At 54.8% G+C, this 56,622-nt stretch carries 57 protein-coding genes and 1 pseudogene (2 of these 58 only partly in view); 46 read left to right on the plus strand and 12 right to left on the minus strand.

Annotated features, from left to right (window positions below; genetic code table 11):
- On the plus strand, positions 1-340 hold the 3' portion of the coding sequence (locus MY052_RS01285) for a BaiN/RdsA family NAD(P)/FAD-dependent oxidoreductase (RefSeq protein WP_248538087.1). 851 nt of this gene lie to the left of the window's left edge; the window shows 340 of its 1,191 coding nt (coding positions 852-1,191); the start codon falls outside the window, past its left edge; its stop codon occupies positions 338-340.
- 4 nt (positions 341-344) lie between these two features.
- Here MY052_RS01285 and MY052_RS01290 read toward each other — a convergent pair whose 3' ends face one another.
- Positions 345-1,208 carry a LysR family transcriptional regulator gene (locus tag MY052_RS01290; RefSeq protein WP_035894831.1) on the minus strand — a complete coding sequence of 288 codons (864 nt, stop codon included), beginning with the start codon at positions 1,206-1,208 and terminating at the stop codon, positions 345-347.
- 96 nt (positions 1,209-1,304) lie between these two features.
- On the opposite strand from MY052_RS01290, the gene MY052_RS01295 reads away from it, so the two are divergent.
- From MY052_RS01295 to MY052_RS01335, 9 genes are all read left to right on the plus strand, one after another.
- Positions 1,305-1,814: a phenolic acid decarboxylase gene (locus MY052_RS01295; protein WP_202218056.1), complete on the plus strand. Its 510-nt coding sequence runs from the start codon at positions 1,305-1,307 to the stop codon at positions 1,812-1,814.
- 385 nt (positions 1,815-2,199) lie between these two features.
- Positions 2,200-3,339 carry a UDP-4-amino-4-deoxy-L-arabinose aminotransferase gene (gene arnB / locus MY052_RS01300; RefSeq protein WP_248538088.1) on the plus strand — a complete coding sequence of 380 codons (1,140 nt, stop codon included), beginning with the start codon at positions 2,200-2,202 and terminating at the stop codon, positions 3,337-3,339.
- Between the two features lies 1 nt (position 3,340).
- On the plus strand, positions 3,341-4,321 hold the full coding sequence (gene arnC, locus MY052_RS01305) for an undecaprenyl-phosphate 4-deoxy-4-formamido-L-arabinose transferase (RefSeq protein WP_185667379.1): 981 nt from the start codon (positions 3,341-3,343) through the stop codon (positions 4,319-4,321).
- The gene (arnA, locus tag MY052_RS01310; protein ID WP_248538089.1) at positions 4,321-6,306 is read left to right on the plus strand and encodes a bifunctional UDP-4-amino-4-deoxy-L-arabinose formyltransferase/UDP-glucuronic acid oxidase ArnA; all 1,986 of its coding nucleotides are present in this window, start codon (positions 4,321-4,323) and stop codon (positions 6,304-6,306) included. Before arnC ends, arnA begins: the two co-directional genes overlap by 1 nt.
- Positions 6,303-7,205, plus strand: coding sequence for a 4-deoxy-4-formamido-L-arabinose-phosphoundecaprenol deformylase (gene arnD / locus MY052_RS01315; protein WP_248538090.1), 903 nt, complete (start codon positions 6,303-6,305; stop codon positions 7,203-7,205). The genes arnA and arnD overlap by 4 nt, the downstream gene beginning before the upstream one ends.
- A complete protein-coding gene (arnT, locus tag MY052_RS01320; protein ID WP_202217030.1) occupies positions 7,202-8,857 on the plus strand; it encodes a lipid IV(A) 4-amino-4-deoxy-L-arabinosyltransferase in 1,656 nt (551 codons plus the stop codon). Before arnD ends, arnT begins: the two co-directional genes overlap by 4 nt.
- Positions 8,854-9,192 carry a 4-amino-4-deoxy-L-arabinose-phosphoundecaprenol flippase subunit ArnE gene (arnE, locus tag MY052_RS01325; protein ID WP_123650902.1) on the plus strand — a complete coding sequence of 113 codons (339 nt, stop codon included), beginning with the start codon at positions 8,854-8,856 and terminating at the stop codon, positions 9,190-9,192. Before arnT ends, arnE begins: the two co-directional genes overlap by 4 nt.
- Positions 9,192-9,581: a 4-amino-4-deoxy-L-arabinose-phosphoundecaprenol flippase subunit ArnF gene (gene arnF, locus MY052_RS01330; RefSeq protein WP_035894820.1), complete on the plus strand. Its 390-nt coding sequence runs from the start codon at positions 9,192-9,194 to the stop codon at positions 9,579-9,581. Before arnE ends, arnF begins: the two co-directional genes overlap by 1 nt.
- 121 nt (positions 9,582-9,702) lie before the next feature.
- Positions 9,703-10,893 carry an MFS transporter gene (locus MY052_RS01335; protein WP_248538091.1) on the plus strand — a complete coding sequence of 397 codons (1,191 nt, stop codon included), beginning with the start codon at positions 9,703-9,705 and terminating at the stop codon, positions 10,891-10,893.
- A gap of 33 nt (positions 10,894-10,926) precedes the next feature.
- On the opposite strand, the gene MY052_RS01340 is transcribed toward MY052_RS01335, so the two are convergent.
- Together MY052_RS01340 and MY052_RS01345 are read right to left on the minus strand one after the other, a co-directional pair.
- Complete coding sequence (locus tag MY052_RS01340) at positions 10,927-11,484, minus strand: DcrB family lipoprotein (RefSeq protein WP_035894816.1); 558 nt, start codon at positions 11,482-11,484, stop codon at positions 10,927-10,929.
- Positions 11,485-11,557: 73 nt separating this feature from the next.
- Entirely contained in the window at positions 11,558-12,223 is a 666-nt protein-coding gene (locus MY052_RS01345) for a 7-cyano-7-deazaguanine/7-aminomethyl-7-deazaguanine transporter (protein WP_248538092.1), read from the minus strand.
- Between the two features lie 182 nt (positions 12,224-12,405).
- Here MY052_RS01345 and tusA point away from each other — a divergent pair, with 182 nt between their 5' ends.
- Positions 12,406-12,651, plus strand: a complete 246-nt coding sequence (gene tusA / locus MY052_RS01350) for a sulfurtransferase TusA (protein ID WP_035894813.1) — start codon at positions 12,406-12,408, stop codon at positions 12,649-12,651.
- Positions 12,652-12,763: 112 nt separating this feature from the next.
- Here the strand turns inward: tusA and zntA are convergent, their stop codons facing one another.
- Entirely contained in the window at positions 12,764-14,974 is a 2,211-nt protein-coding gene (zntA, locus tag MY052_RS01355; RefSeq protein WP_248538093.1) for a Zn(II)/Cd(II)/Pb(II) translocating P-type ATPase ZntA, read from the minus strand.
- A 78-nt stretch (positions 14,975-15,052) separates the two neighbouring features.
- Entirely contained in the window at positions 15,053-15,679 is a 627-nt protein-coding gene (locus tag MY052_RS01360) for a lysoplasmalogenase (RefSeq protein ID WP_248538094.1), read from the minus strand.
- Between the two features lie 140 nt (positions 15,680-15,819).
- Here MY052_RS01360 and MY052_RS01365 point away from each other — a divergent pair, with 140 nt between their 5' ends.
- The 5 genes from MY052_RS01365 (at position 15,820) to MY052_RS01385 (ending at position 18,855) form a co-directional block, all read left to right on the plus strand.
- Positions 15,820-16,176: a DUF2500 domain-containing protein gene (locus tag MY052_RS01365; RefSeq protein WP_248538095.1), complete on the plus strand. Its 357-nt coding sequence runs from the start codon at positions 15,820-15,822 to the stop codon at positions 16,174-16,176.
- Between the two features lie 277 nt (positions 16,177-16,453).
- A complete protein-coding gene (locus MY052_RS01370; RefSeq protein ID WP_202217034.1) occupies positions 16,454-16,933 on the plus strand; it encodes an Hcp family type VI secretion system effector in 480 nt (159 codons plus the stop codon).
- A gap of 10 nt (positions 16,934-16,943) precedes the next feature.
- Positions 16,944-17,825, plus strand: a complete 882-nt coding sequence (locus tag MY052_RS01375; RefSeq protein ID WP_248538096.1) for a hypothetical protein — start codon at positions 16,944-16,946, stop codon at positions 17,823-17,825.
- Between the two features lies 1 nt (position 17,826).
- The gene (locus MY052_RS01380) at positions 17,827-18,336 is read left to right on the plus strand and encodes a hypothetical protein (protein ID WP_248538097.1); all 510 of its coding nucleotides are present in this window, start codon (positions 17,827-17,829) and stop codon (positions 18,334-18,336) included.
- A gap of 120 nt (positions 18,337-18,456) precedes the next feature.
- Positions 18,457-18,855, plus strand: a complete 399-nt coding sequence (locus MY052_RS01385; RefSeq protein WP_202217037.1) for a hypothetical protein — start codon at positions 18,457-18,459, stop codon at positions 18,853-18,855.
- A 55-nt stretch (positions 18,856-18,910) separates the two neighbouring features.
- Here MY052_RS01385 and MY052_RS01390 read toward each other — a convergent pair whose 3' ends face one another.
- Together MY052_RS01390 and rsmD are read right to left on the minus strand one after the other, a co-directional pair.
- On the minus strand, positions 18,911-19,189 hold the full coding sequence (locus tag MY052_RS01390) for a DUF1145 family protein (protein WP_035894809.1): 279 nt from the start codon (positions 19,187-19,189) through the stop codon (positions 18,911-18,913).
- Complete coding sequence (gene rsmD / locus MY052_RS01395) at positions 19,179-19,775, minus strand: 16S rRNA (guanine(966)-N(2))-methyltransferase (RefSeq protein WP_248538098.1); 597 nt, start codon at positions 19,773-19,775, stop codon at positions 19,179-19,181. The genes MY052_RS01390 and rsmD overlap by 11 nt, the downstream gene beginning before the upstream one ends.
- Before the next feature lie 178 nt (positions 19,776-19,953).
- Here rsmD and ftsY point away from each other — a divergent pair, with 178 nt between their 5' ends.
- From ftsY to livJ, 6 genes are all read left to right on the plus strand, one after another.
- The gene (gene ftsY / locus MY052_RS01400) at positions 19,954-21,552 is read left to right on the plus strand and encodes a signal recognition particle-docking protein FtsY (protein ID WP_248538099.1); all 1,599 of its coding nucleotides are present in this window, start codon (positions 19,954-19,956) and stop codon (positions 21,550-21,552) included.
- Between the two features lie 2 nt (positions 21,553-21,554).
- Positions 21,555-22,223 carry a cell division ATP-binding protein FtsE gene (gene ftsE / locus MY052_RS01405; protein ID WP_035894806.1) on the plus strand — a complete coding sequence of 223 codons (669 nt, stop codon included), beginning with the start codon at positions 21,555-21,557 and terminating at the stop codon, positions 22,221-22,223.
- The gene (gene ftsX, locus MY052_RS01410; RefSeq protein ID WP_035894804.1) at positions 22,216-23,274 is read left to right on the plus strand and encodes a permease-like cell division protein FtsX; all 1,059 of its coding nucleotides are present in this window, start codon (positions 22,216-22,218) and stop codon (positions 23,272-23,274) included. Before ftsE ends, ftsX begins: the two co-directional genes overlap by 8 nt.
- Before the next feature lie 257 nt (positions 23,275-23,531).
- On the plus strand, positions 23,532-24,386 hold the full coding sequence (rpoH, locus tag MY052_RS01415; protein WP_035894802.1) for an RNA polymerase sigma factor RpoH: 855 nt from the start codon (positions 23,532-23,534) through the stop codon (positions 24,384-24,386).
- Positions 24,387-24,714: 328 nt separating this feature from the next.
- Positions 24,715-25,920, plus strand: a complete 1,206-nt coding sequence (locus MY052_RS01420) for a 4-aminobutyrate--2-oxoglutarate transaminase (RefSeq protein WP_420828651.1) — start codon at positions 24,715-24,717, stop codon at positions 25,918-25,920.
- A 327-nt stretch (positions 25,921-26,247) separates the two neighbouring features.
- Positions 26,248-27,351 (plus strand): branched-chain amino acid ABC transporter substrate-binding protein, encoded by a 1,104-nt coding sequence (gene livJ, locus MY052_RS01425; RefSeq protein ID WP_248538101.1) that lies wholly within the window; start codon positions 26,248-26,250, stop codon positions 27,349-27,351.
- An 89-nt stretch (positions 27,352-27,440) separates the two neighbouring features.
- Here the strand turns inward: livJ and panM are convergent, their stop codons facing one another.
- The gene (gene panM, locus MY052_RS01430) at positions 27,441-27,824 is read right to left on the minus strand and encodes an aspartate 1-decarboxylase autocleavage activator PanM (protein ID WP_248538102.1); all 384 of its coding nucleotides are present in this window, start codon (positions 27,822-27,824) and stop codon (positions 27,441-27,443) included.
- 444 nt (positions 27,825-28,268) lie between these two features.
- Between panM and livK the strand changes: the two genes are divergently transcribed.
- From livK to ugpQ, 12 genes are all read left to right on the plus strand, one after another.
- Entirely contained in the window at positions 28,269-29,378 is a 1,110-nt protein-coding gene (gene livK / locus MY052_RS01435; protein WP_035892180.1) for a high-affinity branched-chain amino acid ABC transporter substrate-binding protein LivK, read from the plus strand.
- Positions 29,379-29,432: 54 nt separating this feature from the next.
- Positions 29,433-30,359 carry a high-affinity branched-chain amino acid ABC transporter permease LivH gene (livH, locus tag MY052_RS01440; RefSeq protein WP_035892178.1) on the plus strand — a complete coding sequence of 309 codons (927 nt, stop codon included), beginning with the start codon at positions 29,433-29,435 and terminating at the stop codon, positions 30,357-30,359.
- Entirely contained in the window at positions 30,356-31,636 is a 1,281-nt protein-coding gene (livM, locus tag MY052_RS01445) for a branched chain amino acid ABC transporter permease LivM (protein WP_035892176.1), read from the plus strand. Before livH ends, livM begins: the two co-directional genes overlap by 4 nt.
- Positions 31,633-32,400, plus strand: coding sequence for a high-affinity branched-chain amino acid ABC transporter ATP-binding protein LivG (gene livG, locus MY052_RS01450; protein ID WP_035892174.1), 768 nt, complete (start codon positions 31,633-31,635; stop codon positions 32,398-32,400). Before livM ends, livG begins: the two co-directional genes overlap by 4 nt.
- Position 32,401: 1 nt before the next feature.
- Positions 32,402-33,115, plus strand: a complete 714-nt coding sequence (livF, locus tag MY052_RS01455) for a high-affinity branched-chain amino acid ABC transporter ATP-binding protein LivF (RefSeq protein WP_081918523.1) — start codon at positions 32,402-32,404, stop codon at positions 33,113-33,115.
- 136 nt (positions 33,116-33,251) lie between these two features.
- Positions 33,252-33,473: a type II toxin-antitoxin system Phd/YefM family antitoxin gene (locus MY052_RS01460; protein ID WP_035892172.1), complete on the plus strand. Its 222-nt coding sequence runs from the start codon at positions 33,252-33,254 to the stop codon at positions 33,471-33,473.
- Positions 33,470-33,838, plus strand: coding sequence for a type II toxin-antitoxin system death-on-curing family toxin (locus MY052_RS01465; protein ID WP_035892171.1), 369 nt, complete (start codon positions 33,470-33,472; stop codon positions 33,836-33,838). The genes MY052_RS01460 and MY052_RS01465 overlap by 4 nt, the downstream gene beginning before the upstream one ends.
- 260 nt (positions 33,839-34,098) lie before the next feature.
- Positions 34,099-35,415 (plus strand): sn-glycerol-3-phosphate ABC transporter substrate-binding protein UgpB, encoded by a 1,317-nt coding sequence (gene ugpB / locus MY052_RS01470; RefSeq protein WP_035892169.1) that lies wholly within the window; start codon positions 34,099-34,101, stop codon positions 35,413-35,415.
- Positions 35,416-35,515: 100 nt separating this feature from the next.
- Positions 35,516-36,403, plus strand: coding sequence for a sn-glycerol-3-phosphate ABC transporter permease UgpA (gene ugpA / locus MY052_RS01475; protein WP_248538103.1), 888 nt, complete (start codon positions 35,516-35,518; stop codon positions 36,401-36,403).
- Positions 36,400-37,245, plus strand: a complete 846-nt coding sequence (gene ugpE / locus MY052_RS01480) for a sn-glycerol-3-phosphate ABC transporter permease UgpE (protein ID WP_035892165.1) — start codon at positions 36,400-36,402, stop codon at positions 37,243-37,245. The genes ugpA and ugpE overlap by 4 nt, the downstream gene beginning before the upstream one ends.
- Before the next feature lie 2 nt (positions 37,246-37,247).
- Positions 37,248-38,318: a sn-glycerol-3-phosphate import ATP-binding protein UgpC gene (locus tag MY052_RS01485; protein WP_248538104.1), complete on the plus strand. Its 1,071-nt coding sequence runs from the start codon at positions 37,248-37,250 to the stop codon at positions 38,316-38,318.
- A complete protein-coding gene (gene ugpQ / locus MY052_RS01490) occupies positions 38,315-39,055 on the plus strand; it encodes a glycerophosphodiester phosphodiesterase (protein ID WP_035892162.1) in 741 nt (246 codons plus the stop codon). The genes MY052_RS01485 and ugpQ overlap by 4 nt, the downstream gene beginning before the upstream one ends.
- A gap of 8 nt (positions 39,056-39,063) precedes the next feature.
- On the opposite strand, the pseudogene MY052_RS01495 reads toward ugpQ, so the two are convergent.
- Positions 39,064-39,372: pseudogene (locus MY052_RS01495) on the minus strand (DUF2756 family protein); the annotation flags it as partial.
- A 119-nt stretch (positions 39,373-39,491) separates the two neighbouring features.
- On the opposite strand from MY052_RS01495, the gene ggt reads away from it, so the two are divergent.
- From ggt to MY052_RS01515, 4 genes are all read left to right on the plus strand, one after another.
- Positions 39,492-41,237: a gamma-glutamyltransferase gene (gene ggt / locus MY052_RS01500; RefSeq protein WP_035892161.1), complete on the plus strand. Its 1,746-nt coding sequence runs from the start codon at positions 39,492-39,494 to the stop codon at positions 41,235-41,237.
- A gap of 201 nt (positions 41,238-41,438) precedes the next feature.
- The gene (locus MY052_RS01505) at positions 41,439-43,433 is read left to right on the plus strand and encodes an Hcp family type VI secretion system effector (protein ID WP_248538105.1); all 1,995 of its coding nucleotides are present in this window, start codon (positions 41,439-41,441) and stop codon (positions 43,431-43,433) included.
- The gene (locus MY052_RS01510; protein ID WP_248538106.1) at positions 43,430-44,116 is read left to right on the plus strand and encodes a DUF2931 family protein; all 687 of its coding nucleotides are present in this window, start codon (positions 43,430-43,432) and stop codon (positions 44,114-44,116) included. The genes MY052_RS01505 and MY052_RS01510 overlap by 4 nt, the downstream gene beginning before the upstream one ends.
- Entirely contained in the window at positions 44,116-44,820 is a 705-nt protein-coding gene (locus tag MY052_RS01515; protein ID WP_227675127.1) for a DUF2931 family protein, read from the plus strand. The genes MY052_RS01510 and MY052_RS01515 overlap by 1 nt, the downstream gene beginning before the upstream one ends.
- A 53-nt stretch (positions 44,821-44,873) precedes the next feature.
- On the opposite strand, the gene yhhY is transcribed toward MY052_RS01515, so the two are convergent.
- Both yhhY and MY052_RS01525 read right to left on the minus strand, forming a co-directional pair.
- A complete protein-coding gene (yhhY, locus tag MY052_RS01520; protein ID WP_202217047.1) occupies positions 44,874-45,365 on the minus strand; it encodes an N-acetyltransferase in 492 nt (163 codons plus the stop codon).
- A 197-nt stretch (positions 45,366-45,562) separates the two neighbouring features.
- On the minus strand, positions 45,563-46,234 hold the full coding sequence (locus MY052_RS01525; protein ID WP_420828652.1) for a bactofilin family protein: 672 nt from the start codon (positions 46,232-46,234) through the stop codon (positions 45,563-45,565).
- A 263-nt stretch (positions 46,235-46,497) separates the two neighbouring features.
- On the opposite strand from MY052_RS01525, the gene MY052_RS01530 reads away from it, so the two are divergent.
- The 5 genes from MY052_RS01530 to gntU all read left to right on the plus strand — a co-directional run bounded on the left by MY052_RS01530 (position 46,498) and on the right by gntU (position 51,481).
- A complete protein-coding gene (locus MY052_RS01530; RefSeq protein WP_248538108.1) occupies positions 46,498-47,535 on the plus strand; it encodes an oxidoreductase in 1,038 nt (345 codons plus the stop codon).
- Positions 47,536-47,656: 121 nt separating this feature from the next.
- A complete protein-coding gene (locus MY052_RS01535; protein WP_035892157.1) occupies positions 47,657-48,352 on the plus strand; it encodes a pirin family protein in 696 nt (231 codons plus the stop codon).
- 102 nt (positions 48,353-48,454) lie between these two features.
- Complete coding sequence (gntR, locus tag MY052_RS01540; protein WP_123650883.1) at positions 48,455-49,450, plus strand: gluconate operon transcriptional repressor GntR; 996 nt, start codon at positions 48,455-48,457, stop codon at positions 49,448-49,450.
- A 160-nt stretch (positions 49,451-49,610) separates the two neighbouring features.
- Complete coding sequence (gene gntK / locus MY052_RS01545) at positions 49,611-50,144, plus strand: gluconokinase (RefSeq protein ID WP_035892154.1); 534 nt, start codon at positions 49,611-49,613, stop codon at positions 50,142-50,144.
- A complete protein-coding gene (gene gntU, locus MY052_RS01550) occupies positions 50,141-51,481 on the plus strand; it encodes a gluconate transporter (protein ID WP_035892153.1) in 1,341 nt (446 codons plus the stop codon). The genes gntK and gntU overlap by 4 nt, the downstream gene beginning before the upstream one ends.
- 41 nt (positions 51,482-51,522) lie before the next feature.
- Here gntU and MY052_RS01555 read toward each other — a convergent pair whose 3' ends face one another.
- Positions 51,523-52,116 carry a YhgN family NAAT transporter gene (locus MY052_RS01555; RefSeq protein WP_035892151.1) on the minus strand — a complete coding sequence of 198 codons (594 nt, stop codon included), beginning with the start codon at positions 52,114-52,116 and terminating at the stop codon, positions 51,523-51,525.
- 233 nt (positions 52,117-52,349) lie between these two features.
- Here MY052_RS01555 and asd point away from each other — a divergent pair, with 233 nt between their 5' ends.
- The 3 genes from asd to glgX form a co-directional block, all read left to right on the plus strand.
- The gene (gene asd / locus MY052_RS01560) at positions 52,350-53,456 is read left to right on the plus strand and encodes an aspartate-semialdehyde dehydrogenase (protein WP_035892150.1); all 1,107 of its coding nucleotides are present in this window, start codon (positions 52,350-52,352) and stop codon (positions 53,454-53,456) included.
- Positions 53,457-53,708: 252 nt separating this feature from the next.
- Complete coding sequence (glgB, locus tag MY052_RS01565; protein ID WP_248538109.1) at positions 53,709-55,895, plus strand: 1,4-alpha-glucan branching enzyme; 2,187 nt, start codon at positions 53,709-53,711, stop codon at positions 55,893-55,895.
- Positions 55,896-55,897: 2 nt separating this feature from the next.
- Positions 55,898-56,622 carry the 5' end (the start) of a glycogen debranching protein GlgX gene (gene glgX, locus MY052_RS01570; RefSeq protein ID WP_248538110.1) on the plus strand. The gene runs 1,252 nt beyond the window's last position, so 725 of the gene's 1,977 nt are visible here — the first part of the coding sequence; its start codon is at positions 55,898-55,900; its stop codon lies beyond the right edge, outside the window.

Consider the following 56,622-nt stretch of genomic DNA (forward strand, 5'->3'; position numbering starts at 1 on the left):
GATGCAGCTACCAAAACGGCTTGTCGAGTGCCTGCAACAGCTTGGGCAAATCCCGGACGTCACGCTCAAACAGCTTAATATCCGCGATCAGCAAACGCTGGTCGATACGCTGACCGACTGGCGCGTGCAGCCAAACGGCACCGAGGGCTATCGCACGGCGGAAGTGACGCTGGGCGGCGTAGACACCAACGAACTTTCTTCGCGCACCATGGAAGCGAAAAAAGCGCCGGGGCTCTACTTCATTGGCGAAGTGATGGACGTGACCGGCTGGCTGGGCGGCTATAACTTCCAGTGGGCGTGGTCCAGCGCCTGGGCCTGTGCCCAAGCGCTGGCGGAATAAGCCATTAATTCTGCTGGCTAAAGAGCCGCAGCAGCATCTCCACCTGTTCGTCGAGCGGGGCTAAATCCCGTTTGACGATCAGATGCAGCGGCGTGGCGCGCCGTACGCCGTGGCTAAGCGGCAGCGTCTTTAAAATTCCCTGCGCCAGTTCGTTCTGAATTCTCTCCTCCGGCAGCCAGCCGTATCCTACCTGATACATCACCGCATCGATGGCCGCATCAATAGTCGAAAAGGTCCACGCGTCGCGTTCGGCCTGTTGGTCACTGTTGTTATCGGCGATGCGGATCAGCGGCCAGGCGCGAAGGTGCTCATCGCTGAGCGTCTCTTCGTGCTGGAAAAGGGGATGATCGCGATGGGCGACGGCAACAAAATCAATGTTCATCAACCATTCGCCGCGCCCGGTAATGTCCTGGCGGCGGGTCAGCACCATCACGTCTGCCTCGGCCTGAATGGCATCGTTGCCGCTGGCGTTCTCCAGCACTTCAGTTAAGCGCACCTGCGTCTGCGGATAGCGCTGCTGAAACTGGCGCAAAATGGCAAACAGCCGCTCACGCGGGAAAATACTGTCGACCACTAAATCCAGCCGGGTGCGCATACCTTCGCGCAGTGTGGCTGCGCGGGTCTCTACCCAGGCAAAGGCCTTCAGTAGCGGTTTGACCTGGGCCAGCAGCAGTTCGCCTGCCGGGGTTAATACCGCACGGCGGCCTTCCGGAATCAGCAGCGCCACGCCGAGACGCTCTTGTAATAGCGCCAGGTTGTAGCTCACCGACGACTGGCTGCGATGGGTCTCTTCCGCCGCTTTGGCAAAGCTCCCGAGCGCTACCACCTTCTCCAGCAGCGCCCATTGTTCCAGCGTTGTCTTGTGCATAATTGATTCAAAAAGTAGATGGGTTTCATTAAAACATAGCGTTATTCATTTATTTTTTAAAGCAATAAGATCTCTGCATCGACACAAGGAGATTTAATCATGAGCAACTTTGATAAACACGATTTGAGCGGTTTCGTTGGCAAACATCTGGTCTATACCTACGATAACGGCTGGAACTACGAAATTTACGTCAAAAACGACCACACTCTGGATTACCGTATCCACAGCGGCATCGTGGCGAATCGTTGGGTGAAAGACCAGCAGGCGTATATTGTCCGCGTAGGTGAAAACATCTACAAAATTTCCTGGACTGAACCGACCGGTACCGATGTGAGCCTGATTGCAAACCTGGGCGACAAACTGTTCCACGGCACCATCTTCTTCCCACGTTGGGTGATGAACAATCCGGAAAAAACCGTGTGCTTCCAGAATGATCACATTCCGCTGATGAATAGCTATCGTGATGCAGGCCCGGCCTATCCAACAGAAGTTATTGATGAATTTGCAACGATTACCTTCGTTCGCGACTGTGGGGCCAATAACGACAGCGTAATTAACTGCGCGGCGAGCGAATTGCCGAAAGATTTCCCTGCTAATTTACGCTAGGGCTTACCACAGCAATACGCGTTATTTATTACACTAATATTCAACGGATATTAAAATGAGCCATAAATAAAGTACTTGTTTAGAAAACGTTGAATTATGTGAGTCTGAGCCCAGTTTCAATGCAAACTGGGCTTTTTTTTTACAAAAATTCAGTGAGAACAATGACCTTTATAAAGTATTGATTTTGTTTATTAATCATTTATTGCATGAATCCGTATTTCTTTCTTAATCTTATCCTAAGATAACACTGATACTTTTACTGCAATTCAATGTTGTAGGTTTAATTATCACGTCTATCTATTCCTGATTTTAACAACACCGCGATAAGCACCGTTTTATTCTCGAATCAGGCGTACTCATTTGCGTTATAGGGTAAGGAACATTCATGAGTGATTTTCTGCCGTTTTCACGTCCCTCTATGGGCGAGGCGGAGTTCGCAGCGCTGAAAGAGGTGCTGCAATCGGGTTGGATCACCACCGGACCAAAAAACCAGGCGCTGGAAGAGGCGTTTTGCGCCCTGACGGGAAACCGTTTTTCAATTGCCGTGAGTTCCGCGACCGGCGGTATGCACGTTACGTTGATGGCCCTCGGCATTGGTCCTGGCGATGAAGTCATCACCCCTTCGCAAACCTGGGTTTCTACCCTCAATATGATCGTTCTGCTGGGCGCGACCCCGGTGATGATCGACGTCGATCGCGACAATCTGATGATCACCCCAGAAGCGGTTGAAGCGGCAATTACTCCGCGCACCAAAGCGATTATTCCCGTGCATTATGCTGGCGCGCCGGCGGATATCGACGGGCTGCGCGCAGTGGCTGAACGCCACGGCATTCCGCTGATTGAAGACGCGGCGCATGCGGCGGGCACCTACTACAAAGGCCATCATGTTGGCTGGCAGGGAACGGCGATTTTCTCCTTCCACGCCATCAAAAACATGACCAGCGCGGAAGGCGGGCTGATTGTTACCAACGACGAACAGCTGGCAAACCGCATTCGCAGCCTGAAATTCCACGGTCTTGGCGTTGATGCCTACGACCGCCAGACCCACGGCCGCGCGCCGCAGGCGGAAGTAATTAGCCCCGGATTTAAGTACAACCTGGCCGATATCAACGCCGCGCTGGCGCTGGTTCAACTGGGCAAGCTGGGCCAGGCCAATCAGCGTCGTAGCGATATCGCGCAGCGCTACGTGCAGGAACTGGCGGACACGCCTTTCCAGCCGCTGGCCGTACCGAGCTGGCCTCACCTGCACGCCTGGCATCTGTTTATTATTCGCGTAGATGAGCAGCGCTGCGGTATCAGCCGCGATGCACTGATGGAACAGCTCAAGGCGCAAGGTATCGGCACCGGGCTGCACTTCCGTGCGGCGCATACGCAGAAGTACTACCGCGAGCGCTTCCCGGAACTCTCTTTGCCCAATACCGAATGGAACAGCGCGCGTATCTGTTCGCTCCCTCTTTTCCCGGATATGACCGATGACGACACCACCCGTGTCATTACGGCGCTCCATCAGTTAGCAGGCCGTTGATATGTTTGAGTACCCTTTAGTCAAAAAAGTCTCCGTCGTGATACCGGTCTACAACGAGCAGGATAGCCTGCCGGAGTTGATCCGTCGTACCGACGCAGCCTGTGCGACGCTTAATCGTGACTATGAAATTTTGCTGGTTGATGACGGCAGTAGCGATGACTCTGCACGCATGCTGGTGGAAGCGGCGGAAGCCCCGGAAAGCCACATCGTGGCGGTGCTGCTGAACCGTAACTACGGCCAGCACTCGGCGATTATGGCGGGCTTCAGCCACGTTACCGGCGACCTTATTATCACTCTCGATGCTGACCTGCAAAACCCGCCGGAAGAAATTCCGCGCCTGGTTGAAAAGGCAGACGAAGGCTACGACGTAGTCGGCACCGTGCGCCAGAACCGTCAGGACAGCATCTTCCGTAAAACGGCGTCGAAGATGATTAACCGTTTGATCCAGCGGACCACCGGTAAAGCGATGGGCGACTACGGCTGCATGCTGCGCGCCTATCGCCGCCATATCATCGATGCGATGCTCAACTGCCACGAACGCAGCACCTTCATCCCGATTCTGGCGAACACTTTTGCTCGCCGCGCCGTGGAGATCCCGGTGATGCACGCCGAGCGTGAGTTCGGTGATTCAAAATACAGCTTTATGCGCCTCATCAACCTGATGTACGACCTGGTGACCTGTTTAACCACCACGCCGCTGCGTCTTCTGAGCGTGGTCGGTAGCGTCATCGCCGTGCTCGGCTTTGCTTTCTCCATTCTGTTAGTGGTGCTGCGCCTGGCGCTGGGCCCGGAATGGGCGGGTGACGGGGTGTTCATGCTATTCGCCATTCTGTTCATGTTTATCGGGGCTCAGTTTATCGGCATGGGCCTGCTCGGGGAGTATATCGGCCGCATCTACAACGACGTGCGCGCCCGTCCTCGTTACTTTATTCAACGTGTTGTTCGCCAGGAAAATCTGGAATCTGAAGAGGAAAATCGTTAATGAAAGCTGTTGTATTTGCCTATCACGACATGGGTTGCACCGGTATTCAGGCACTGCTGGATGCCGGATACGACATTGAGGCGATCTTCACTCACCCGGATAACGCCGGTGAAAACAACTTCTTTGGCTCCGTTGCCCGTCTGGCAGCCGAGCAGGGCATTACCGTTTATGCGCCGGAAGATGTGAATCACCCGCTGTGGGTTGACCGTATTCGTGCGATGGCGCCGGACGTGATTTTCTCCTTCTACTATCGCAACCTGCTGAGCGACGACATCCTCAATCTGGCACCGAAGGGGGCTTTCAACCTGCACGGTTCCCTGCTGCCAAAATACCGTGGCCGTGCGCCGCTGAACTGGGTGCTGGTCAACGGTGAGAAAGAGACCGGCGTTACCCTGCACCGCATGACCAACCGCGCGGATGCGGGCGACATTGTGGCGCAGCAGACTGTCGCTATTGCCGACTCTGACGTGGCGCTGTCGCTGCACCGTAAGCTGTGCGCGGCTTCCCAGACTCTGCTGGGCGATGTGCTGCCGAAAATCCGCAGCGGTCAGACTCAGGAACGTGCACAGAATGATGCAGACGCGACCTACGTGGGTCGTCGTACCCCGGAAGACGGTCGTCTGACCTGGGAAAAACCGGCGCAGGAACTGCACAACCTGGTGCGCGCGGTGAGCGATCCGTGGCCGGGCGCGTTTGGCTATGTCGGCACCAATAAATTCATCGTCTGGAAATCCCGTGTGCGCACCGATATGGCTGCCGCGAAGCCGGGTACCGTGCTGTCCGTGGCTCCACTGGTGGTTGCTTGTGGTGAGGGCGCGCTGGAAATCGTCACCGGTCAGAGCGCTAACGGCGTTTACATGCAGGGCACTCAGCTGGCGCCAGCGATGGGCCTGGTGGCCGGTGCGCTGCTCTCCAGCCGTCCGTTTGTAGCGGTGAAACGTCGTACCCGCGTGCTGATTCTGGGCGTGAACGGCTTCATCGGTAACCACCTGACCGAACGCCTGCTTCAGGATGATAACTATGAGATTTACGGTCTGGATATTGGCTCTGACGCCATCAGCCGCTTCCTCGACTGCCCGCGCTTCCACTTTGTAGAAGGCGACATCAGCATCCACTCCGAGTGGATCGAATACCACATTAAGAAATGTGACGTGGTGCTGCCACTGGTGGCAATTGCGACGCCTATCGAATATACCCGTAACCCGCTGCGCGTATTCGAACTGGACTTCGAAGAGAACCTGAAGATTATTCGTGACTGCGTGAAGTACAACAAGCGCATCATCTTCCCGTCGACTTCCGAAGTGTACGGCATGTGTACCGACGCGAACTTCGACGAAGACACCTCCAACCTGGTGGTGGGGCCAATCAGCAAACAGCGCTGGATCTACTCGGTTTCCAAACAGCTGCTGGATCGCGTGATTTGGGCTTACGGTGATAAAACCGGCCTCAAGTTTACCCTGTTCCGTCCGTTTAACTGGATGGGTCCGCGTCTGGATAACCTGAACGCCGCGCGTATCGGTAGCTCCCGTGCGATCACTCAGCTGATCCTCAACCTGGTAGAAGGTTCGCCGATCAAACTGATCGAAGGCGGCAAACAGAAACGTTGCTTCACCGACATCAGCGACGGTATCGAAGCGTTGTTCCGTATCATCGAAAACAAAGATGGCCGCTGCGATGGGCAGATCATCAACATCGGTAACCCGGACAACGAAGCAAGCATCAAAGAGCTGGCAGAAATGCTGCTCGACTGCTTCGAACGTCACCCGCTGCGCGATCGTTTCCCGCCGTTTGCTGGCTTCCGTGAAGTGGAAAGCAGCGACTACTACGGTAAAGGCTATCAGGACGTAGAGCACCGTAAGCCAAGTATTCGTAACGCTAAGCGTTTACTTGACTGGCAGCCGACGGTAGAAATGCAGCAGACCGTTGAAGAGACGCTGGACTTCTTCCTGCGCACGGTTGAACTGACGGATGAAAAATCATCATGAAAAAAGTAGGTTTGCGCGTTGATGTGGACACCTTTCGCGGTACTCGCGAGGGCGTACCACGGCTGATGGCGGTGCTCAAAAAGCACCGCGTACAGGCCAGTTTTTTCTTCAGCGTCGGGCCGGATAACATGGGGCGCCACTTGTGGCGCCTGGTAAAACCGAAGTTCTTGTGGAAGATGCTGCGCTCGCGCGCGGCATCGCTGTATGGCTGGGATATTCTCCTCGCCGGTACGGCCTGGCCTGGACGACGCATTGGTGCGGCGAACGCGGAAATCATCCGCAGCGTTGCGCAGGTACATGAAGTCGGTCTGCACGCCTGGGATCATCACCGCTGGCAGCAGTGGAGCGGCGTGTGGAAAGAGGAACAGCTGGTCGCGGAAATCGGCCGAGGTCTCAGCGAGCTGGAAGCGATTCTGGGTCGCCCGGTCACCTGTTCTGCGGTAGCCGGCTGGCGTGCGGATCAGCGCGTGGTGAAAGCCAAAGAGTCGTTCGATTTTCTCTACAACAGCGATTGTCGCGGTACGCAGCCGTTTCTTCCGCAGTTGAGTAATGGGGATACCGCTACCGTGCAGATCCCCGTCACGCTGCCAACCTGGGATGAAGCGGTGGGCAACGTGGTCAGCGCTGAAGGCTATAACCGCTGGCTGCTGGAGCAGATCCGCAAAGATACCGGTACGCCGGTATATACCATTCATGCAGAAGTTGAAGGCGGTGTCTGCGCCGAACAGTTCGATTATCTGCTGACCCTGGCGGCGCAACAGGAGATCCTGTTTTGCCCGCTGAGCCAGCTTCTTCCGGATGACTTCCGTCAGCTCCCGGTTGGGAAGGTGGTACGGGGAGAATTGGCTGGCCGTGAAGGCTGGCTTGGTCGCCAACAACTATTGAGCCCCGATGTATGAAATCCCTTCGCTATGGTATTTCGTTAGTTGCATTGTTCGTTCTTTACTATCTTCTGCCCCTCAATTTTCGGTTGCTGTGGCAGCCGGATGAAACCCGCTATGCGGAGATAAGCCGTGAAATGCTGGCCACCGGTGACTGGATTGTGCCGCATTTCCTCGGCCTGCGTTATTTTGAAAAGCCGATTGCGGGCTACTGGATCAACAGCATTGGTCAGTGGCTCTTTGGGCATAACAACTTTGGCGTGCGCTTTGGCGCGGTGTTTTCTATCACCGTATCTGCGCTGCTGGTGGCCTGGCTTGCCTGGCGTATCTGGCGCGATAAAAAAGTGGCGTTGCTGTCCGGGGTTATCTTCTTAACGGCGTTCCTGGTTTACGGTATTGGTACCTATGCGGTGCTCGACCCGATGATCACCCTGTGGATGACGCTGGCGATGTTCAGCTTCTGGCTGGCGGCATCGGCGAAAACCACCGGTGAACGTTTCTGGGGCTACGTGCTGCTCGGCATTGCCTGCGGAATGGGGGTGATGACCAAAGGGTTCCTGGCGCTGGCTGTGCCGGTGATTGCTGTACTGCCGTGGGTTATCGTACAGAAACGCTGGCGGGAGGTGCTTATCTGGGGCTGGCTGGCGGTACTGGTATGTGTACTGACCGTGTTGCCCTGGGGGCTGGCGATTGCGCAGCGTGAAGGCGACTTCTGGCGCTATTTCTTCTGGGTCGAGCATATTCAGCGCTTTGCGCAGAGCGATGCCCAGCATAAAGCGCCGTTCTGGTACTATCTGCCGTTCCTGATTGCCGGGAGCCTGCCGTGGCTGGCGCTGCTGCCGGGCGCGTTAAAGCTTGGCTGGCGCGGGCGTGAAGGGCAGAGCAGCGCATTCTATCTGCTGGGCTGGATAGTAATGCCATTCTTGTTCTTCAGTATCGCCAAAGGCAAGCTGCCAACCTATATTCTGCCGTGCTTTGCGCCGCTGGCGATGCTGATGGCGCGCTATGCGGTGGATGCGGCAAAAGTGGGGGCGAAGGCACTGCGGATTAACGGCATCATCAACATCGCTTTCGGCGTGATTGGCCTGGTGGCGGTGTTTGTTGTGTCGCCGTGGGGGCCGATGAAGCAACCGGTGTGGATGCAGATTGAGCTGTATAAGTGCGTGCTGGCAGCGGTGGCGTTCTTTGTCTGGGCGCTGATGGGCTGGCTGTCAATCAAGTCGGATGCGCAGCGTTGGACGCTGGCGGCACTCTGTCCGTTAGGACTGGCGCTGCTGGTGGGGTTTGCCATTCCGGATCGCGTGACTAACAGCAAGCAGCCGCAGTTCCTGGTGGATATTGTGAGTGAGTCTCTGACCCCGAGCCGCTATGTGCTGAGCAACAGCGTCGGTATTGCTGCTGGGCTTGCCTGGGAGCTGAACCGCAGTGATATCATCATGTATGCGCAGACGGGTGAGTTGAAATACGGTCTCGCTTATCCGGATGCCAAAGGGCGCTTCATCTCCGACAGCGATTTCCCGCAGTGGCTGGAAGCGCATCGCCAGGAGGGACCTATCTCCCTGGTGCTGCAGTTGCCGCGCAATGCTAAAGTCGTGGATTTACCGCTGCCAAAACCCGATGAGGTATATGTGATGGGACGAACCGCATTTATTCAGTATCGTCCGCAATGATAACCTGGGCCTGTCTGCTGCTCGCCAGCTTATTGAGCTGTGCCGGGCAGCTATGCCAGAAACAGGCCACGCGCCCGGCGCCAGCCGGGCAGCGTGGGCGCCATCTGTTGACCTGGCTTGGACTCGCGTTGGCGATGCTCGGGCTGGGGATGCTGCTGTGGCTGCTGGTATTACAGCAAATTCCGGTCAGCGTGGCTTATCCGATGCTGAGCCTTAATTTTGTCTGGGTGACGCTGGCGGCACGTACCATCTGGCACGAGCCGGTGAGCCGCCGTCACTGGGCGGGCGTGGCGCTGATTATTGTTGGTATTATATTGGTAGGGAGCAGCGCCTGATGGGGCTTATCTGGGCATTAATGAGCGTAGTGCTGGTCAGCGCCGCTCAATTGACGCTGCGCGTGGCAATGACCACGCTGCCCTCGGCGGAGCAGCCGCTGGTGTTCCTGCTGCATCTGCTGCATTTCGGCGACGGAACGCTGGCGCTTTTCCTCGGTCTGTTCGGTTACGTGGCGTCGATGGCCTGCTGGTTCTTTGCGCTGAAGCGGCTGCCGCTGGCAAAAGCCTATGCGTTATTGAGCCTGAGCTACATGGTGGTGTGGTGTGCCGCTATCTGGCTACCAGGCTGGCACGAACCCTTCTCCTGGCGTGGTCTGCTGGGCGTCGTGGTCATTATTGCGGGTGTTATCACCATCTTCTGGCCAAACAAATCCTCCCATACCGCGTAGCCCGGCCAAGCGAAGCGCCGCCGGGAATGACTCCGAGCCTTCCGGGGCCGGCGTAAACGCCTCGCCCGGGCTACAAAATGTGCAATAATGCCTTTTTCGTTGCATCTATAAGGGATTATCTATGCCTGCGGTCGACGCTGAGGGGCAGCTTAGCGGTCTGCGCCTCAACCTGCGTATTGTCTCCATCGTTATCTTCAACTTCGCAAGTTATCTCACCATTGGCCTGCCGCTGGCGGTACTGCCTGGCTATGTCCACGACGTTATGGGATTCAGCGCCTTCTGGGCGGGGCTGGTGATAAGTCTGCAATACTTCGCCACTCTGCTCAGTCGCCCGCACGCCGGGCGTTATGCCGACCTGCTGGGGCCAAAACGTATCGTGGTGATGGGGCTGTGCGGCTGTTTTCTCAGCGGGTTGAGCTATCTGCTGGCGGCAACGGGCAGCGACTGGCCGCTGGTGAGCCTGGTCCTGTTGTGCCTGGGGCGCGTGATCCTTGGTATCGGGCAGAGTTTTGCCGGGACGGGCTCCACGCTATGGGGCGTTGGCGTGGTGGGTTCGCCGCATATTGGCCGGGTGATCTCATGGAACGGGATTGTCACCTACGGTGCGATGGCGATGGGCGCGCCGCTCGGCGTAGTGTGTTACCGCTATGTGGGTCTACAAGGGCTGGCATTGGCGATTATGGTCGTGGCCGCCGTCGCCATCCTGTGCGCGCTGCCGCGTGCAGAAGTGAAAGCCAAAAAGGGCAAGCCGATGTCCTTTCGCGCGGTGTTGGGGCGCGTCTGGCCTTACGGTATGGCGCTGGCATTGGCCTCCGCTGGCTTTGGCGTTATCGCTACCTTTATCACCTTGTTCTATGACGCGAAAGGCTGGGACGGCGCGGCGTTTGCGCTCACCCTCTTTAGCTGTGCATTCGTAGGCACACGTCTGCTGTTCCCGAACGGTATCAACCGCCTCGGCGGCCTGAACGTGGCGATGATCTGTTTCTCGGTGGAGATTGTTGGCCTGCTGCTGGTGGGCGTGGCGGAAACGCCGCTGATGGCAAAAATCGGCACCTTCTTCGCGGGAGCGGGATTCTCACTGGTGTTCCCGGCGCTGGGCGTTGTCGCGGTGAAGGCCGTACCGCAGCAAAACCAAGGGTCGGCGCTGGCCACCTACACCGTGTTTATGGATTTATCGCTGGGTATTACCGGCCCGCTGGCCGGGCTGATGATGGCGTGGATGGGGATTTCGACGATTTACATTGCCGCAGCGGGGCTGGTGGCGGTGGCGCTGCTGCTGGGATGGCAGCTAAAAAAACGGCCCCTGGCGTAAGTACGCGAGAGGCCGTGTCGCGGTCAGCAAAACTTAGTTGATGACCAGCGTATTGATGATTTTCTCAGCGTCAGATTGCGCCTGCTGCTGGTTGTCCGCTGGCAGCGTAACCTGCATAGTCAGCAGCTTGCCATCGATTTTACCCAGTACGACGGAAGAGTACGCGGTCTGCCCTTTCGCGGAGATGATGCTGTCGAGCTGTTGCAGCGTGTGGCCTTTCACCTCGATGGATTTATTGGTCACCACCTGCAGCTGCGGGTCGCGGCTGCGCTGCTGATCTTCAAGACGTTTTGCCATCACCGCTAAATCTTCGGTGGTGTCGTCGCCAACGATGACGATGACCGCTTTCATGCCGGTGGCGTCAGAGTAAACGTGCATGTTATTGCTCTGGGTGCCCAGCTTACCGCTCTGGTCGGTCATCCCGGCTGGCAGCGTAAAGCTCAGCTTACCGTCTAACAGATTGATTGCCTGACCTGCGGCATCGCTTGCGGCAGCCGAACCCTGTGCAGGGGTGCTGGTGTCGCTGTTGTCACAGGCCGCAAGGCCCATCACCAGCAGGCCAATACCAGCATATTTCACCAATTTGCGCATTGACATCTTCCTTTCGATAAATAGCCACTAACGGCTCATCTGCGTATCTTATCACAACCCGTGTAATGAACTCTCAACCTGGCTGCATTGCTGACAAATCAGATTTATCTGCCAGCTTTTTCAATAGCATATTCAGCAGTACGCCGTACATCGGCAGGAAGAAAACAATGCTGATCAGCACTTTAAAGCAGTAGTCCACGAGGGCGATTTCCACCCAGTGCGTGGCCATGAACGGGTCGGTGCTGCGCCAGAAGGCGATAAAGAAGAACGCCAGCGTGTCGCTGATGTTGCCGAACAGCGTAGAGGCCGTTGGTGCGAGCCACCAGTGGCGACTCTGACGCAGGCGGTTGAACACGTGTACGTCAAGGATCTGCCCCAGGGCATAGGCCATAAAGCTGGCGGCGGCGATACGGGCCACGAACAGGTTAAAGTGCGCCAGCGCGCCGAAACCTTGCCATTCGCCCATATAGAACAACGACGAAATGACGTAGGAGATCATCAGCGCCGGGACCATCACCGCGAAAACGATACGGCGAGCCAACGGTGCGCCAAAGATTCGCACGGTCAGGTCAGTCGCGAGGAAGATAAACGGAAAGCTAAACGCGCCCCAGGTGGTCTGGAAGCCGAAAATAGAGACCGGCAGCTGTACCAGATAGTTACTGGAAGTGATCACCAGCAGGTGAAATAGCGATAGCCAAACCAGCGCATGACGGCGCTGTAAGGATGTAAAGGGAGTCATATTGTACCTTTTTAGTGGTTGGGGTGAGGGAACCCAATAAGTCTGCAAACCCATTGCAGGGGCGGAATGATACTGCTTTCGCGTTTCATTGCAATGGTTGTTTTTCGCGCAATCGTTAACCTGGTTGCGTTGAGGCAAGGTCAGCGTAAACTAAGCGCGTTTTTTCTGACGACGAGATTCTCATGACCGATTTGTTTTCCAGCCCCGACCACACCTTAGACGCGCAAGGGCTACGCTGCCCGGAACCGGTAATGATGGTGCGTAAAACCGTGCGGACGATGCCAGTGGGGGAAACGCTGCTGGTGATTGCCGACGATCCTGCCACCACGCGCGATATTCCCGGTTTTTGCCGTTTTATGGAGCATGAGCTGATTGCCCAGCAAACCGAGTCTTTGCCGTACCAGTATTTGCTGCGTAAGCGCCATTAATCGGCATCGAGCCAACCTGGGGTCGGCGTAAACGCCTCGCCCGGGCTACAGATCTAGCACCGTAGCCCGGCCAAGCGGAGCGCCGCCGGGGAAGGGCACCGAAGCAACGTAATTACGCACTAAACTTCCCGCGCAGCAGTCGCAGCGCGTTCAACGTCACCAGCACCGTCGCACCCGTATCCGCCAACACCGCCAGCCACAGACCGGTTATACCGAGCAGCGTGGTAATAAGGAAAATCCCCTTCAGCCCCAGCGCAATAGCGATGTTTTGTCGGACGTTGGCGTGAGTGGCGCGCGCCAGGCGAATCATCTGCACCAGCCCGGTCAGACGGTTATGCGTCAGTGCTGCATCGGCGGTTTCCAGCGCCACGTCGGTGCCGCTGCCCATCGCGATACCCATCGCAGCGGCCTTCATTGCCGGGGCGTCGTTAATCCCGTCGCCCACCATCGCCAGCGGCCCCTGAGCGTTCAGCGCCGTCACTTCATTGACCTTATCAGCAGGCAGCAGGTTGGCACGGTAGTCCATCCCTAACTCATCGGCAATGGCGGCGGCGGCACGCGGGTTATCCCCGGTCAGAATGATGCCCTGAATGCCTAACTCACGCAGGCCGTCGACCGCCTGATGCGCCTCCTGGCGTACCGTATCGCGCAGCGCCACAATTCCCAGTAGCGTCTCGCCGCGAGTTACCAGCACCACGGTATTGCCCTGGCTTTCCAGTTGCTGGATCTCGTCCTGATGATCAGGAGCCGGGAACTTGCCTGCCGCGCAGATAACGATGCGCTGACCGTCTACGTTGGCTTCAATACCGGAACCTACGAGCGTACGCTGCTCAGCGGCTTGAGGAATGGTCAACCCACGCTGCTGCGCTTCGCGCACCACGGCCTGTGCCAACGGGTGGGTGGAGCCTTGCTCCACCGCGGCGGCCAGCGCCAGCAGATTTTCTTCGCTCAGTTCGGCCGTTGGGATAACCGTTGTTACCTGTGGTTTGCCGAGCGTCAGGGTACCGGTTTTATCAAAGGCCATCTGGGTGATGCGCCCCAGTTGCTCCAGCGCTGCGCCGCCTTTAATCAGCGCACCGTGGCGTGCGGCGGTGGCAAGACCTGAGGTAATCGCTGCCGGCGTCGAGATAACCAGCGCGCACGGACAGCCAATCAACAGCAGCGTCAGCCCTTTGTAGATCCACTCCTCCCACGAGGCGGCAAACAGCAGCGGCGGCACCAGCGTCACCAGCAGCGCGACGGCCATAATCGCCGGGGTATAGATGCGGCTGAAACGGTCAATAAAGCGCTCGATAGGCGCACGACGTTCCTCGGCCTCTTCAATCAGGCGCAGAATACGGTCGATGGCGCTATCGCCAGGCTTCGAGATAACGCTCAGCTGCACCAAGCGGTCAGCGCTGGTTGCACCCGCTGGCACGCTCTCGCCCGCGCTGCGCTCAACCGGAATGGATTCGCCGGTTAAGGCGCTCTCATCAAAGCTAGCGAACGGCGTGATGAGCTTCCCGTCGGCAGGCAAACGCCCGCCGGCGGCCACTTCAATCACATCGCCCGGCTGAAGATCCTTCTGGGCGACGGTTTCACGCTGACCGTCACGCACGCGCACGGCGGTGTCTGGCTTCAGCGCCATTAATGCACTCACACCCTGACGCGCGCGGTTAGCCGCCCAGCCTTCAAGGCGTTCGCCAATTAAGAACAGTAGCAGCACCATTGCGGCTTCCGCCGTCGCGCCGATAAACAACGCGCCGATGGCCGCGACGCTCATCAGCGTTTCAATAGCGAACCAGCTACCGCTTTTCATCAGGCGCAGTGCCTGGCGGGCGATAGGGTAGAGCCCGACAAGCGTAGTGGCGATAAACGCCAGGTTGCCCAGCGGATGGTTGAACTGCTCCAGGCCCCAGCTAATCGCCATCATCACGGCGAGCGCGATAAGCGGCAGGTTTTCCTGCCAGCGTGAGGTGCTCTCTTCGGCCTTCGGCTCGCTGTCGCTACGCAGCGTATAGCCGGCGGCGCTCACAGCTTTCTCCACCTGAGTACGGATGTCGTCATCGGCATCAACCAGCAGCTTTTCGGTGGCAAACAGGACTTTGACCTGCTTTACGCCAGCGACCTGACTTACGGCGGTTTCGACTTTACGGGCGCAGGCGGCGCAGTCCATGCCGTTGACGACCCAGATATAGCGGGCGTCCAGCGTTGGTTCTGCTACGGGCTCAGTCGTTGCACATTGGCTGTCGCAGCAGCAGTCGTCCTGCGGCTGTGGCGCAGGCGCGAGCTTAAAGGATGAGAATTGGGGGGCTTTATTGTGACGAGTCTCTGGAGTCGACATCGTATCCTCCGATTAATGATCGTTGCTTCATTAAACGCAGCATACACTCTGGAGTCGACTCCAGAGTCAAGCAAGAAATTACAGGTAAAGCGCGCGAACGATAAAGAAATGCCCGGCAAAATAGCAGGCGGCATAGATTGCCGTATCTGCACGGAAGCGGCAGCGATATTTGCTCACCAGCCAGACGATATTGCCTAACAGCAGTAAACCTGCGCCGAAGAAGCCCGAAAGTGCCGTATCCGTCGGGCGCAGGAACCAGAGTTCACCGGCAACCCAGACCATCACCAGCGTCATGCCAATAAAGGCCAGCACAGGTAAACGCATCTCTTCGAGGCGCGTCCAGATAATGGCCAGCCAGAGTGCACCGATAACCAGCAGAATGACCGGCAGCGGCCAGAAGAAGGTGAAGGTCAGTTGTCCGGCAAACCAAATGGTGTACAACAAATGCGACAGGAAAAACGCGCCCACGGCGTACAGCATGCGCTGACGCGGTAATAGCGTTAACGCATCGCCAATCAATGACGCACATAGACCCGCGAGTACGAGGTAGCTGATGGCGTTAAACATTGGGGCCTGCCAGGCGAGAAACAGCAATAAGATTAGGGTGATAGGTTTGAATGCCCAGCGCTGCCAGGCGGGCCCACGGTAGGCTGCATCCACGTAGAGCCAGCCTGAGAAGAATACTGCGATAAACGACCAAAGCATAATAAGTCCCTGTATCTGTTATCTTAATAGGTACTGTACCGCCAGTCTTGAATGTCCAGTGTAGTAGCCGTAGCCGCCAGATGACAATGGCATACTGCGTTGTTTACTATGATTTGCGTAAATTCTTAAGAGAACCTGAAATGAGCAAGATGCCGCTTTTCTTCATCGTCGTTGTTGCCATTATCGTCGTGGCCGCGTCGTTCCGCTTTGTTCAGCAACGCCGGGAGAAAATGGACAACGACGCCGCACCGCTGATGCAAAAGCGGGTGGTGGTGAGTAACAAGCGCGAGAAGGTGCTGAACGACCGCCGTTCACGTCAGCAGGCGGTGACGCCAGCCGGTAGTGAAATGCGCTATGACGTGAGCTTTAAGCCGGAGCAGGGCGGGCTGGAGGTGAGTTTCCGCGTAGAAGCGGAGCAGTATCATCAGCTGACGGTGGGCGATAGGGGGACGCTGAGCTACAAAGGTTCGCGCTTTGTCGATTTTAAGGCCGAATAGGGAGCGATATCGCCCATTGATGGAGTTGTGTCAAAGGGCGATAGTTTTTTTTATACTGATACTCGTAATACAACGCTCTCATATATTGAAATCACATATCAATTCTTTTAAATATATTACCTCTGATTGATATTTTAATTTGTTTTTTGTTGCGGTTTGAAATATAGAGTTAGTCATCATTTATTTTTTGCGCTATAAATATCCTTGTTTTTTTATTTGATTTATACGGTTTTTATTTCGTTTAATTATTAGTCGTGTCTATACATAAGGATATTATATGGCAAATACAATTTGGTTGACGCTGAATGGTCAATCTCAGGGATTAATTTCGGCGGGCTGTTCTGCCGTTGATTCAATTGGGAATAAAGCTCAGTTGGTACACCACGATCAGATTATGGTCATGGCAATTTCACATGGAATGAACCGTGAGCAGAACGTGAATCATCAGTCCATGACGATAGTGAAACCAGTGGATAAAGCTTCGCCATTGCTGGGGAAAGCTATCAATGATAATGAAGAACTCACCTGCGAATTTAGCTTTTACCGAACGAATAGAATGGGATTTAACGAGCTTTACTACACGATAAAATTGACGAAAGCCAGAATTTCCAGCATCCACCTTCACGTCCCTCACACCATTGATGATAGCGCCGGGCAACCCGAAGAATCTATTGAACTGTGCTATGAGTCAATTAGCTGGGAACATCATATAGCGGGAACCAGTGGATATAGCCTTTGGGAAGAACGTATTTTTTAAGGGAATGTATATGGTTGGTTATGTTGATTGGATTAATCAAAACTCAAATGATCTGCTTAGAGAAAACAATAGGGAGCTTGTCAGGCGCTTTGAAGACGATATTCGGGCGCTTAAGCAGCGGCTAGATAAAGATGCACAACACGTCATGCTGCTGTCGCTGGAGGAGGCGCAGGGCGTTATTGACGATCTGCTAAAAAGCAACGCCATGTCGCAGGCCACCACCTATGCGGGAAATATTAAGGATGCAGCAGGTGGTGCGGCAAATATTGTGAAACTGATCTCATATAAAGATGCCGGGAAGATTGTTTTTACGCTTAAAGGGTTGGGGGTTAAGGCTGTTCAATACTCTTATGGTGGGAAAATGTATGTGAAAATCACCGGCTATCCTTCCTTGCGGCGAATTCTTAATGGGACCCGCTATCGCGTCAATCACCCCAAGCTTCTGGAGTTAGGGATTGGTAAAGCAGGCGTTCGGGCAGGAACTATCTCTGGAGCAAAGTTTTGCATCTGGTTTTCAGCCTGCTGGCGGCTTGTCGAGTTAATTTTTAGATCTGACCACGATGTCGCGGCCTTTCTGGGAAATATCACTATGGATGTGGCTAAGGTGATTGTGACGATTTTTGTTACTGAGGTGGTTGTTGGGGGAGTGGCGCCACTGGCGACGGCATTATCAGCAAGTTTGGTTGTGCCTGTTTGGGGAGAAATTGTTATTGTTGTTGTTCTCGGTATCATTATTACGTCTGAATTAAATGATTATGATATAGATAATAACTTATCAAAAAAATTGATTGAATGCATTCGTAACGGAATAAATGAACAACAGAGCATTGATGAGTGGAATTACAAACATTCTTCTGTATTTTCCCGTTCGTTATTGCGAGGGGGTTATTAATTTGGATATTTACACTCATATAAAAAATAGATGTATAATATTAACTGGTTCAGCAATTATTTCCTATGTGACTTATTCTACCTTTACCAGTTGTATTGTAAAAATTATGTATGTCGTGAATGCTCGAAGTATCGTCTATTTTAGCTGGCAATCAGTGCCTTTAGTGCTATTTGTCCCGACGGCAATTTATTTCATTATTCTCTTTATGTCTGCTTTTTTTTCAAAGAATCTAGCTCCATATAGGATTCTCCAGCGGGGGATGAATATTGCGCTGGGTTATGGGGGGGCAGCCATTGTCCTTGGTGTTATAATTTCCATTATTGTTCCATTCTATCTTCTTAGTAACGGCTATGTTTACTGTTATGGTGGAGGACCATTTTCAAGTGTTTTTTATACAAAAAATGAATCAATTTGCGAACAAATGAACATTGTCTGGGATAGTGAGGGGAGCAAAGCAATCCAAAAACTTAACGATAAACTTGATTCAATGACGTTTTCCGGTAAAAACTGAAAAAGGAAAATTAATTTGGACGTTTATACTCATATAAAAAACAGATGTATAGTACTAACAGGATCAACAATTATCTCGTATGTGATTTACTCTACATATAGTATGTGTATAAAGGATGTTATGGGAGTTGTAAATTCACGTAGTATTATAAATTTTTGTTGGCAGTCCTTGCCTTTAGTACTTGTTGTACCGACTGCGGTATATTTTGTTTTTCTCTTCATGTCTGCTTTTTTTTCAAGGGATCTGACTCCCAACAAAATGCTCCATCGAGGGATGAGTATTGCACTGGGGTATGGGGGAATAACCCTTGTGTTGGGTACTGTTATCTCAATTATCACCCCATTTTATCTACTTAGTTCTGACTATGTTTACTGCTACGGTGGCGGGCCATTTTCAGGTATTTATTACACAAAAAATGAGCCAATTTGCCAGCTGACGAAAATTGCTTGGGATAACGGAGGTGTTAAGGAAATTAACAAGCTAAACGATAAACTTGATTCCATCCAGTCACACCAATAAAAGCAACATCGCATTTGAAGCCCGATGAGTAAAATCGCATCGGGCAATTTTATTACTACTTCTTCTTCAAGCTCGCGCCGATTTTTTTCTGCCACACCAGCAGTTCAAACACACCGAAGAGGAAGATGCGTACCTTCTCGCCGCGGCTCATTTGCGGGCCGTCTTTTGGCATCGTCGACTGCAGCAGCGCCATCTGCATACCGTGCATCAGCACCATAAAAATCAGCGCAACGTTAACGAAAATGTTCAGCGGGCGCGGGAACGGGTGAACCAGGTTCAGCACCAGAAACGCCCATACGCACAGCATCAGCGCGCGCCCAAGATTAATCAGCATCACTTTCTCCCTGCACTTCACGATGATAGAGACGGTAGGCCACCTGACCGGCGATTTTTTCCCGATGCAGGTCCCAGTTGACCGGCACCGGCGGCAGACCGTTTTCGACTTCGCTTTCTACATAGATGAGTGCGCTATCGGCCAGCCAACCGTTGGCTTCCAGTAAGTTTAACGTCTCTTCCAGTAATCCCTTCCGGAATGGCGGATCGACAAAAATAATATCATGCGGCGTGCCTGGCTGAGCGAGGAATGCGAGGGTGTTCGTATTCACCACTTTGCCCTGTGCGGCGTTTAGCGTCGCGAGATTTTTTTGTAGCTGCTGCGCAACGGAACGCTCCATCTCCAGTAGCGTTGTGCTGGCGGCATAGCGGGAGAGTGCTTCCAGCCCTAACGCGCCGCTTCCGGCGAAGCAGTCCAGGCAACGGGCATCGACCATTGAGGGGGCCAGCCAGTTGAAAAGGGTCTCACGCACGCGATCGGTGGTGGGTCTGAGGCCCGGACTATCAGGAACGGGAAGTTTACGGCCGCGCCACTGACCGCCAATAATGCGGATCTGGCCCATGCCGCCGGAAGTTGGTTTTTTCATTTGCTTGCTCTGGTCGCTCTTTCGGCCTGCTATTCTAGCTTTCTGCCCTGCCGGGTGAAAGCGGTGAAGCCAGGGAAGTTAAGTGGTAGACTAACCGACTAATTTCATCATTATTTTAGCCTTCGCGTCGATTATGGCGAAGTGGCGCCATCAAAAACAGCGGGGAGTGTGGTTGCAAATGGCAAAAGAAAAAAAACGTGGCTTTTTTTCCTGGCTGGGCTTTGGGCAGAAAGAACAGGATCAGGTTGTTGAATCAGAAGAAAAAATTGAAGAGCAGTCGGTAGCTGAAACGCCGTCTGCTGAGCCTGAAACGGTTGCTGAAGAGACGCCGCGCGTCGAAGAAGCGCAAGCACCTGTTGAAGACGTTGCTGAACCACACACCATCGCGGAAAGCGAAGCATTTGCCGAAGAAGTGGTTGAAGTCACTGAACAGGTTGCTGAACGCGAAATCGCGCAGACCGAAGCGGTTGAAGAAATTCAGCCAGAAGTCGTCGACGTCGTTGAGCCGGGTGCCGAAGTACAGCCAGAAGTGGTTGAAGCCGTTGAGCCGGTTGCTGAAGTGCAGCCAGAAGCGGTTGAAGCCGTTGAGCCGGTTGCCGAAGTACAGCCAGAAGTGGTTGAAGCCGTTGAACCGGTTGCCGAAGTACAGCCAGAAGCGGTTGAAGTCGTCGAACCGGTTGTCGAAGCACAGCCAGAAATGGTTGAAGAGATTGAACCTGAGGCCGTAGACGAATTAACCGACGAAGAACTGGAAGCGCAGGCGCTGGCCGCTGAGTCGGAAAACGAAGCGGTGGAAGAAGAAGCTGCCGTTGAAGAATCTACGGACGACGTGCAGCAGGAGCAGGAAAAACCGACCAAAGAAGGTTTCTTCGCGCGCCTCAAACGCAGCCTATTAAAAACCAAAGAAAACCTCGGTTCCGGATTTATCAGTCTGTTCCGCGGCAAGAAAATCGACGATGATCTGTTTGAAGAGCTGGAAGAGCAGTTGTTGATTGCCGACGTTGGCGTGGAAACCACCCGTAAAATCATCAATAACCTGACCGAAACCGCCAGCCGTAAACAGCTGCGCGACGCTGAAGCGCTGTACGGTCTGTTAAAAGATGAAATGGGTGAAATTCTCGCAAAAGTGGATGAACCGCTTAATATTGAAGGCAAAACGCCATTCGTTATTTTGATGGTCGGCGTAAACGGCGTGGGTAAAACCACCACCATCGGCAAGCTGGCGCGTCAGTTCGAGCAGCAGGGCAAGACGGTGATGCTGGCGGCGGGCGATACCTTCCGTGCGGCGGCGGTAGAGCAGCTGCAGGTCTGGGGCCAGCGCAACAAGATTCCGGTTATCGCGCAGCACACTGGCGCTGATTCCGCATCGGTCATTTTCGATGCCATCCAGGCGGCGAAAGCGCGTAACGTTGACGTACTAATTGCTGATACCGCTGGGCGTTTGCAGAACAAATCGCACCTGATGGAAGAGCTGAAGAAAATTGTTCGCGTGATGAAGAAACTCGACGTGGATGCGCCGCACGAAGTGATGCTGACTATCGACGCCAGCACCGGGCAGAACGCCATCAGCCAGGCCAAACTGTTCCATGAGGCCGTTGGCCTGACCGGCATCACGTTGACTAAACTCGACGGTACTGCCAAGGGTGGGGTGATATTCTCCGTGGCGGACCAGTTCGGCATTCCGATTCGCTATATCGGCGTCGGTGAACGTATTGAGGACTTACGTCCGTTTAAAGCGGGCGATTTTATTGAGGCACTTTTTGCCCGAGAGGATTAATCATGATTCGCTTTGAACACGTCAGCAAAGCCTATCTCGGCGGGAGACAAGCGCTGCAGGGAGTCACATTCCACATGCAGCCGGGCGAGATGGCATTCCTGACCGGTCACTCCGGCGCGGGTAAAAGTACCCTGCTGAAGCTTATCTGTGGGATTGAACGGCCGAGCGCTGGGAAAATTTACTTCGGCGGGCATGACATCAGCCGCCTGAAGAACCGGGAGGTGCCGTTCTTACGTCGCCAGATCGGCATGATTTTCCAGGATCACCATCTGCTGATGGACAGAACCGTGTTTGATAACGTGGCGATCCCGCTGATCATCGCGGGCGCTAGCGCAGACGATATTCGTCGTCGCGTTTCGGCGGCGCTGGACAAAGTCGGGCTGCTGGATAAAGCGAGAAACTTCCCGATTCAGCTCTCCGGCGGTGAACAGCAGCGCGTGGGTATTGCCCGTGCGGTGGTGAACAAGCCTGCGGTACTGCTGGCGGATGAACCGACGGGTAACCTGGATAACGCGCTGTCGGAAGGCATTTTGCGACTGTTCGAAGAGTTTAACCGCGTTGGGGTAACGGTGCTGATGGCGACGCACGACATCGGGCTTATCTCCAGCCGTTCTTACCGCATGCTCACGCTGAGCGACGGTCACTTGCATGGAGGCCTGACAAGTGAATAAGCGCGACGCAATCAACCAGATTCGCCAGTTCGGCGGTCGGCTCGACCGCTTGCGTAAATCGGTCACCCCGGCGGGTGACGGCGGGCGCAATGCGCCGAAGCGCGGTAAACCGGCGCCGAAACCGAACTCGCGTAAAACCAACGTGTTCAATGAGCAGGTGCGCTATGCCTGGCAAGGCGCGCTGCAGGATCTGAAAAGCAAACCGCTGGCAACGTTCCTGACGGTGATGGTTATCGCCATCTCCCTGACGCTGCCAAGCGTCTGCTACATGGTCTACAAGAACGTGAATACGGCGGCTTCGCAGTACTATCCGTCCCCGCAGATCACCGTCTATCTGGAAAAAACGCTGGATGACGATGCGGCGGCGAAAGTGGTGGGTCAGCTTCAGGCCGAGCAGGGCGTGGATAAGGTGAATTACCTTTCCCGTGATGAAGCGCTGGGCGAATTCCGCAACTGGTCAGGCTTTGGCGGTGCGCTGGATATGTTGGAAGAGAACCCGCTGCCTGCGGTGGCGGTGGTGATCCCGAAAATTGATTTCCAGACCACGGATGCGCTGAACACGCTACGTGACCGCGTGGCGCAGATTCAGGGCGTCAACGAAGTGCGCATGGACGATAGCTGGTTCGCGCGTCTGGCTTCCATTACCGGGCTGGTGGGCCGCGTGTCGGCGATGATCGGCGTGCTGATGGTGGCGGCGGTGTTCCTCGTCATCGGTAACAGCGTGCGTCTGAGCATCTTTGCGCGTCGCGATACTATCAACGTGCAGAAGCTGATTGGTGCGACCGATGGGTTTATCCTGCGTCCGTTCCTCTACGGCGGTGCGCTGCTCGGTTTCTCCGGCGCGTTCCTGTCGCTGATTCTGTCGGAAATTCTGGTGATGCGACTGTCGTCGGCGGTCACCGAAGTGGCCCGCGTATTCGGAACCCAGTTTGAGCTGAGCGGCCTGTCGTTTGACGAATGCCTGCTGTTGCTGCTGGTGAGCTCGATGATCGGTTGGGTGGCAGCCTGGCTTGCCACGGTACAACATTTACGCCACTTTACTCCCGATTAAAAAAGTTCTGTTATACTCTTCCCCTGCGACGACTTCCGTCCGCAGGGGATGCCGTTTTAAACCCCATCTTTCTGCCCTCGCGGCTATCGCGTGTCACATTTTGTGCGTAATTTATTCACACTGTTGCATTGAACTTGTGGATAAACTCACTGTCTGATAAAAGAGCGGATGTTATTCTCGTTGCTCATAGAGCCTGGCATGTTTGTTGCCTCCGGCCACAAACCACCGCCAGTATGAAGTGAATTGAGAGGAATTGAATGACCAAAGATATGCAAACTTTAGCTTTAGCCCCTGTTGGTAACCTGGATTCCTATATCCGGGCTGCAAACGCATGGCCGATGTTGACGGCTGATGAAGAAAAGGCGCTTGCTGAACGGCTGCATTACCAGGGCGATCTGGAAGCAGCTAAAACGCTGATCCTGTCTCACCTGCGCTTTGTTGTTCATATTGCTCGTAATTACTCGGGCTATGGCCTGCCGCAGGCGGACTTGATTCAGGAAGGCAACATTGGCCTGATGAAAGCCGTACGTCGTTTTAACCCAGAAGTGGGTGTTCGTCTGGTCTCCTTTGCGGTGCATTGGATCAAAGCGGAAATTCACGAATACGTGCTGCGTAACTGGCGTATCGTTAAAGTCGCGACCACCAAAGCGCAGCGTAAGCTGTTCTTTAACCTGCGTAAAACTAAGCAGCGTCTGGGCTGGTTCAATCAGGACGAAGTGGAAATGGTAGCGCGCGAGCTGGGCGTTTCCAGCAAAGACGTTCGCGAGATGGAATCCCGTATGGCGGCGCAGGACATGGCGTTTGATATGTCCTCAGACGATGACTCTGAAAGCCACTCAGTTGCTCCTGTGCTCTATCTGCAGGATAAATCGTCCAACTTTGCCGACGGTATTGAAGACGACAACTGGGAAGAGCAGGCGGCGAATAAGCTGACCGACGCGATGCAGGGCCTGGATGAACGTAGCCAGGACATCATTCGCGCCCGCTGGCTGGACGAAGACAACAAGTCCACGCTGCAGGAACTGGCCGACCGCTACGGCGTATCCGCCGAACGCGTACGTCAGCTTGAAAAGAACGCGATGAAAAAACTGCGCGCGGCTATCGAAGCCTGATTTTTGGCGTCGTACCCAATGAACCCTCGAATGTGAATTCGGGGGTTTTTGTTTTGTAGGCCGGATAAGGCGTAGCCGCCATCCGGCAACCTGTGCCTGCCCGATGGCGCTACGCTTATCGGGCCTACGGGCTCGTCCTCCAATAATCCCACCGTCATCACGCTTTCCTCTGCTTATTTCTCATTTGTCGCTGGCGTTAATGCAGCCGATGGCAAAAACTCAATAAGCGCTATGCATTTTTCCGTCTTTCAACGGCAGGGGGTTTACCGTGAGTAACGAGTCACTGAATCATCGGCGTTTACAGGCCACGCCGCGCGGCGTGGGCGTGATGTGCGGTTTCTACGCAGAACGCGCTGAGAACGCTACGCTGTGGGATATTGAAGGTAACGAGTACATCGATTTCGCCGCGGGCATCGCGGTGCTGAATACCGGGCATCGTCACCCACAGGTGATTGCCGCCGTTGAGAGCCAGCTTAAGGCCTTCACCCATACCGCCTACCAGATTGTTCCCTATGAAAGCTATGTATCATTAGCAGAACGTATTAATAGCGTGGCGCCAATTACTGGAAATGCCAAAACTGCGTTTTTCAGCACCGGGGCAGAAGCGGTCGAAAATGCGGTGAAGATAGCCCGCGCTTATACCAAACGTCCGGGGCTGATTACCTTCGGCGGCGGTTTCCACGGTCGTACCTTTATGACGATGGCGCTGACCGGCAAAGTCGCGCCGTACAAAATTGGCTTCGGCCCGTTTCCTGGTTCGGTCTATCACGGCCTTTACCCGAACGCGGCGCACGGCGTCACGACCGATATGGCGCTCAAAAGCCTGAATCATATTTTCAAAGCGGATATCTCACCGGATCAGGTGGCGGCGATTATCCTCGAGCCGGTGCAGGGCGAGGGCGGTTTCAACGTCGCGCCGCCTGATTTTATGCAGGGGCTGCGCGCGCTGTGTGATACCCACGGTATTTTGCTGATTGCCGATGAAGTGCAGACCGGTTTTGCCCGTACCGGCAAGCTGTTTGCGATGGAGCATTACAGCGTGAAGCCAGATCTTATCACCATGGCGAAGAGCCTGGCGGGTGGTTTCCCGCTCTCCGGCGTTGTCGGACGCGCTGAGGTCATGGATGCGCCGGCACCTGGTGGCCTGGGTGGAACTTATGCGGGTAACCCGCTGGCGATTGCGGCTGCACATGCGGTGCTGGATGTGATTGAGGAAGAGGCGCTCTGCACTCGCGCCAATCATCTGGGCCAGCATCTGATTGAGGTGCTGAACAAAGCGCGTGAGAGCTGCCCGGCAATTGCTGATGTGCGCGGCGTGGGGTCGATGGTCGCGGTGGAGTTTGTCGATCCACAGACGCGTGAACCCTCGCCGGAGTTTACCAAATTAGTCCAGGAGCGCGCGCTGGCCGAAGGCGTACTGCTGCTGAGCTGCGGCGTGTATGGCAACGTGATTCGATTCTTGTATCCGCTCACCATCCCAGAGAAGCAGTTCCAGCAGGCGCTGGAGGTGATTCGTCGGGCGATAACTGAATAGACCTGAGTACTTCCCGGCGGCGCTTCGCTTGGCCGGGCTACAGGACATGGTAGCCCGGCCAAGCGAAGCGCCGCCGGGGATACAACCCCACAACCAAGCCACTCCGATGAGTGGCTTTTTTTTGTCATTTTTGCGTTACAAATCCGTCAAAATTAACGTTTCAAATTCATAAAAATGGGGTATGTTTTAGCAGAGTATGCTGCAAAAGCACAGGCAGCGTCCCTTAATATTAATATCTTATACTTACCATGCGTCTGATATAAGAATAATGTGCTAAATAACAACATCACAACAAATGCAATAACCATAACAATGGGGAACCTCAGGATGAAAATGAAGGGTAAAGCGTTACTGGCAGGATGTATTGCACTGGCATTCAGCAATATGGCATTAGCAGAAAATATTAAAGTTGCTGTTGTTGGCGCGATGTCCGGCCCGGTTGCGCAGTACGGTGACCAGGAGTTCAGCGGTGCGACTCAGGCGGTTGCCGACATTAACGCCAAGGGCGGTATCAAAGGCAATAAGCTGGAAATCGTAAAATATGATGATGCCTGTGACCCGAAACAAGCGGTTGCGGTAGCGAACAAAGTGGTGAACGACGGGATCAAATACGTCATTGGTCACCTCTGCTCCTCCTCCACGCAGCCAGCGTCTGATATCTATGAAGACGAAGGCATTCTGATGATCACCCCAGCGGCGACCGCACCGGAACTGACGGCGCGTGGCTACAAGCTGATTTTGCGTACTACTGGTCTGGACTCCGACCAGGGCCCAACCGCGGCGAAATACATTCTCGAGAAAGTGAAGCCACAGCGCATCGCCGTTGTTCACGATAAGCAGCAGTACGGTGAGGGTCTGGCACGCGCGGTTCAGGATGGGCTGAAGAAAGGCGGCGCGAACGTGGTCTTCTTCGACGGTATCACTGCTGGTGAGAAAGACTTCTCCACGCTGGTTGCGCGCCTGAAGAAAGAGAACATCGACTTTGTTTACTTCGGTGGTTACCACCCTGAGATGGGTCAGATCCTGCGTCAGGCGCGTGCTGCTGGCCTGAAAACCCAGTTCATGGGGCCGGAAGGCGTGGCAAACGTGTCGCTGTCCAACATCGCGGGTGATTCTGCGGATGGTCTGTTGGTGACGAAACCTAAGAACTACGACCAGGTTCCAGCGAACAAACCAATCGTAGATGCTATCAAGGCGAAGAAACAGGATCCAAGCGGCGCGTTCGTATGGACCACTTACGCTGCGCTGCAGTCCCTGCAGGCGGGCCTGAACCACTCTGACGATCCGGCTGAGATTGCCAAATACCTGAAAGCCAACACCGTGGATACCGTCATGGGTCCGCTGTCGTGGGATGAGAAAGGTGACCTGAAAGGCTTCGAATTCGGCATCTTTAACTGGCACGCTAACGGTACGGCGACCGACGCGAAGTAATTCGTTCGACGCTACCCCGGCGTCGCTACGCTCGGCCTGGCTACATTACGGTAGCCCGGCCGAGGCGTTAGCCGACGCCGGGATCGGCACTACCCTCGAACCCAGCCCTCTGCATGCATCGTAAAGCCCAGCGCTTTGGCAAATGCGGCCATTTCCAGGCTCTCTTCCACGCCTGCTTTGCTCAACGTCCAGCGGCTGATCTGTGGGTTATCGCGCATCACTTCTTCAACCAGATACTGCCCCACGCCGCGGCGGCGGGTAACTTCGCGTACGCACAAACCGTTAAGCACGCCCTGGTCATTGCCCAGTGTGACTTCTACCGCTGCCAGCAGGCGCTCGTTAAAACGGGCGGCGTACAGGCGGTGAGTCTCATCAAGGTGCTGCTCGTTGGGGGACTGTGCAGGCCAGATTTTACCGAGGCAGATGTGGTCCTGGTCGCTCAGGGCTTCTAAACGAATGATGGTCAGCTTCATGGGCAGTTTGCTCAAATCTCGAAAATGGTGGTCAGTGTACTCAATTTATTCTGTCGGAAGCTTTCTCTTTTTTGGCTTGTTCAGTAGGGGATTAATTTTTCGTTATCTATGCAGACAGTTTGAAACATCATGGATCGAAAAATACTCAGAGTTTTAACCTAAAAACTAGCATTTTATTCGGCTTATTGTGTCGTTATTTTATGCTGCTGTTCGGGCTTTTTTTTGTTTATCTATGGCAAAAATCAGAATATTATCTTTTCTTAATAGACTGAAAAATAGAGAATTTAGTCTGTATTTTGCTAAAAAGCTGCGCTAACCCATTAAAGATAATGGCAAAAGTAGCGTTGTATATTAAAAGTACAGAATGCTTTTTAACCACCAAACAACAAAATATATACACGCCACGACGTGTAAACACGACATCACGAATGGGGATCCCGAAGTATGAAAAGGAATACAAAAACAGTAATCGCAGGGATGATCGCGCTGGCTATGTCACACGCGGCGATGGCTGAGGATATTAAGGTTGCCGTCGTCGGCGCCATGTCTGGCCCAGTCGCCCAGTGGGGCGATATGGAGTTCAACGGCGCGCGTCAGGCCATTAAAGACATCAACGCCAAAGGTGGCATCAAAGGCGACAAACTGGTGGGCGTTGAGTACGACGACGCCTGTGACCCGAAACAAGCGGTGGCGGTTGCCAACAAAATCGTCAACGACGGCATTAAATATGTGATTGGCCACCTCTGCTCTTCCTCCACGCAGCCGGCTTCTGACATCTATGAAGATGAAGGCATTCTGATGATCTCTCCGGGCGCGACCAACCCAGAGCTGACCCAGCGTGGCTACCACTACATCATGCGTACCGCTGGCCTGGACTCCTCTCAGGGCCCAACCGCCGCCAACTACATCCTGAATAAAGTGAAGCCGCAGCGCATCGCCATTATTCACGACAAGCAGCAGTACGGTGAAGGTCTGGCGCGTTCTGTGCAGGAAGGCCTGAAGGCCGGGAAAGCCAATATCGTTTTCTTCGACGGGATTACTGCCGGTGAAAAAGACTTCTCCGCGCTGATTGCGCGTCTGCAAAAAGAGAATATCGACTTCGTTTACTACGGTGGCTACTACCCGGAAATGGGACAGATGCTGCGCCAGGCGCGTGCGGTTGGCCTGAAAACCCAGTTTATGGGTCCAGAAGGTGTGGGCAACGCTTCGCTGTCGAACATCGCGGGTAACGCGGCGGAGGGCATGCTGGTGACCATGCCAAAACGCTATGACCAGGATCCGACAAACAGCGCTATCGTCGATGCCCTGAAAGCGCAGAAGAAAGATCCAACCGGGCCATACGTCTGGATCACCTACGCCGCCGTGCAGTCTCTGGCGACCGCCATGGAGCGTACCGGTAGCGATGACCCGCAGGCGCTGATTAAAGACTTGAAAGCAAACGGTGCGAAAACCGTGATTGGGCCGCTGAGCTGGGATGACAAAGGCGATCTGAAAGGATTTGAGTTCGGGGTCTTCCAGTGGCATGCCGACGGCTCATCCACCGCGGTGAAGTAACCTTCATTTCCCCCTGGCGGGCGTAGATTCGCAGGGGTAGCAAAAGGCTAATATATGTCAGAGCAGGTTCTCTACTTTGTGCAGCAGATGTTTAACGGCGTAACGCTGGGAAGCACCTATGCACTGATCGCCATCGGTTACACCATGGTGTACGGGATTATCGGCATGATCAACTTCGCCCACGGCGAGGTTTACATGATCGGTAGTTATGTCTCCTTTATGATCATCGCCGCGCTGATGATGATGGGCATCGATACCGGCTGGCTGCTGGTCGCTGCCGGCTTCATCGGGGCGATTGTGATTGCCAGCGCCTACGGCTGGAGTATCGAACGGGTGGCTTACCGTCCGGTGCGTAGCTCCAAGCGCCTGATTGCGCTGATCTCCGCCATCGGGATGTCTATCTTCCTGCAAAACTACGTCAGCCTGACCGAAGGTTCGCGCGACATCGCGCTGCCGAGCCTGTTTAACGGTCAGTGGATTGTCGGCAGCAGCGAAAACTTCTCCGCCTCTATCACCACCATGCAGCTGGTTATCTGGATTGTAACCTTCGTTGCTATGCTGGCGCTGACGCTGTTTATCCGCTACTCCCGCATGGGACGCGCCTGCCGTGCCTGCGCGGAAGACCTGAAAATGGCGAGCCTGCTCGGCATTAACACCGATCGCGTGATTGCCCTGACGTTTGTTATCGGTGCAGCGATGGCGGCGGTGGCGGGCGTACTGCTGGGTCAGTTCTACGGCGTTATCAACCCGTACATCGGCTTTATGGCCGGGATGAAAGCCTTCACCGCGGCGGTACTCGGCGGTATCGGCAGTATTCCTGGGGCGATGATCGGCGGGCTTATCCTCGGCATTGCGGAAGCGTTGTCCTCAGCGTACCTGAGCACCGAATATAAAGACGTTGTGTCGTTCGCGCTGCTGATCGTGGTGCTGCTGGTGATGCCGACCGGCATCCTGGGCCGCCCGGAGGTAGAGAAAGTATGAAACCGATGCAATTTGCGATGGCGCTGCTCTCTGCCGCCATGTTCTTTGTGCTGGCGGGCGTCTTTATGGGCGTCCAGTTGCAGCTTGATGGCACTAAACTGGTGGTCGGCAGCGCGGCGGATATCCGCTGGCAGTGGATCTTTATCGGCACCGCGGTAGTCTTTTTCTTCCAGATGCTGCGACCGCTGTTCCAGAAGGGGCTGAAAAGCGTCTCTGGGCCGAAGTTTATTCTGCCCGCTATTGATGGCTCGACGGTTAAGCAGAAACTGTTCCTGGTGGCGCTGCTGGTGATTGCCGTGGCGTGGCCGTTTATGGTCTCGCGCGGTACGGTGGATATCGCCACGCTGACCATGATTTACATCATCCTTGGCCTCGGCCTAAACGTGGTAGTGGGGCTTTCCGGCCTGCTGGTACTGGGCTACGGCGGCTTCTATGCCATTGGCGCTTATACCTTCGCGCTGCTGAACCACTATTACGGTCTCGGCTTCTGGACCTGCCTGCCAATCGCCGGGCTGGTCTCGGCGGCGGCGGGCTTCCTGCTCGGCTTCCCGGTACTGCGTCTGCGCGGTGACTATCTGGCGATTGTGACTTTAGGCTTCGGTGAAATCGTCCGTATCCTGCTTCTTAACAACACCGAAATCACCGGTGGCCCGAACGGTATCAGCCAGATCCCGAAACCGACCTTCTTCGGCCTTGAGTTCAGCCGCAGCGCCCGTGAAGGCGGCTGGGATACCTTCAGTAACTTCTTTAACGTTAAGTACGACCCGTCTGACCGCGTTATCTTCCTTTATCTGGTGGCGCTGCTGCTGGTGGTGCTGAGTCTGTTCGTCATCAACCGCCTGCTGCGTATGCCGCTGGGCCGTGCGTGGGAAGCGCTGCGTGAAGATGAAATTGCCTGTCGCTCGCTGGGCCTGAGCCCAACGCGCATCAAGCTGACCGCTTTTACCATCAGCGCCGCGTTCGCCGGTTTTGCCGGTACGCTGTTCGCCGCGCGCCAGGGCTTTGTCAGCCCGGAATCCTTCACCTTTGCCGAGTCGGCCTTCGTGCTGGCGATTGTGGTACTGGGCGGGATGGGCTCGCAGTTTGCGGTGATCCTCGCGGCAATTCTGCTGGTAGTGTCACGCGAGCTGATGCGTGACTTTAACGAATACAGCATGCTGATGCTCGGCGGCCTGATGGTCCTGATGATGATCTGGCGTCCGCAGGGGCTTCTGCCGATGACCCGTGTACAGATGAAGTTGAAAAACGGGAAAGCGAAAGAAGGAGAGCAGGCATGAGTCAGCCATTATTATCGGTTAACGGCCTGATGATGCGTTTTGGCGGCCTGCTGGCGGTCAACAACGTGGCGCTGGAGCTGCATCCTCAGGAAATCGTCTCCCTGATTGGCCCGAACGGCGCGGGGAAAACCACGGTCTTTAACTGCCTGACCGGCTTCTACAAGCCGACCGGCGGCACCATTATGCTGCGCGACCAGCACCTGGAAGGGCTGCCGGGCCAGCAGATTGCCCGTATGGGCGTGGTGCGTACCTTCCAGCACGTGCGTCTGTTCCGTGAAATGACGGTGATTGAAAACCTGCTGGTGGCACAGCACCAGCAGCTGAAGACCGGGGTCTTCTCCGGCCTGCTGAAAACGCCATCGTTCAAGCGCGCGCAGAGCGAAGCGCTGGACCGCGCCGCCACCTGGCTTGAGCGTATCGGCCTGTTAGAGCATGCCAACCGTCAGGCCAGTAACCTGGCCTACGGCGACCAGCGTCGTCTGGAGATTGCCCGCTGCATGGTGACGCAGCCGGAAATCCTGATGCTCGACGAACCGGCGGCAGGCCTTAACCCGAAAGAGACCAAAGAGCTGGACGAGCTGATTGCCGAGCTGCGTAACCATCACAACACCACTATCCTGCTGATTGAGCACGATATGAAGCTGGTGATGGGCATTTCCGATCGCATCTACGTGGTGAATCAGGGTACGCCGCTGGCGAACGGTACGCCGGAAGAGATCCGCAACAACCCGGACGTGATCCGCGCTTATCTGGGTGAGGCATAATATGGATAAAGTGATGTTATCGTTTGATAAAGTCAGCGCCCACTACGGCAAGATTCAGGCGCTGCACGACGTCAGCCTGCATATTAATCAGGGTGAAATCGTTACTCTGATTGGCGCCAACGGTGCGGGGAAAACCACGCTGCTCGGCACATTATGCGGCGACCCGCGCGCCACCAGCGGACGCATTGTCTTTGATGATAAAGACATCACCGACTGGCAGACGGCAAAAATCATGCGTGAAGCGGTCGCGATTGTTCCGGAAGGGCGCCGCGTCTTCTCGCGCATGACGGTGGAAGAGAACCTGGCGATGGGCGGCTTTTTCGCTGACCGCGACCAGTTCCAGGAGCGCATCAAGTGGGTGTACGACCTGTTCCCACGTCTGCTTGAGCGCCGCATCCAGCGTGCGGGAACCATGTCCGGCGGTGAACAGCAAATGCTGGCAATTGGCCGTGCGCTGATGAGCCAGCCGCGTCTGCTGCTGCTTGATGAGCCTTCTCTGGGTCTGGCTCCGATTATCATCCAGCAGATCTTCGACACCATCGAGCAGCTGCGTAAGCAGGGCATGACCATCTTCCTCGTCGAGCAGAACGCCAACCAGGCGCTGAAGCTCGCCGACCGCGGCTACGTACTGGAAAACGGTCACGTGGTGCTGGAAGACACCGGTGATGCACTGCTGGCGAACGAAGCGGTGCGCAGCGCGTACCTTGGCGGTTAATTTCCTGCAACCCCGGGCGAGGCGCTTGCGCCAATCCCGGGGGAACTTTCAGCACGAAGATATTTAAAAGAGCCTGATGGCTCTTTTTTTGTACATATATGCTGTACAATTAAAACGTACAACTATGGAGGTCTCTATGCGTACGATTAACTATAGCGAGGCACGACAGAATCTAGCCGAAGTGCTGGAGAGCGCTGTGACGGGCGTACCTGTCACCATCACACGTCGTGGGCATAAACCTGCGGTCATCATTAGCGCTGAAGAGTTTGAGCGCTATCAGGCAGCCAGACTCGACGATGAATTTGCGGCCATCATGGCGATTCACGGCAACGAGATTGAGGAGTTGGCGGATAAATGAACCTTCAGATTATCTCAGCGGAAGAGATAATAGCGTTTCATGACAGGCTGCTCCGCGTGACGCCTGGTGTTGTGGGCATGCCCGATCCCGGACGTGCGGAAGCGTTAATGTATCGGGTGCTTAACCGGATCGAATATGAGGGTGTGACTGACGTGTGGCTACTGGCAGCAATGCATCTGCTGGCCATATCGCGGGGGCATATTTTCAATGATGGTAATAAGCGCACCGCGCTGTTTATCACGCTGCTGTTTTTAAAGCGCAATGGTATTACACTCGCGGCCAATCCGGATTATGTGGCGATGACGGTTGAGGCTGCTGCGGGCCAGTTGACGCTGGAGCAAATAGCCTCCCGCTTGCGTGGATAACCCCGGAGGCACTTCGGCGGGCAACCCGTAGCCCGGGCGAGGCGCTTGCGCCGACCCCGGGGGCGGTACTTTCTCTATACGTGTCATAGCTCCCACTTTCCCTTCTTAGAACCGTCACCGCCTTGCCATCCCTTTGTCGCCTTACTATCTTTTTTTTGTAATAAAAAAGTTATTTTTCTGTCATTCGAGCATGTCATGTTACCCCCGCGAACATAAAACGCGTGATATCGCGCATCCCGGCACAAAAAGAGAGATAACCGATGATATCGTTACGACATACAGCTTTAGGATTGGCAATGAGTCTGGCATTCGCAGGTCAGGCTATGGCGGTGACCACTATTCCATTCTGGCATTCAATGGAAGGTGAGCTGGGTAAAGAGGTTGACTCTCTGGCGCAGCGCTTTAACGCCGCCAACCCGGATTACAAAATTCAGCCGGTGTACAAAGGCAACTACGAGCAGAGCCTGAGTGCAGGCATTGCTGCGTTCCGTACCGGTAACGCCCCGGCAATTTTGCAGGTGTATGAAGTCGGTACCGCCACCATGATGGCGTCAAAAGCGATTAAGCCGGTATATCAGGTGTTTGACGAAGCCGGTATCAAGTTCGATGAATCTCAGTTTGTGCCGACAGTTTCCGGTTACTACACCGATTCCAAAACCGGGCACCTGCTGTCCCAGCCGTTTAACAGCTCCACCCCGGTGCTGTACTACAACAAAGACGCCTTTAAGAAAGCCGGTTTAGACCCGAACCAGCCGCCGAAAACCTGGCAGGATCTGGCGGCCTACACCGCGAAGCTGAAAGCAGCCGGTATGAAGTGCGGCTACGCCAGCGGTTGGCAGGGCTGGATCCAGATTGAAAACTTCAGCGCCTGGCACGGCCTGCCGGTCGCCACCAAAAACAACGGCTTCGACGGTACCGATGCGGTACTGGAGTTCAACAAGCCAGAGCAGGTGAAACACATCGCGCTGCTGGAAGAACTGAACAAGAAGGGTGATTTCAGCTACTTCGGCCGTAAAGATGAGTCCACCGAGAAGTTCTATAACGGTGACTGCGCCATTACCACCGCCTCTTCCGGCTCGCTGGCCGACATTCGTCAGTACGCCAAATTCAACTACGGCGTGGGCATGATGCCTTACGATGCCGACGTGAAGGGCGCACCGCAGAACGCCATTATCGGCGGGGCAAGCCTGTGGGTGATGCAGGGTAAAGACAAAGAAACCTACACCGGCGTGGCGAAATTCCTCGAGTTCCTGGCTAAGCCGGAAATTGCGGCCGAATGGCACCAGAAAACCGGCTACCTGCCAATCACTACCGCCGCGTATGACCTGACCCGTCAGCAGGGCTTCTATGACAAGAACCCAGGTGCCGACATCGCCACGCGTCAGATGCTGAACAAGCCACCGTTGCCGTTCACTAAAGGTCTGCGTCTGGGCAACATGCCGCAGATTCGTACCATCGTGGATGAAGAACTGGAAAGCGTCTGGACCGGTAAGAAAACGCCTCAGCAGGCGCTGGACTCTGCGGTAGAGCGCGGGAATCAGCTGCTGCGTCGCTTCGAGCAATCGACCAAGTCTTAATGTGAAATGCCGGGTGGCGGCTTCGCCTTACCCGGCCTACATCAACGCGTAGGCCGGATAAGCGTAGCGCCATCCGGCACTGCTCAGGAATAAAACCTTCATGTCATCATCCCGTCCGGTGTTTAAATCGCGCTGGCTGCCTTACGCATTGGTCGCCCCGCAGCTGATTATCACCGTTATCTTCTTTATCTGGCCCGCTGGCGAAGCGCTGTGGTACTCACTGCAAAGCGTTGACCCGTTTGGCTTTTCCAGTCAGTTCGTTGGCCTGGACAACTTCGTCACGCTGTTCCACGACAGCTACTACCTCGACTCCTTCTGGACGACTATCAAGTTCAGCGGCCTGGTGACGATAAGCGGCCTGCTGGTATCGCTGTTCTTCGCGGCGCTGGTGGATTATGTGGTGCGTGGCAGTCGTCTTTACCAGACGCTGATGCTGCTGCCTTATGCCGTTGCGCCTGCCGTAGCCGCCGTACTGTGGATCTTCCTGTTTAACCCTGGACGTGGGCTGATTACCCATTTCCTCGGCGAGTTCGGCTACGACTGGAACCACGCGCAGAACAGCGGTCAGGCCATGTTCCTGGTGGTCTTCGCCTCGGTGTGGAAACAGATAAGCTACAACTTCCTGTTCTTCTTCGCCGCGCTGCAATCTATTCCGCGCTCGCTGGTCGAGGCTGCTGCCATCGACGGCGCAGGCCCAATTCGCCGTTTCTTCAAGCTGGCGCTGCCGCTGATTGCGCCGGTGAGCTTCTTCCTGCTGGTGGTCAACTTAGTGTACGCCTTCTTCGATACCTTCCCGGTGATCGACGCCGCGACCGCAGGCGGCCCGGTACAGGCCACCACCACGCTGATTTATAAGATTTACCGCGAAGGGTTTGCCGGGTTGGATCTCTCGGCCTCTGCGGCGCAGTCGGTGGTGCTGATGTTCCTCGTTATCATCCTGACCGTGGTGCAGTTCCGCTACGTGGAAAGTAAGGTGCGCTACCAATGATTGAGAACCGTCGCGGGCTGACGATATTCAGCCACACCATGCTGATCCTCGGGATTATCGTTATCCTGTTCCCGCTGTACGTTGCCTTTACGGCAGCGACGCTGGATAACAAAGCGGTGTTTGAAACGCCGATGACGCTGATTCCCGGCGGCCATCTGTTCGAGAACATGAAGGCGATTTGGGTCAACGGCGTGGGCGTCAACAGCGCGCCGTTCTGGCTGATGATGCTCAACAGCTTCATCATGGCCTTTGCCATTACCGTCGGCAAAATCGCGGTGTCGATGCTCTCGGCCTTCGCCATCGTCTGGTTCCGCTTTCCGCTGCGTAACCTGTTCTTCTGGATGATCTTTATCACCCTGATGCTGCCGGTGGAAGTGCGTATCTTCCCGACGGTTGAGGTGATTGCCAACCTGAAGATGCTCGACAGCTACGCGGGTCTGACGCTGCCGCTGATGGCCTCGGCGACCGCCACCTTCCTGTTCCGCCAGTTCTTTATGACCCTGCCGGACGAGCTGATTGAAGCCGCGCGCATTGATGGCGCGTCGCCGATGCGCTTTTTCCGCGACATTGTGCTGCCGCTGTCGAAAACCAACCTCGCGGCGCTGTTCGTGATCACCTTTATCTACGGCTGGAACCAGTACCTCTGGCCGCTGCTGATTATTACCGACGTGAACCTCGGCACCGCCGTGGCAGGCATCAAAGGGATGATCGCCACCGGTGAAGGCACCACGCAGTGGAACCAGGTGATGGCGGCGATGCTGCTCACCCTTATTCCCCCCGTTGTTATCGTTTTAGCCATGCAGCGTGCCTTTGTGCGTGGTTTAGTGGACAGTGAGAAATAAAAATGGCTGGTTTAAAACTACAGGCAGTAACCAAAAGCTGGGACGGTAAAACCCAGGTCATTCAACCGCTGACGCTGGACGTGGCAGACGGGGAATTTATTGTGATGGTCGGCCCGTCGGGCTGCGGAAAGTCGACGCTGCTGCGCATGGTGGCAGGGCTTGAACGCGTGACCAGCGGTGATATCTGGATTGACCGCAAACGCGTGACCGAGATGGAACCGAAAGATCGCGGCATTGCGATGGTGTTCCAGAACTATGCGCTCTACCCGCACATGAGCGTGGAAGAGAACATGGCCTGGGGGCTGAAAATTCGCGGCATGGGCAAAGCGCATATTGCCGAGAAAGTGCAGGAAGCGGCGCGCATTCTTGAGCTGGATGGCCTGCTGAAGCGCCGCCCGCGCGAGCTCTCCGGCGGTCAGCGCCAGCGTGTGGCGATGGGCCGCGCCATTGTGCGTGACCCGGCGGTGTTCCTGTTTGATGAACCGCTCTCCAACCTTGATGCTAAGCTGCGCGTGCAGATGCGCCTGGAATTACAGCAGCTTCACCGCCGCCTGAAAACCACCTCTCTGTACGTCACCCACGATCAGGTAGAAGCAATGACCCTCGCCCAGCGGGTGATGGTGATGAACAAAGGCATTGCCGAGCAGATTGGTACGCCGGTGGAAGTGTATGAGAAGCCGGCCAGCCGCTTTGTGGCGAGCTTTATCGGCAGCCCGGCGATGAACCTGCTGGACGGTCAGATTGATGAGTCCGGCTCGCGCTTCGTGCTGGAAAACGGCATGCAGCTGCCGCTGCCTGCTTCGCAACGTGAATACGCCGGCCGCCGTATGACGCTGGGTATCCGCCCGGAACATATTGCGCTAAGCTCGCAGGCCGAAGGCGGCGTGCCGCTGGTGATGGATACGCTGGAAATTATCGGCGCCGATAACCTGGCCCACGGCCGCTTTGGTGAGCAGAAAATGGTGGTGCGCTTGCCGCATCAGCAGCGTCCGCCCGCGGGCACCACGCTGTGGCTGCATCTGCCGGACGATCATTTGCACCTCTTTGAAGGTGAGACAGGATTACGCGTATGAGCAATTGGCCTTATCCCCACATCGTCGCCCACCGTGGCGGCGGTAAGTTAGCGCCGGAAAACACCCTGGCGGCAATCGACGTTGGCGCACGCTACGGTCATACCATGATTGAGTTTGACGCCAAGCTGTCGAAAGACGGGCAGATTTTCCTGCTGCACGACGACAACCTCGAACGCACCAGCAACGGCTGGGGCGTCGCCGGAGAACTGAACTGGCAGGAATTGCTGCGTGTGGATGCCGGTAGCTGGTTTAACAGCAGCTTCAAGGATGAACCACTGCCGCTGCTGTCGCAGGTGGCGGAACGCTGCCGTCAGCACGGCATGATGGCGAATATCGAAATTAAACCGACCACCGGCTGCGGAACGCTGACCGGTAAAGTGGTGGCGCTGGCTGCCCGCGAACTGTGGGCTGACATGACCCCACCGCTGCTGTCGTCGTTTGAAATTGATGCGCTGGAAGCCGCCCAGCTTGCCGCACCGGAGCTGCCGCGTGGCTTACTGCTGGATGAGTGGCGTGACGACTGGCGCGAACTGACGACACGCCTGGGATGCGTTTCGATTCACCTCAACCATCGACTGCTGGATGAAGCGCGGGTCGATGCGCTGCGTGAAGCGGGGTTGCGGATTCTGGTGTATACCGTGAATAACCCCCAGCGCGCCGCCGAACTGCTGCGCTGGGGTGTTGACTGCATCTGTACCGATGCGATTGATATTATCGGCCCTGACTTCCAGCCTTAATACGGCTTCAGCATGCCGCCGTTGTTATTGGGCAGCGGCTGCTGTTGCTGATTTAGCATGCCTGGCTGCGACTGCTGCACGCGCTGCTGGTTGGCGTTCAGTTGGTTTTGCAGATGCTGCTGTTGCTGCTGCGTCTGCACCTGGCGCTGCTGGTTCAGCATGCTTTTTTGCTGCTGCTGTTGGTTAAGCATACGGGTCTGCATCCGCTGCTGGCTTGGGATCTCATAGCCCGGCTGGTTCGGGTTGTTGTCGATGTTCAGCGGCGCGGCCAGCGCGGTGAACGGCAGCAACGCCGCCAGAATCAGTAATCGTTTCATCGTCTTTCCTCCTTGTAGGGGATCTCTTAAGTTTACTCCTTTCCCACCGTAACGAGGATTATTTCAGCATTATGAACCAGGCTTAGTGGGGACCTCACCGCACTCTCTGGAGAATGATGATGACAATAATGCCGACGTTTTTACGCCGGGTGGCCCTTGCTGCTCTGCTGTCAGGAAGCTGTTTTAGCGCGATTTCTGCCCCTCCACCGCCGCCGGTTTCCTACGGGGTTGAGGAGGATGTCTTTCATCCCGTACGTGCCCAGCATGGCATGGTGGCTTCGGTTGATGCTACCGCTACGCGCGTGGGCGTAGAGATTCTGCGCCAGGGCGGTAACGCCGTGGATGCGGCGGTGGCCGTGGGTTACGCGCTGGCGGTCACTCATCCGCAGGCGGGGAATATCGGCGGCGGCGGGTTTATGATGCTGCGGACCAAAGAGGGCAAAACCACGGCGATTGATTTCCGTGAAATGGCGCCGGAACAGGCGACCCGCGACATGTTCCTCGACGATCATGGCAACCCAGACAGCAAAAAATCGCTGACCTCACATCTGGCTTCCGGCACGCCGGGCACGGTGGCCGGCTTCTCACTGGCGCTGGAGAAGTACGGCACGATGCCGCTCAATAAAGTGATAAGCCCAGCGATTAAACTCGCCAAAGACGGATTCGTGGTTAATGACGCGCTGGCTGACGATCTCAAAACCTACGGCAGTGAAGTGCTGCCTCATCATGCCAATAGCAAAGCTATTTTCTGGAAAGACGGTGAGCCGCTTAAAAAGGGCGATAAGCTGGTGCAGGCCAACCTGGCGAAAAGCCTGGAACTGATTGCTGAAAATGGCCCGGATGCCTTCTACAAAGGGGCGATTGCCGACCAGATTGCCGAGGAGATGCATAAAAACGGCGGCCTGATGACTAAGGTGGATCTGGCAAACTATAAGGCGGTTGAGCGTACGCCCATTAGCGGCGAGTACCGTGGTTACGAAGTCTTTTCAATGCCGCCACCGTCTTCCGGCGGGATCCACATCGTGCAGATCCTCAATATCCTCGAAAACTTCGACCTGCATAAATACGGCTTCGGCAGCGCCGACGCGATGCAGTTGATGGCAGAAGCTGAAAAGCACGCCTACGCCGATCGCTCAGAATACCTCGGCGACCCGGACTTCGTGAAGGTGCCGTGGCAGGCGCTGACCAATAAAGCCTACGCCAAATCTATTGCCGATCAGATTGATATCAACAAGGCCAAGCCGTCCAGCCAGATTAAACCGGGCAAGCTGGCACCGTACGAAAGTAACCAGACCACGCATTTCTCGGTGGTGGATAAAGACGGTAACGCGGTGGCGGTGACCTACACCCTCAACACCACTTTTGGTACCGGCATCGTGGCGGGCAATACCGGCATTCTGATGAATAACGAGATGGATGACTTCTCCGCCAAGCCGGGCGTACCGAACGTCTACGGGCTGGTGGGCGGCGATGCCAACGCGGTCGGGCCGAAGAAACGTCCGCTTTCATCGATGTCGCCAACGATTGTGGTGAAAGACGGGAAAACCTGGCTGGTCACCGGTAGCCCGGGCGGCAGTCGGATTATCACCACGGTGCTACAAATGGTGGTGAACTCCATCGATTTCGGTATGAACGTGGCGGAAGCCACCAACGCGCCGCGCTTCCACCACCAGTGGCTGCCGGACGAGCTGCGGGTGGAGAAGGGGTTTAGCCCGGATACGCTGAAGCTGCTGGAAGCCAAGGGGCAGAAGGTGGCGGTGAAAGAGGCGATGGGCAGTACGCAGAGCATCATGGTGGACCCGGATGGCACGCTATATGGCGCGTCGGACCCGCGTTCACCGGATGATTTGACTGCGGGGTATTAATATAAATATGGCCCAATAGCTTATTTTTGGGCCATATTTATCACTTGAATAGTATGAGTGTTATTATTTGTTTAATTTGATCCTTTGTTCTTTTATTTTCTGAAAAGCAATAATTAACCTCTTTGTTTTGACGAATGGCAGGAAAGGACGTCTTTTTTTTCATTACCCTTCGTACTTATCATGGAATGAATGGAGTAGGGTGTGAGTGATATTGTCTATTTAACGCTGAGTGGAGAGCGTCAAGGTAATATATCTACCGGGTGCGGAACCCAAAAATCTGTCGGAAACCGATATCAACTTGGACATGAAGATCAGATCTTCATTTTTAGCCTGATGCAAAGCACCATAAGTACCGGTGCTGGCGCAAACCCTCAGGGCATTCGATTTTGCAAGATGCTGGATAAGAGTTCGCCGCTATTATACAGCGCGATTAATAACAATGAATCTCTGAATATGACTTTTGATATTTATCGGATCAATCGTTTCGGGCGAATGGAAAAGTATTATGTCATTGAGGTTCGTGGTGCAAGATTAAACAGTATTCAGCTACAGGTGGAAGAAGACACTATAGACTACGAATATATCTCTGCTGATTATGATTATATTCGCTGCAGCCACCTTGCGGCAGGCACGGAATTTGACCATCTGGTGACGCCGGAAAACTACCAGCGGCTGTTTCCTCCCGCACCAGCTCTGCCTGAATCCAAACCACCCGAAGAACCTGTTGTGCGACGCGTGACGCTGGTGTTGGGGATCTTTTTTGATGGGACGGGAAATAATGCGGTGAATACGGGGAATATGCTGGCGGCGTGTTCGGCGGAGCACTTCAAAATAGATAGTCCGGATGCGGAAAGTATTCTTGCACGAAATGCGGCTGAAAAAATGGGGATCAGTGGGATAGGGGCGGCGAGTTATTCGGGGTATTACACGAATATTTATTGGTTGAGTGAATTGTATAGCCAGGCATTTTTGGCGACCGATGATTATCTACAAAAGGCTATTTACATTGAAGGCATTGGAACTCAGGCCGGTAAACCGGATAGCGTGATTGGTAAGGGACTCGGTATTGCCGACAGTGGAGTAATTGCGAAAACGGATGATGCAGTCCAGAAACTGATGGCTGCAATAGTATCATCATTGGACTCACTGGACGAAAAATATAGTGTTGAAGCTCTACTTATCGATATCTTTGGTTTTAGCCGTGGAGCGGCGGCTGCGCGCCATTTCGCCAATCGTATCCAGTCTGAGGATAGTGCTATTGTTAATGCGATTAAGGCTGGGATGGGAAGCCATACCTATAGTGGTTCACCCGCAGGTAAAACCCGTTTTATCGGAATTTTTGATACCGTTGCTGCTATCGGTACTCCCACCAATGGACTCAACCCACATAGTGCCGACACGGGGGAGGTCAATCTTTCTCTGCGCCCCGGCGTGGCCCAGAAGGTATTCCATATCACCGCGCAGCACGAATGCCGCTATAACTTTGCGCTTAATAGCGTCTCCCCTGCCTGGCCGGAGCTCTCGCTGCCGGGTGTGCATTCTGATATTGGCGGCGGCTACCTGCCGCAGACCCGAGAAGATCTTTTTCTCACTCGCCCGCTGGTGGAAACGCTGCCAGCCAGCCAACCGATATGGCGTTCAGGCGTTTATCGACAGACGATGGCGCAACTGCCGATATTAGAACGATCGGCCACTATTGCCCCCCTTATTCGTACTAACAACATTACTCCTGAAGTCTGGGAAGATGAGTTAGCACCGAGCGATCGCTACGGACAGATGCAGAAACGCAGTTTTGCTGCCCTGACGCTGCGTCAGCGAATCGTAAAGCATGATTGGTCGATGGTTACGCTGCGAGTGATGATTGATGCGGCGAGAGAGGCGGGCGTTTTATTTGATGATGTTGAGCGTAAAAAAGGGACGGAACTGCCCGCTGTGCTTGATGATTTTTGTCAGAAAGCTATTGCAATGGGTAAAGCGGCTCGAACCAAAGCACCTGTTCCGCAGTTTAGCTCTGAGGAGATAGGCATTATTGCTGAGTCATATACCCACTGTTCTGCGAACTGGAATGCCGTTGCTCTCAATCAGGATGGAAATATAACAGGGGGCGCTGCAGTCTCTGAGAGCGTGAGCTTTGTTAATCGACCTGACGAAGAGTGGATCCGAACGGTGTATAACATGGATGGAGTAAAACAATGAGCCTCGCAAAAACTTTAATACTAGTACTGCTTCTGATTGCAGGCTGCAGTCAGCCCAAAACGCGACCTTTACAGTCTGAAGAGGCGGCCAGCAGCGACTGGTCGTTGCCCTACGGAAAATGGAGCTTTTCTTTTATCACCCCATGGCAACTGCCTGCCGAGGTGACGCACGTAAGAGTGCTTGATACCGATGGTTATCTGTACATTTTTCGGATGCTTGATCAAACATCGAGAGACCCCAATTCAGTCACAACCTGGGCGAAAAAACCGCATGGTGGCAGCGTAAACTTCAACCTCGCAAAAATGCCGCCACAGTATATGATTTTCTGCTGGGACTCCTTTATTGACAGGAAAACCTACCAGACCAATGTAATGTTTTCTCCCGCCACGTGGCAGCGGATGAAGACCCCGGCGAACCATACGCGTCCTTCTGGTGAACCTATCTGGTATCACAATATGTTATTTGGCCTGTCACCCGGCGGCAAGGTGAGAACCTGGTTCCCGGATGTCGGTAGCCATCCCGCTATCCCTTTTACACCCTATAAAATCAGCACCGTTTCAGGCGCTGATCTCACTCTCTGCAAACAAGAAGACCCCGACAGTGATTTCCTGCGTAAATACCGCTACTCCCAGGAGATAGAAGATGGGATGAAAGGGAAAACGTATCCCTATGGAGAGTGGTGATGACAAGGATGGAAAATATGGTGGTTATGGCAAGAACGCTGATACTGATGCTGTTCCTGATTGCAGGCTGCAGCCAGCCGAAAATTCACCCTTTACAATCAAAGCAGGCGGCCAGCGGTGACTGGTCGTTACCCTACGGGAAATGGAGTTTCTCTTTTATCACCCCATGGCGGTTACCAGCCCGGGTGAGGCACGTAAGAGTACTCGATACCGACGGCTATCTGTACATTTTCCGTATGCTCGATAAGACTGCTCAGGATCCCAATTCAGTCACAATCTGGACCACAAAACCTCACGGTGGCAGCGTAAACTTCAACCTCGTAAAAATGCCGCCACAGTATATGATTTTCTGCTGGGACTCCTTTATCGACAGGAAAACTTACGAAACCAGCGTGCTGTTTTCCCCCGCCACGTGGCAGCGTATGAAGACACCTGCCGAGCACCTGTTCCGGGGCAAGGTTCTCTGGTACGACAATATGCTGTTTGGTCTTTCACCGGGAGGCCATGTCAGGATCTGGTTCCCGGATGGGGGCTCATACCCAGCCCCCATTGTTACCCCACACAAAATCAGTACCGTTTCAGGCGCAGATCTTACTCTCTGCAAACAGGAAGGTGCAGACGGAGAGTTCCTGCGCAAATACCGCTACTCTCAGGAGATAGAAGATGGGATGAAAGGGAAAACGTATCCCTATGGTGAGTGGTAGTGTCATTGCCAGGGTAGCCTGAGAAAGAGGTATCAGGCCACCCTGCTTTCAGGCTAAGACTTCATCCGCGCCATAAAATACGCATCCACATACTCCCCGTTGCGCAGCCCGTATTTCCGCCCCGTACCTTCAATCTCAAACCCGTGCTTCTGATAAACCGTCACCGCCGGCGCGTTATCGACAAACACCGTCAGCTCAATGCGGTCGACGCGCAGCCAGTTGTCGCACATATCGATCATGGTGCGCATCAGCGCGCTGGCGACGCCGCGGTTTTGCCAACGGGCGTCGACGCAGATACCAAAATCGGCGACATGGCTGCGGCGAGGGCGCTGGGCAACGGCGATGCAGAGGTGCCCAACCACCTGCTCGCCAATACAGGCGACGAGCTGTTTAATACCGGGCTGGTCGGCTAGCCGTTCTTGCCACATATGGTTGGAAGGATGAGGGACCTGTAGCGTGTTGTGATACACCTCTGGCTGGGCATGGATCTGACGGATTGCGTCGTAATCTTCAGGTTCAGCGTGGCGAATCACGATGTCACTCATTCTCTTTTCCTTTGTGGTTTAAAAGTCCCTTTTAACATCATTGATTTTGAAATGTGCGTCAATTAGCTTTTTTTGCAAAAAACGTTGGACAAGTGCGAATGAGAATGATTATTATTGTCCTGCGTTCAGGGCGTCCTTGCGGAGAACCTGAAAGCACGACATTGCTCACATTGCTTCCAGTATTACTTTAGCCAGCTTTAAGCTGGCTTTTTTTTGTCATTTTTTTCTGCTGCCTTGCTGATGCCTACGGATGCTGGGGTCTCATGAGTAAAACTAGGCACATTATTTTTCCCCGTTTCAGTGGGTAGAATTTCGGCCTGGCCGGAGAATTTCCCGCCTTTCTTAATGGCCAGATGGTTGTAAGCGATGGTGCCGAGTACATAACCATTTTCGGCGATTTCCAGCGACTGGCTGCGACATTGCCCCACTACGTTACCGTCGATGATAAGCTCCCTGCAGGTGATGTTGCCCTCGACTAGCCCGCCGTGAATGATTTTTATCAGCCCGTCTCCGGCCTCAATGTTGCCTTTCAACGAGCCATAAATGTAGACATGCCCGCTTGAGGCAATATTCCCCTCAAAGCACACGTTGCTCGCTATCACCGTCGGGTCCTGTTTTTTGGTGCCGGTCGACTCTTTTTCTTCGCAAGGGAGTGGAATGGATGATGGTGATGGGGAAGGGGTAACGTCTGTGGACTTATTCTTTTTAAACATGTGGCTGGCCTGATTTAGTTTGATATGGAGGACAAAAGAGAAGAGGGAACATGCACCGGACAAGCACGCCAGAGAGGAGACGTTGAAAAACCAGGCTATCAGAGCGAGTAGCCAGAAAAAAATGGTGCAGTTAACGGCGAGAAACTCTCTTCCCATGAGCAATTGGTGGTGACTCCATTAGCGGAATTTCGTTGAGAAATACTCCTTATTTCACAGGCACTCTTATCCAGAATTTGCCCGGGGCGGTCAACGTTTTTGCATGGTTTTAGGAATTTAACCCGTTATTTATTATGGAGTTATTTGTGATTCTTATAAGCCGCATTCCACGTATTCCCTTGGCCTATTTTTAGCCCCACGGGGATTCATTTCACTGCAAGGTGCGTTATGGTGTTCAGCAAACATTTCAAAAGGACTGAACCATGACTCTGCACTGTGCCTTTATCGGTTTTGGCAAAAGCGCCACCCGTTATCATCTTCCCTATGTTCTTGAGCGAAAAGCGGACTGGCATGTCGCGCATATCTATCGCCGCAGCCCAAAAGCGGACGAGCAGGCGCCGCAGTACGCACATATTCACTTCACCAGCGAACTGGACGACATTCTGAATGACCCGCAGGTGAAACTGGTGGTGGTGTGTACCCACGCCGATAGCCACTTCGAATACGCAAAAAAGGCGCTGGAAGCGGGCAAGAACGTGCTGGTGGAAAAGCCGTTTACGCCCACGCTTGCCGAAGCTAAAACGCTCTTTGCGCTGGCGAAAAGCAAAGGGTTGACGGTGTCTCCATACCAGAACCGCCGCTTTGACTCCTGCTTCCTGACCGCGAAAAAAGCCATTGAAAGCGGCAAGCTGGGTGAGATTGTGGAAGTGGAAAGCCACTTCGATTACTACCGCCCGGAATCACCAAATCAGCCGGGCTGCCCGCAGGATGGCGCGTTTTATGGCCTTGGCGTGCACACCATGGACCAGATAATCTCGCTGTTCGGCCGCCCGGATCACGCTTCCTACGATATCCGCAGCCTGCGCAACCCGGCCAATCCTGACGACACCTTTGAAGCGCAGCTCTACTACGGAAACCTGAAGGCTATCGTTAAAACCAGCCATCTGGTGAAAATCGACTACCCGAAATTCATCGTTCACGGCACCAAAGGGTCGTTTGTGAAATACGGTATCGACCAGCAGGAAACCAGCCTTAAAGCAGGCATTATGCCGGGCGATGCGAACTTTGCGGCTGACGACTCCATCTCTTACCTGGAATACGTCAACGACGCGGGCGATACGGTGAAAGAGCAGTGGCAGGCGGAGCGCGGTGACTACGGTCGCGTGTACGATGCGCTGTACCAGACGTTGACAAACGGCACGCCGAATTTCGTCAAGGAAACTGAGGCTCTGACCAATATGGAACTGCTGGAACGGGCCTTTGAACAGCCTGCTCCTGCCACGATAAGCCTCACCAAATAAGCAAACAGGGCTCCTCCGTTCTTGTTCATATTTTTTGAACAGAGGAGTCAATTTTCACCCACTATCATCCTGAGCGGTTTACGTCCAAACTTGTTTCATCGAAAACATGAGGGGGTAAAAAATGATTTTCTTACGCAAAGCAAATGAACGTGGTCATGCGAATCATGGTTGGCTGGATTCCTGGCATACCTTCTCGTTTGCCGATTACTACGACCCGAATTACATGGGTTTCTCGGCACTGCGCGTGATTAACGATGACGTGATTGATGCAGGCCAGGGTTTCGGTACTCACCCGCATAAAGACATGGAAATCCTGACCTATGTTCTGGAAGGCGCCGTTGAGCACCAGGACAGCATGGGGAACAAAGAGCAGGTTCCAGCGGGCGAGTTCCAGATTATGAGCGCGGGTACCGGTATTCGTCACTCCGAGTACAACCCAAGCGCCACCGATAAGCTGCACCTGTACCAGATCTGGATCATTCCAGAAAAAACCGGCATCACGCCGCGCTACGAACAGCGCCGCTTCGACGCCCTGCAGGGCAAACAACTGGTGCTGTCACCGGATGCTCGTGAAGGCTCGCTGAAGGTGTACCAGGATATGGAGCTGTACCGTTGGGCGCTGGCGAAAGGCGAACAGTCGGTGCATCAGATTGCCGCTGACCGCCGTGTGTGGATTCAGGTAGTAAAAGGCGAAGTGAGCATCAACGGCACCAAAGCCACCACCAGCGATGGTCTGGCCATCTGGGACGAGCAGGCGATTTCTGTTCACGCAGATAGCGAAAGTGAAATTTTACTCTTCGATCTGCCGCCAGTTTGATCCGGCTTAAATAAATCACGCAACCTCCCTAATCTTGCGGGGAGGTTGCGCCATCTCCGTGGTAAACTTCAGCAATATTTCACCTTTGCTTACCTCCGGACGATGAAAAAGAAAAGACCCGTACTTCAGGATGTTGCCGATCGCGTTGGCGTAACCAAAATGACGGTTAGCCGTTTTCTCCGTAACCCGGAACAGGTTTCCGTGGCGTTACGCGGCAAAATTGCGGCGGCTCTTGATGATTTGGGTTATATCCCCAACCGGGCTCCCGATATTCTCTCCAACGCGACCAGCCGCGCTATTGGCGTGCTGCTGCCATCGTTAACCAACCAGGTCTTTGCAGAGGTGCTTCGCGGCGTGGAAAGCGTCACCGACGCCCACGGCTACCAGACCATGCTGGCGCACTACGGTTACAAGCCGGAAATGGAGCAGGAGCGTCTGGAATCGATGCTCTCCTGGAATATTGACGGTCTGATTCTCACCGAACGTAACCACACTCCCCGCACCCTGAAGATGATTGAAGTCGCCGGTATTCCGGTGGTGGAGCTGATGGACAGCCAGTCTCCGTGTCTCGACATCGCCGTTGGCTTTGACAACTTTGAAGCCGCGCGCCAGATGACGGCGGCGATTATTGCCCGCGGCCATCGCCATATTGCCTATTTAGGCGCACGTCTCGACGAACGTACTATCATCAAGCAGAAGGGCTACGAGCAGGCCATGCTTGACGCGGGCCTGACGCCGTACAGTGTGATGGTAGAGCAGTCGTCTTCTTATACTTCCGGCATTGAACTGATGCGCCAGGCGCGACGTGAGTTTTCGAACCTGGACGGTATTTTCTGTACCAACGATGACCTGGCGGTCGGCGCGGCGTTTGAATGCCAGCGCCTTGGGCTGAGAATTCCGGACGATATCGCGATTGCCGGTTTCCACGGCCATGACATTGGCCAGGTGATGGAGCCGCGTCTTGCCAGCGTGCTGACCCCGCGTGAACGCATGGGGCGCATCGGCGCAGAGCGCCTGCTGGCGCGTATTCGCGGTGAAGTGGTTACGCCAAAAATGTTAGATTTAGGTTTCACTTTGTCACCGGGCGGATCTATTTAGCCCTAACAAGTTTGAACTAGATCACACATATTCACTTAGAATTCACTTCAGGCACGAATGGTTATTGCTTATCCATTTGCCCCGCAGGACAATGTTACCGATAACTGTTACCCGTAACAATTAACCCGAATGAATTGCCAGTGCCCAACAGGAGGACGCCTTGAGCACGACTAACCACGATCACCACGTCTATGTACTGATGGGCGTATCCGGTAGCGGTAAATCCGCCGTCGCTAGCGAAGTCGCACACCGTCTGAACGCCGCGTTCCTTGACGGCGACTTCCTGCATCCACGTAGCAATATTGTCAAAATGTCCTCCGGCGAACCGCTGAACGACGACGATCGCAAACCGTGGCTGCAGGCGCTGAACGACGCCGCTTTCGCCATGCAGCGTACTAACAAAGTTTCACTGATTGTCTGCTCCGCGTTGAAAAAAACGTACCGCGACATCCTACGTGAAGGTAACCCGAACCTCTCCTTCGTCTACCTGAAAGGGGACTTCGACGTGATTGAGAGCCGCCTGAAGGCGCGTAAAGGCCACTTCTTCAAAACGCAGATGCTGGTCACTCAGTTCGAAACCCTGCAAGAGCCAGGCGCTGACGAACGCGATGTACTGGTGGTTGATATCGATCAGCCGCTGGAAGGTGTTATCGACAGCACGATTGAAGTGATCAACAAAGGCCGTACCGCGTGACAACTTTAACGCTCGTTTTAACCGCAGTTGGCTCCGTTCTGCTGCTGCTGTTTTTAGTCATGAAGGCGCGTATGCACGCCTTCCTGGCTTTGATGGTGGTTTCTATTGGTGCAGGGCTTTTCTCCGGTATGCCGTTGATTAAAATCGCGGAAACCATGGAGAAAGGGATGGGCGGTACGCTGGGCTTCCTGGCTATCGTGGTCGCGCTGGGCGCGATGTTCGGCAAAGTTCTGCATGAGACCGGCGCGGTCGATCAGATTGCCGTCAAAATGCTGAAATCGTTCGGCCACAGCCGTGCGCACTATGCGATTGGTATTGCTGGTCTTATCTGCGCGCTGCCGCTGTTCTTTGAAGTGGCTATCGTGCTACTGATTAGCGTCGCGTTCTCAATGGCGCGCCACACCGGGACGAACCTGGTGAAGCTGGTGATCCCTCTGTTTGCGGGCGTTGCCGCCGCTGCGGCGTTCCTGCTGCCGGGGCCTGCGCCGATGCTGCTGGCGTCGCAGATGCACGCTGACTTTGGCTGGATGATTCTGATTGGCCTGTGTGCGGCGATTCCGGGGATGATTATTGCCGGTCCGCTGTGGGGCAACTTTATCAGTCGTTACGTTGAGCTGAACATTCCTGATGACATCACCGAGCCGCACCTTGGCGAAGGCAAAATGCCGTCCTTTGGCTTTAGCCTGGCGCTGATCCTGCTGCCGCTGGTGCTGGTCGGTCTGAAAACCGTCGCCGCGCGTTTCGTGCCGGTGGGGTCAGAAACCTATCAGTGGTTTGAATTTATCGGCCACCCGTTCACCGCGATCCTGATTGCCTGCCTGGTGGCTATCTATGGTCTGGCGTTCCGTCAGGGCATGGAAAAAGACAAAGTAATGGCGATTTGCGGCGCGGCACTGCAGCCTGCGGGGATTATCCTGCTGGTGATTGGTGCCGGTGGCGTGTTCAAACAGGTGCTGGTGGATTCCGGCGTTGGCCCAGCATTGGGTGAAGCCCTGACCGGTATGGGTCTGCCGATTGCGCTGACCTGCTTCATCCTGGCAGCAGCGGTACGTATTATTCAGGGTTCCGCCACGGTTGCGTGTTTGACCGCGGTTGGCCTGGTTATGCCGGTGATTGAACAGCTGCACTACAGCGGCGCACAGTTAGCGGCGCTTTCTATCTGTATCGGCGGCGGTTCTATCGTGGTGAGCCACGTAAACGACGCGGGCTTCTGGCTGTTCGGTAAATTTACCGGTGCCACCGAAGCACAGACGCTGAAAACCTGGACCATGATGGAAACCATCCTGGGAACGGTTGGCGCCATTATCGGTATGATCGCGTTTACGCTGTTGAGTTAATATCCCGTTTGTTGGCCGGGCAACTGCCCGGCCAAATTATTTTATCCCTTCATCCACATCCGAATACCGTCCAGGAACATCTGGGTGGCCATCATCACCAGAATCAATCCCATCAGACGCTCCAGCGCGTTTACCCCTTTCTCGCCCAGCAGACGCAGGAACAGCGACGACTGCAGCAAAATCACCACCGTACCGCCCCAGGCAATCAGCAGCGCAATCACCAGATGCGACAAATTATTCGGATACTGATGCGAAAGCAGCATTAAGGTCGCCAGCAACGTTGGCCCGGCCACTAATGGAATCGCGAGCGGCACAATAAACGGCTCTTCACCCGCCGGCAGCCCCGAACTATTTCCGGTGGCGCTAGGGAAAATCATCTTGATGGCAATCAGGAACAAAATGATGCCGCCGGAGATAGAAACCGTTTCAGCACGCAGGTTTAAAAACGCCAGAATCTTCTCGCCCGCGAAGAGAAAAATCAGCATGAGTAGAAGTGCGATTAAAAGCTCACGTATCATGATCGCCTTGCGGCGCTTGGGTTCGGTGTGTTTTAGCACCGACATAAAAATGGGCAAATTTCCCAGTGGATCCATAATCAGGATCAATAAAACTGCGGCGGAAAAGATTTCACTCATCACTCAAATTCCCTGATAATTATTGCGGACTTTCTGCTCTACGCATCACTCTGACCGCGTACTGTGGTAGGAGGAAATGCGTCCCCTATGGACGAGGGGATAAGTTGCACTTCTGATCGCCAGGCAATCATTGATTAATTTTGCTTGCGACTTTAGCTGCATTTTGTAATGTGAGGGGATGCCAGGGGCACTTATTCACATACACAGCACATATATCTGCAGGAAAACACGCTATGAAAAATGTTGGTTTTATCGGTTGGCGCGGAATGGTCGGCTCTGTACTCATGCAACGCATGGTAGAAGAGCGCGATTTTGACGCCATTCGCCCCGTCTTCTTCTCCACTTCCCAATTAGGGCAAGCTGCGCCAACTTTCGGCGGCAGCGCGGGTGGCAAGCTTCAGGATGCTTTCGATCTTGAAGCGCTGAAGGCGCTCGACATTATTGTCACCTGTCAGGGCGGCGATTATACCAACGAAATCTATCCTAAGCTGCGTGAAAGCGGTTGGCAGGGCTACTGGATTGACGCCGCCTCTTCGCTGCGTATGGAAAATGATGCCATCATCATTCTCGACCCGGTAAACCAGCAAGTCATTACCGATGGCCTGAACAACGGCGTGAAAACCTTCGTTGGCGGTAACTGCACCGTCAGCCTGATGCTGATGTCCCTCGGCGGCCTGTTTGCGAACGACCTGGTCGAGTGGGCTTCTGTGGCAACCTATCAAGCGGCCTCCGGCGGCGGTGCGCGCCATATGCGCGAACTGCTGACCCAGATGGGCCAGCTGCATCATCACGTTGCCAACGAACTGGCTGACCCGGCTTCCGCTATCCTCGAGATCGAACGTAAGGTCACTACCCTGACCCGCAGTGGCGATCTGGCAGTCGATAACTTCGGCGTTCCGCTGGCAGGCAGCCTGATTCCGTGGATCGACAAACAGCTTGATAACGGCCAGAGCCGCGAAGAGTGGAAAGGCCAGGCTGAGACCAACAAAATTCTCGCCACCTCTTCCGTTATCCCGGTTGATGGCCTTTGCGTGCGCGTCGGTGCGCTGCGCTGCCACAGCCAGGCATTCACGCTGAAATTGAAAAAAGATATTTCCATAAGTTCTGTAGAGGAATTACTGGCCGCGCACAACCCGTGGGCGAAAGTTGTTCCTAACGACCGTGAAATTACCATGCGTGAACTGACGCCAGCGGCGGTCACCGGTACGCTGACCACGCCAGTTGGACGTTTGCGCAAACTGAACATGGGGCCGGAGTATTTGTCAGCGTTTACCGTTGGCGACCAGCTTCTGTGGGGCGCAGCGGAGCCGCTGCGTCGTATGCTACGCCAGTTGGCATAAACATTTGTTAATCGATGAGGGGTGGCGAACCACCCCTTTTTTTTGCGTAATACAAGGAGTAAACGCAGTGATGTTAATTTTTCTCTCAGGAGTCAGGTAAAGCGTTGGCTATGCTTTAATCAAGGTCTGTTACCTTGACTGAAGGTTGAACGGAGCCGAGAGAGCACACGACTTTGTGCTGCGCCGTTCAGGTCACAAAATATCGCCATTTACAGTGGATTGAGGCGATACAAAAACTAAGGATGATGAAGCATGTCTGATCGTGTTGATAGAGACGTGATTAATGCGTTGATCGCAGGCCATTTTGCGGATCCCTTTTCCGTACTGGGTATGCACCAAACGGAAGCGGGACTGGAAGTCCGAGCATTGCTGCCCGACGCGACTGATGTTTGGGTGATTGAACCTAAAACAGGACGTAAAGTCGGTAAACTTGATTGCGTGGACTCACGTGGTTTCTTTTGTGGCGTACTGCCGCGTCGTAAAAATTTCTTCCGTTACCAGTTGGCAGTCGTCTGGCATGGCCAACAGAACCTCATTGACGATCCTTACCGTTTTGGCCCGCTGCTTCCAGAAATGGACGCATGGTTGCTGTCTGAAGGTACCCACTTACGCCCCTATGAAAAGCTGGGCGCGCATGCGGATACCGTGGATGGCGTTACCGGCACGCGCTTTGCCGTTTGGGCGCCTAACGCCCGCCGCGTGTCGGTAGTCGGTCAGTTCAACTACTGGGACGGTCGCCGTCACCCGATGCGCCTGCGTCAGGAGACGGGGATTTGGGAGCTGTTCATTCCGGGAGCGCACAACGGTCAGCTGTATAAATTCGAGATGATCGATGCCCGCGGCGCGCTGCGGATTAAAGCCGACCCCTATGCGTTCGAAGCCCAAATGCGCCCGGAAACGGCCTCGCTGATTTGTGGCTTACCACCAAAGGTTGAACAGAGCGAAGCACGCAAAAAGGCTAACCAGCTTGATGCCCCTATCTCTATCTATGAGGTGCATCTGGGCTCCTGGCGTCGTCATACCGACAACAACTACTGGCTGAGCTATCGCGAACTGGCAGAACAGCTGGTGCCGTACGCCAAATGGATGGGCTTCACCCACCTGGAGCTGCTGCCGGTAAACGAGCACCCGTTTGACGGAAGCTGGGGCTACCAGCCAACCGGGCTTTATGCGCCAACCCGCCGTTTCGGTACCCGCGAAGATTTCCGCTACTTTATCAATGCCGCACACGCTGCGGGCCTGAACGTAATCCTCGACTGGGTGCCAGGTCACTTCCCGTCTGATGATTTTGCGCTGGCCGATTTTGACGGCACCAACCTGTATGAGCATGGCGACCCGCGCGAAGGCTATCATCAGGACTGGAATACCCTTATCTACAACTATGGCCGCCGCGAAGTGACCAACTTCCTGGTGGGCAACGCCCTGTACTGGGTGGAACGCTTCGGCATTGATGCGCTGCGCGTCGATGCGGTGGCATCAATGATTTACCGCGACTACAGTCGTAAAGAGGGCGAATGGATCCCGAACGAGTTCGGCGGTCGTGAAAACCTCGAAGCGATTGAGTTCCTGCGTCAGACCAACCGCGTGTTGGGTGAGCAGGTTCCCGGCGCGGTGAGCATGGCGGAAGAGTCGACCGACTTTGCGGGCGTATCGCGTCCGTCCGATATGGGCGGACTGGGCTTCTGGTTTAAGTGGAACCTGGGTTGGATGCACGACACCCTGGACTACATGAAGCTCGACCCGGTTCACCGCCAGTACCATCACGACAAAATGACCTTCGGTATGCTCTACAACTACACGGAAAACTTCGTGTTGCCGTTGTCGCATGACGAAGTGGTTCACGGTAAGAAATCTATCCTGGACCGTATGCCGGGCGACGCGTGGCAGAAATTTGCCAACCTGCGCGCCTACTACGGCTGGATGTTTGCCTTCCCGGGCAAAAAGCTGCTGTTTATGGGCGATGAGTTTGCTCAGGGCCGCGAATGGAACTTTGATGGCAGCCTCGACTGGCATCTGCTGGAAGGCGACGACAACTGGCATAACGGGGTACAGCGCCTGGTGCGTGACCTCAACCATACTTATCGTCACCACAAAGCGATGCACGAACTGGACTTTGACCCGTACGGCTTCGAGTGGCTGGTGGTCGATGACCACGCCCGCTCGGTGTTTGCCTTTGTCCGTCGTGACAAAGCGGGCAATGAAGTGATTGTGGTCAGCAACTTTACGCCGGTACCGCGCCAGGATTACCGCTTCGGCATTAATCAGCCGGGCCGCTGGCGCGAAGTGCTCAACACCGACTCCGCCCACTATCACGGCAGCAATGCCGGGAACGGCGGGCTGGTGCAGAGCGATGCGATTGAAAGCCATGGCCGTGCGCAGTCGCTGAGTTTGACGCTGCCGCCGCTGTCGACCATCTGGTTAGTTCGGGAAGGGGATTAAACATGAGCCAACTCGCCGCAGGGAAGCCCGCGCCGCTCGGCGCAAGCTATGACGGTGAAGGCGTAAACTTTACGCTCTTCTCGGCACATGCGGAGCGGGTAGAACTGTGCGTGTTTGACGCGCAGGGCACGGAGACACGCTATGACTTACCCGCACGCAGCGGCGACGTCTGGCATGGCTATATGCCCCATGCGCGTCCTGGCTTACGTTACGGCTATCGGGTGCACGGCCCGTGGAACCCGCAGCAGGGACACCGGTTTAACCCGGCGAAGCTGCTGCTGGACCCATGCTGCTTCAGCGCCGAGGGTGAACCGGATGACTCCCTGCATTTTCACGGCGGTTACGACGAGCCGGACGACCACGATACCGCGGCGATTGCGCCGAAATCGGTCGTCGTCGACCTGACCTACGACTGGCAAGACGATACTGCCCCACGCACCGCATGGGGCAAAACGGTCATCTACGAAGCGCACGTCAAAGGGCTGACTTACCGTCACCCTGGGCTGCCGGAACCGATTCGTGGCACCTACAAGGCGCTGGGTCACCCGGTGATGATTGCCTACCTCAAGCGCCTTGGCATTACCGCGCTGGAACTGATGCCGGTGGCGCATTTCGGCAACGAGCAGCGGCTGCAACGCATGGGGCTGAGAAACTATTGGGGTTACAACCCACTGGCGATGTTTGCGCTGTCTCCGCGTTACGCCAGCGCGCCTGAGCATGCGCTGGA

This window comes from Kluyvera ascorbata (assembly GCF_023195735.1).
Classification (GTDB): domain Bacteria; phylum Pseudomonadota; class Gammaproteobacteria; order Enterobacterales; family Enterobacteriaceae; genus Kluyvera; species Kluyvera ascorbata.

Excerpts from the sequence above, each read along its gene's own strand:
- livH (WP_035892178.1), top strand. The coding sequence starts at position 29,433 with ATGTCAGAGCAGGTTCTCTACTTTGTGCAGCAGATGTTTAACGGCGTA.
- MY052_RS01555 (WP_035892151.1), bottom strand. The coding sequence starts at position 52,116 with ATGAGTGAAATCTTTTCCGCCGCAGTTTTATTGATCCTGATTATGGAT.
- MY052_RS01335 (WP_248538091.1), top strand. The coding sequence starts at position 9,703 with ATGCCTGCGGTCGACGCTGAGGGGCAGCTTAGCGGTCTGCGCCTCAAC.
- livG (WP_035892174.1), top strand. The coding sequence starts at position 31,633 with ATGAGTCAGCCATTATTATCGGTTAACGGCCTGATGATGCGTTTTGGC.
- arnB (WP_248538088.1), top strand. The coding sequence starts at position 2,200 with ATGAGTGATTTTCTGCCGTTTTCACGTCCCTCTATGGGCGAGGCGGAG.
- ugpE (WP_035892165.1), top strand. The coding sequence starts at position 36,400 with ATGATTGAGAACCGTCGCGGGCTGACGATATTCAGCCACACCATGCTG.
- zntA (WP_248538093.1), bottom strand. The coding sequence starts at position 14,974 with ATGTCGACTCCAGAGACTCGTCACAATAAAGCCCCCCAATTCTCATCC.
- livK (WP_035892180.1), top strand. The coding sequence starts at position 28,269 with ATGAAAAGGAATACAAAAACAGTAATCGCAGGGATGATCGCGCTGGCT.
- MY052_RS01510 (WP_248538106.1), top strand. The coding sequence starts at position 43,430 with ATGAGCCTCGCAAAAACTTTAATACTAGTACTGCTTCTGATTGCAGGC.
- arnE (WP_123650902.1), top strand. The coding sequence starts at position 8,854 with ATGATAACCTGGGCCTGTCTGCTGCTCGCCAGCTTATTGAGCTGTGCC.
- MY052_RS01290 (WP_035894831.1), bottom strand. The coding sequence starts at position 1,208 with ATGCACAAGACAACGCTGGAACAATGGGCGCTGCTGGAGAAGGTGGTA.
- glgB (WP_248538109.1), top strand. The coding sequence starts at position 53,709 with ATGTCTGATCGTGTTGATAGAGACGTGATTAATGCGTTGATCGCAGGC.
- yhhY (WP_202217047.1), bottom strand. The coding sequence starts at position 45,365 with ATGAGTGACATCGTGATTCGCCACGCTGAACCTGAAGATTACGACGCA.
- ugpQ (WP_035892162.1), top strand. The coding sequence starts at position 38,315 with ATGAGCAATTGGCCTTATCCCCACATCGTCGCCCACCGTGGCGGCGGT.
- MY052_RS01385 (WP_202217037.1), top strand. The coding sequence starts at position 18,457 with ATGGGAGTTGTAAATTCACGTAGTATTATAAATTTTTGTTGGCAGTCC.
- MY052_RS01365 (WP_248538095.1), top strand. The coding sequence starts at position 15,820 with ATGAGCAAGATGCCGCTTTTCTTCATCGTCGTTGTTGCCATTATCGTC.
- MY052_RS01340 (WP_035894816.1), bottom strand. The coding sequence starts at position 11,484 with ATGCGCAAATTGGTGAAATATGCTGGTATTGGCCTGCTGGTGATGGGC.
- rpoH (WP_035894802.1), top strand. The coding sequence starts at position 23,532 with ATGACCAAAGATATGCAAACTTTAGCTTTAGCCCCTGTTGGTAACCTG.
- gntR (WP_123650883.1), top strand. The coding sequence starts at position 48,455 with ATGAAAAAGAAAAGACCCGTACTTCAGGATGTTGCCGATCGCGTTGGC.
- MY052_RS01420 (WP_420828651.1), top strand. The coding sequence starts at position 24,715 with ATGTGCGGTTTCTACGCAGAACGCGCTGAGAACGCTACGCTGTGGGAT.
- MY052_RS01465 (WP_035892171.1), top strand. The coding sequence starts at position 33,470 with ATGAACCTTCAGATTATCTCAGCGGAAGAGATAATAGCGTTTCATGAC.
- arnC (WP_185667379.1), top strand. The coding sequence starts at position 3,341 with ATGTTTGAGTACCCTTTAGTCAAAAAAGTCTCCGTCGTGATACCGGTC.
- MY052_RS01460 (WP_035892172.1), top strand. The coding sequence starts at position 33,252 with ATGCGTACGATTAACTATAGCGAGGCACGACAGAATCTAGCCGAAGTG.
- MY052_RS01360 (WP_248538094.1), bottom strand. The coding sequence starts at position 15,679 with ATGCTTTGGTCGTTTATCGCAGTATTCTTCTCAGGCTGGCTCTACGTG.
- MY052_RS01390 (WP_035894809.1), bottom strand. The coding sequence starts at position 19,189 with ATGCTGATTAATCTTGGGCGCGCGCTGATGCTGTGCGTATGGGCGTTT.
- livM (WP_035892176.1), top strand. The coding sequence starts at position 30,356 with ATGAAACCGATGCAATTTGCGATGGCGCTGCTCTCTGCCGCCATGTTC.
- MY052_RS01530 (WP_248538108.1), top strand. The coding sequence starts at position 46,498 with ATGACTCTGCACTGTGCCTTTATCGGTTTTGGCAAAAGCGCCACCCGT.
- MY052_RS01525 (WP_420828652.1), bottom strand. The coding sequence starts at position 46,234 with ATGGGAAGAGAGTTTCTCGCCGTTAACTGCACCATTTTTTTCTGGCTA.
- tusA (WP_035894813.1), top strand. The coding sequence starts at position 12,406 with ATGACCGATTTGTTTTCCAGCCCCGACCACACCTTAGACGCGCAAGGG.
- MY052_RS01485 (WP_248538104.1), top strand. The coding sequence starts at position 37,248 with ATGGCTGGTTTAAAACTACAGGCAGTAACCAAAAGCTGGGACGGTAAA.
- MY052_RS01345 (WP_248538092.1), bottom strand. The coding sequence starts at position 12,223 with ATGACTCCCTTTACATCCTTACAGCGCCGTCATGCGCTGGTTTGGCTA.
- asd (WP_035892150.1), top strand. The coding sequence starts at position 52,350 with ATGAAAAATGTTGGTTTTATCGGTTGGCGCGGAATGGTCGGCTCTGTA.
- rsmD (WP_248538098.1), bottom strand. The coding sequence starts at position 19,775 with ATGAAAAAACCAACTTCCGGCGGCATGGGCCAGATCCGCATTATTGGC.
- ftsE (WP_035894806.1), top strand. The coding sequence starts at position 21,555 with ATGATTCGCTTTGAACACGTCAGCAAAGCCTATCTCGGCGGGAGACAA.
- arnT (WP_202217030.1), top strand. The coding sequence starts at position 7,202 with ATGAAATCCCTTCGCTATGGTATTTCGTTAGTTGCATTGTTCGTTCTT.
- arnF (WP_035894820.1), top strand. The coding sequence starts at position 9,192 with ATGGGGCTTATCTGGGCATTAATGAGCGTAGTGCTGGTCAGCGCCGCT.
- MY052_RS01370 (WP_202217034.1), top strand. The coding sequence starts at position 16,454 with ATGGCAAATACAATTTGGTTGACGCTGAATGGTCAATCTCAGGGATTA.
- livJ (WP_248538101.1), top strand. The coding sequence starts at position 26,248 with ATGAAAATGAAGGGTAAAGCGTTACTGGCAGGATGTATTGCACTGGCA.
- MY052_RS01515 (WP_227675127.1), top strand. The coding sequence starts at position 44,116 with ATGACAAGGATGGAAAATATGGTGGTTATGGCAAGAACGCTGATACTG.
- ggt (WP_035892161.1), top strand. The coding sequence starts at position 39,492 with ATGACAATAATGCCGACGTTTTTACGCCGGGTGGCCCTTGCTGCTCTG.
- ugpB (WP_035892169.1), top strand. The coding sequence starts at position 34,099 with ATGATATCGTTACGACATACAGCTTTAGGATTGGCAATGAGTCTGGCA.
- arnD (WP_248538090.1), top strand. The coding sequence starts at position 6,303 with ATGAAAAAAGTAGGTTTGCGCGTTGATGTGGACACCTTTCGCGGTACT.
- ugpA (WP_248538103.1), top strand. The coding sequence starts at position 35,516 with ATGTCATCATCCCGTCCGGTGTTTAAATCGCGCTGGCTGCCTTACGCA.
- livF (WP_081918523.1), top strand. The coding sequence starts at position 32,402 with ATGGATAAAGTGATGTTATCGTTTGATAAAGTCAGCGCCCACTACGGC.
- ftsY (WP_248538099.1), top strand. The coding sequence starts at position 19,954 with ATGGCAAAAGAAAAAAAACGTGGCTTTTTTTCCTGGCTGGGCTTTGGG.
- MY052_RS01535 (WP_035892157.1), top strand. The coding sequence starts at position 47,657 with ATGATTTTCTTACGCAAAGCAAATGAACGTGGTCATGCGAATCATGGT.
- MY052_RS01375 (WP_248538096.1), top strand. The coding sequence starts at position 16,944 with ATGGTTGGTTATGTTGATTGGATTAATCAAAACTCAAATGATCTGCTT.
- panM (WP_248538102.1), bottom strand. The coding sequence starts at position 27,824 with ATGAAGCTGACCATCATTCGTTTAGAAGCCCTGAGCGACCAGGACCAC.
- arnA (WP_248538089.1), top strand. The coding sequence starts at position 4,321 with ATGAAAGCTGTTGTATTTGCCTATCACGACATGGGTTGCACCGGTATT.